Source organism: Sinorhizobium sp. NFACC03 (assembly GCF_900103435.1).
GTDB lineage: Bacteria > Pseudomonadota > Alphaproteobacteria > Rhizobiales > Rhizobiaceae > Ensifer.
On record NZ_FMXF01000042.1, the window covers coordinates 1 to 47343 of the forward strand.

A 47343-nucleotide genomic window follows, 5' to 3' on the forward strand; every position below is an offset into this window, starting at 1 on the left:
TATGGGATCGGCTTCTTGAAGCGGTGTCCAAGGCCTACGATGGCGACATCGTCATGATCGACTCGACCTGTGTCCGCGTTCACCAGCACGCGGCCACGGGAAAAAAGGGGATGGAGACGATGGTGGCATGGGACGTTCCCGCGGCGGGCTTACGAGCAAAATCCACGCGCTCGTCGATGCCGAAGGTCGCCCGGTCAATCTGCGTCTGACTGGTGGACAGATCGCCGATTGTGCCGAAGCCGACGCGCTGACGGATGAGCTTGGCGAGGGGGACATCCTGCTGGCCGACAAGGGTTATGACACGAATGCCATTCGGGCTAAGGCCGCCGAGCGAAAGGCCTGGGCCAACATCCCGCCGAAGCGTAATCGCAAGGGCTCTTTCGTGTTTTCGCGCTGGGTCTATCGGCAACGCAATCTCGTGGAACGGTTCTTCAACAGGATCAAGCAGTTCCGAGGCATCGCAACCCGATATGACAAACGCCCGGAAAACTACCTCGCCGCCGTAAAGCTCGTCGCAACAAGAATATGGTGCCAAAGTTTATGAGTCGACGCCGTAGAGGAACCAGCGGCTAACCGCGAAATGCCAACAAGCCGCGAATTGCTCGCAGTAAAGCTGATCGAACGCGGCTCAGTGGGACATCAGCACCGGCATGGAAATGTTGCTCAGTAGAATCTTGGTCACGCCACCGAACACGGCTTCAGAAAAGGGCGAATGGCTGTAAGCCCCACACACGATGAGGTCGGCATCTTCCCGATCGAGGTTTGCGAACAATGCGCTGGTCATATCCGTTTCGCCGCGGTCGCGCCAACCTGCCAAAATGACCTTGGCGCCGTGGCGTTCCAGGTGCGCTTTCATATCCTGAACGTCCTCGTTGTCGTCACCGTAGTTGGGAGCGAACACGAACAGATAGACGCTTTGCGCAGTTCTCAAAAGTGGCAGGGCGTCGTGAACGGCGCGGGTTGCCTCGCGACTCATATTCCAGGCGACAACAATGTTGGTCCCTATTGGTTTTTCGCCTTTCCACCCAGCGGGGAGTACCAGCATAGGGACCCCTGAGCCGAGCAGCACGGTCTCCGGGACGGCCGAATTGGAGAGGCGGCTGTCGGCGGGGTTGGTTTGCGTGGCGACCAGTAGGTCGGCAGAATGGGAGAATAGTTCCTCCGGCGTCCGCGCATCCGGCGAGGCCTTTCGATACGTGAAGTCGACATTCATTGCCTGCAGGGCTGTCTCGAATTGCTGTTGGATGGCCAGTGCAGCATCACCACTGTCTTCTTCACGAGCCGCCTTCGTGCTGATGTCGACCCCGATAAGCCTGGCACTGTATCTTGTGGCGAGATCGCCTGCCGTACGGACGCGACCGGCGGTGTTTGCCCCCGCATCCAGATATACTACGATATCTCGAAAGGACATGCTCATCTCCGATCGAAAAGCGGTTGAAAGCCGACGCTCGGTCCAACCGGCTCACCAGTCACTTGCGATCAGCGGTCAACCGCTTCACCTTACCGATTCAACGTTAGCCGTGGGTTGAAGGTTCCCGAGGCGGGTCAGCCTATCATCCATTTTGTCGCAGAGCGTCTGCCCTGCCACGAAGGAACTGGCACTTGCGCGTCGAGACAGGCACCGCGCGCAGCGCATTTGGAGGGCCCCGGTCGGAATCTTCGCCCGCGTTCTGGATGGACCGTGCGTCTCTTGCTGAACGGGACATGTGGATCTGAAGGACCGTGCCAGGCTCAGCCACCCTTCGTAATGCATCGACCAGACGATCGAGAAGTCAACGAAGCGGCCTCTGCACGCTCGATTCCGCTGATTACCGCCCGTCCACATTTATCGCGAGGCCAATGTGCCACTGACATTTCGACGCCATGAGCACCGCCCCGCCCGCGTTATCGATAAGCGAAATACACAACAATGCTGCCGATCACCTGGGCTATTCCGAGCACGACGCAGGCGTCGATCAGGACCGGCTTCCACCAGGGTTTAGTCCAGTTGGTTTTTGGGCTTGGCATTTCAAAGTTCACCTTCATCACTGTTTGGCAATTACCGCTCCTTGCCAATCCCCAAACGCACTTCTGGGCCGAAATGATCGCATAAAGTATCGGCTGGAACCCGGCTGGGATGTGGGGCTACGAGGCGCGCGAGGCAAATCTCGAACAAAGGTTTGCTGCGTCATTTTTGTCAACGATGTCGCGGGACACCACCAATTCCTACGACTTTTCTGACTTTTGTTGGACTAAATGTCCCCGGCCTGCCACAAGTCCTCGAGGACGCGATTGCCGTTATCTTAAGAACGGGGTCGGGCGACCGATTGACGTCACGTTGCTGCCGCGAGATCACGCTGGCCGTCCTACTATCTATTGCCGTCGGAAACCGGTCGATAGCGGTAGCGGGTACGTCTTTTCCGTCGGATCGATCCGCGGGACAGCCGGCTTTTCGGATCCAAATGACACCTTCGGTGTACGTGAACTCACGACCGCGATGTTGATGGGTCTCCTGGATCGGAAATCTGTATAGCCCTGCAGCGACCCGTGTCGTTTGGCGGTCAGTGTGGTGGCATCGCCGGTTCGATTCCGGTCAAGGCGAGCAATGCGCGGAGGCCGTGCCTCTCAAGTCCGCGCAAATTCCAACAATGGCGCGAGATCATGATTATCCGCTGCGCGTAGGGCTGCGACGTAGCGGGTTCGCAGTTCACCAACATCAGCGAGAGTTCCGCCGCCCCAACTGAAACGTTCTCCACCCAGGCGTTCGATTAGAAGGTCGGCTGCTAATCGGGCGTGGCGGCCGTTTCCGTTTGGAAAAGGGTGAATGGCGACCAGGCGATGGTGAAATCTTATCGCAATCTCATCCGCCGTAAATGTCTGGTGCTCGATCCAATAGCGGACGTCGCTCAATAGGCTCGCGAGCTCCATTCCGATGCGGTAGGCTTGGACGCCGATATTGCGTTCCGTCATTCGGAACGCGCCTGCCCATTCCCAGACGTCGCCAAGCATTCGCTTGTGCAGCGTTCTCATGAAGTTCTCGCTAAGCATTCGCTCAAGCGGCGCGCGTCGGCGACCCCGTGCCCAGGTCGCGCCCTCGACGATATTCTCCTGCTCAGCTTCGTTGAGATCACGGCGGTGCGTAATCCATGTCTGCAAAAGTCCCTCACGCTCATGCGGTTCGAGGGGTGTCGCGTCTTCAGGCTCCTGAAACAGGTCTGTCATGGGTCGTTCCAGAGGTCGCGGTCGGAGAGCCTGTCGCGAATGTACGCCTGGACTCGGGATTCGAAGGCTGCATCGTCTGTGCCCTGGGCTTCGAGCCGCATTGTATGCGCGACGCGCTGAAGCTCGCGTGTTGCTATTTTCCGCGCGCGTGCCTCGACGACCGCCTCGAGTGAGCTGTTGGGAACGAGTGCGTAGACGAGCGTGCAATCGAGCGCCTCGGCTGCGCGACGCAAGGTGTTCAGCTGAATCGTGCCGGCGGCTTCCGACTTCTCTATGGCTTCTACGGTTTGGGGCCGCACGCCAATGCGGGTGCCAAGCTGTGCACCCGTCATCCCGAGCGCGTCACGCAGTGCGCGCACCCATCCTTTCGGCGGCGCCTTGAACCGGTCGATTGGTTGAAGCGCCCAAAGTCTTTCATCTAGCCGGAGGCGTCCCCTTTTTCGACTGTCGCTTTTCATCCAGAACTCTCAGATTGTGAGCTGATCCTGAGGTCACAGATATCAGAACGCAGTCTGATATTCAAGATCATGACTCAGGCTATGATATGATATGGCGACTCAAATATCAGGCTATAAACTGTGATTCGGAGGCATAAATCAGGCTACAGTATGAATATGCAGCTGTGAGCGGCGAATAGGAGGTCACCCTCCTGGGGTCCTGGGCTTTTTCTCCTATGTTCAGGTTTTGTGCGGTCCATCCGGACTTCTGCGCATTTGCCGACCGGTAGCAGCGCGGAACACCTGTAGCAATTGCAGCGCCGGCGGCACTCGCGACCACAGGGTTTTCATCCGTTCCCTGCCATTTCGGGTTTTCCGAACAACCTGGCCGGTTACAATGCGCTGTGACCAGCGGAAACCGATCTCTTGGAAATACAGGTCGGCGTGCTGCGGGCTGATTGTGATTAGGCATGGAAGAAGGACCCCGCAAATGGGGTGATCGGCGTCCAAACGGGACCCCCATCTGCGATGGGGTTACAACAGCCTCCGGTTTCATTCGGAGGCTTTTTATTTGGATGCTTGTTGTGGAGACGATTGCGAAGATACGCCGCCTTGCGCTCGTGCAGGGCAAGTCGATCAAGGCGATCTGCCGTGAACTCGGCATATCGCGGAAAGTGGTGCGGAAGGTTCTGCGCACCGATGAGACGGAGTTCAAACACGAGCGGACCCGCCAGCCACAGCCGAAGCTCGGTCCCTGGCGCGATCAGCTCGATCAACTGCTGCTGAACAATGAAGCCAAAGCTTCACGTGAGCGACTGACGCTGATCCGGATATTCGAGGATTTGCGTAAACGGGGCAGATTGGGTGGCGGACTTTTCGCCGACGTGATGCGAGACCTGTGCATAAGCAGGAGATGTGGGAGGTCGGAGTCGTGGGTGGGATTCCGCGATGGGGGCAAATCATGATTCCTTTCGCTCATGCCGAAGAAGCGACTTGCCTCGCCCGAATATGCCGACACGCTTTCGCTGAAGGCGTTGCGCGAGCTCGTGACGGGCCTGGCCGATGAGGTCCGCGAGCTCTCATCAGAGGTCAAAAACCTTCGTGTCGAAAACGCCACCCTGGGTGAAGACAATGAAGCACTTCGCCAGGAGAACGCCCGCCTCAAGGTCGAGAACCAGCTTTTGCGCGACGAGATCGCGCGGCTGAAAAATCTGCCACCCCGACCGCCGTTTCGACCGTCGGGCATGGAGAAGGCGACGAATAACAAACGCGACGATCTGCCCGCGGCCAGGAAGAAGCCGCGCGGCCCAAAGCTCGACCTAAAGCGGGTGAGCCGGGAGGAAATCCTGCGCGTCGATGTTCCGCCCGGCTCTCGCTTCAAGGGATACAAAAGCTGCCATGTGCGCGACCTGATTGTCACAGCTGAGCTCGTCCATTACCGACGTGAATGCTGGATCACCCCGGACGGCAAGATGGTGCTTGCACCGTTACCGCAAGGAGTCGTCGGCGGCTACGGACCAAATCTGAGACGGCTTTGCCTTATGCTGCCCGCGCAAGGACAGGTGACGATGGAGCGACTGACGACATTGCTGAACGATGTCGGCGTCAGCGTCTCCAAGCGGCAAGTCGTGCGGCTTGTGACCAAGGGACTGGACGGCTTTGCTGCCGAGGACGCAGCGGTGCTGCATGCCGGACTGGTCTCGGCCCCCTACATCACCGTCGACGATACCGGCGCCCGCCATGCGCGCTCCAATTTCCATACGACTCAGATCGGCGGGGCGCAGTTCACCAATTTCCGCACCACGCCCTCCAAGTCCAGGCTGAACTTCCTGTCGCTGCTCAGAGGCAGCTACCAAGACTATGTCCTCAACGAAGCTGCGTTCAACTATCTGGACAACCGTCGGGCCGATGCGGCGCTCGTGGCCAAAATCCGCAGCCACGAACCACAACGCTTTTGCAACCAGGTGCCCTTCCTGGAGTATCTGGCCGGCAAGGGCATCGACATCTTCGACAGGCAGGCGATCCGTATGCTCGCGGAAGCAGGCATCTGGGGATCTATTCGCCATCATGGTCTTCTCGGCGACACGGTGATTGTCTCCGACGATGCCGGCCAGTTCCGGGTCGGCAATCATGCCCTGTGTTGGGTCCACGCCGAGCGGCTGCTGCAAAAACTGATGCCGGCAACGCCGCGGCAGTCTCGTCTGGTCGAGACGGTACGCGATCTCGTGTGGCGCTTCTACCGGGCGCTGAAGAGCGTCAAACGAAAGGCGCCGCCCGGTCTTGCCGCGGCATTTCACAAGCGCTTCGATCGCATCTTCTCGCTGCGCACCGGCTATCACGATCTCGACAAGCTTTTGGCGCGCCTGATTCGCCGCAAGGACGAACTGCTCAAGGTGCTGGAACGGCCAGACACCCCACTCCACACCAATGCCTCGGAGAACGATCTGCGCAGCTTCGTCACCAAGCGCAAGATTTCCGGCGGCACGATGAGCCGGCATGGCCGCGTTGCGCGCGACACCATGCTCGGGCTGATGAAGACGTGCCGCAAGCTCGGCGTGTCGTTCTGGCACTATCTCGGCGATCGCCTCGGCCTCGATGGCCAGGCCATCCCGCCGTTGGCCGCCCTGGTCGCGGCAAAAGCCTAGCGCCTGCCTCCCGCAAGTACAGGGCGCCAAGCTGCCCGGCGTTCTTTCCTCAGGCTTTCCGTCGCCAACCACAATAAGACCCGGTCGGCCCGAAGCTGCGAAAAAGGCGACGTAGAGAACGACAACGGTAAATCGTAAAATTTGCCGGATTTTCATTATCCAAGGCGTCAAATATAAGAACATACGGTAGGACCGTAACCCGGCGCACACTGCTGGCCACTGGAGGATTTGCAACGATGGGGTCGGTGGCCGCTGGATTGCCCGTGTTTAAAGTCCTGTATCAGGGCAATCTCTTTGCCGACTACTTTCAAATGTACCTGCGCGACGAAACTCATCCCGATCTGCCTGACGACTACACGGATGAAGCGATCACCCGCCGCCTTGCGGCCGGACCGTATGCGGTCATTCTCCACACGGTGCGCAATATGACTGTGCCGGTCCACGTCGAATGGCATGATCGACGCCCTGCCCCTGACCTCGACGCCTACCAACATGTGGTCGAAGCCAGTTTCGACTGTCCATCGGGCCAGCTCGTACTGGCCGGTCTGACGGACTACGATCCTACTGCTCCACGACTTGCGGTGAAAGCCGGGCCGCTCGGCGTGCGGGCGAATCTCTCCGGTCTCGACACCCTCAGCGAAGACGGACTCAAAGGGAACGACTGCTACCTCGTGCAGCTTTGGCCTATGACCGAACCGGAAGGTGTGCAGGTGTTGAAGGCATGGCCGTGAAGCTGTCGCTTTTGGGTGCGCTCCAGCGTTACAGATAAAAGCTACACTTGCGACGTATCACAATTGGGTGGCCTTCCGCCCAATGTTACAGGACGTGACCGGAGCCATCCTAATGTCACGCGCAGCTTCGGGCCGACCGAGCCAATCAACTGGCGCCAAACTACGTTTTGCGCTCCTCGAGGCCGACCCGCCGTCGCCATTCGCCTCGTGCACTCACGCCCCTACGATTCGATCGCAGCGTAGCGCTCACGACCATCAAAGCGGCAGTGCCACTAAATCTGCCCCGGTTACAGGATTTGCGCGATCTGGGCTACGGAGGCGGTTATGATACCGTCCGACGCTATGCCCGGACGTGGGCGAAGGAGCGCGGGGCCGTGACGGCGCAAGCCTATGTGCCGCTCTATTACGCGCCGGGCGAGGCCTACCAGTTCGACTGGAGCCACGAGATTGTCGTGCTGAACGGCGTGACGACGACGGTGAAGGTTGCGCATATCCGGCTCTGCCGCAGCCGGATGATGTATGTGCGAGCCTATCCGCGCGAGACGCAGGAGATGGTCTTCGACGCCCATGACCGGGCGTTCGCTTTCTTCGGCGGAGCCTGCACGCGCGGCATCTACGACAACATGAGGACGGCGGTGGAAACGGTCTTTGTCGGCAAGGAGCGGCAATACAATCGCCGCTTTCTGCAGATGTGCAGCCACTACCTTATCGAACCGGTAGCCTGCACGCCGGCGTCCGGCTGGGTCGAGAACCAGGTCAACCTGGTGCGGGAGCGCTTCTTCACGCCACGACTGCGCTTCAAATCCTACGACGAGATGAACAGCTGGCTGCTGGACAAGTGCATCAGCTACGCCCGCGCCCATAAGCATGTCGATCAGACGGAGCGCACGATCTGGGAGGTGTTTGAAGCGGAGCGGCCGCACTTGGTCCCCTATCCGGGCAAGTTCGACGGCTTCCATGCCGTGCAAGCCTCGATCGGCAAGACCTGCCTCGTGCGTTTCGACAACAACAAATACTCGGTTCTGTCCACCGCGGTCGGTCGTCCGGCCGAGATACATGCCTATGCCGATCGTATCGTTATCCGCCAGGACGGCGTCGAGATCGGTCAGCATGAGCGCCACTTCGGTCGCGGCGAGACGATCGGCCGAACGTCAGACTGGACCAATCTGAGCGCGCTCGTTGCGACGAGGACGAATAGTGCAGGCCGCACCCGATCAAGGCAACGACCATGACCATGGAACTGAACGAACAGCGGGCCCACGATTGGGCGAAACTCTTGCGGGCCATAGCGCATCCGAAGAGGCTCTTGCTGCTAACTGTTCTTGCCGATCGGCGTTTGTCGGTGGGCCGGCTTGCCGCTGCGGTTGGCCTGCCACCGGGAGTGGTCTACAAGCACCTGCATAAGCTGGTCGAGATCGGCCTTCTCCGGGTCAGCGCGAAGTCCGCAGGCATGTGCTTCTCCATTGCTTCTCCCGAGATCGCTTTCAAGCTTATGGAGATTCAGGCCATGCTAGCGGCACAGATCCCGGGGATCGTTGCCTGACAGACAGCGCGGCAGTGATGGCAGTTTAAAAGTTGCTAGAGTTGGCACTTGCGGCCGTCTCCCGATTTCCTATCTGAATTTGGCATCCTCGACATGGAGCCTCGAGATGGATCAACCGGCCACACGCGCTGCTGCCGACCACGAGATTGAAATCATTCCGCCCCAACGAAAGACCGCGCGCGGGCGGAACACCGTGACCTGTCTCTGTTGTCAACAGAAGCGGCTTGCCTCGTGCATGGACGCCGATGGTTGCGGCATCTGTGAAGAGTGCTTAGCGCCTGACGCGTTGGCGGCCGATCTGAGATCGGTCGAGATGGTAAGCCTCTCGCATGATTAATTCCGTCGCCCAGCGAACGCGATCGCTTAGTCCGCCCGAACGTTTTCGGCTCGGGATTTGCCGGTTTTGCGGTCCTGACCAATCTCGTAACTGACCTTTTGCCCGTCTCGAAGAAGCGTTCCCCCCTCGACGGTTGACACATGGACGAACACGTCTGTTCCGCCGTTCTCTGGAGAGATGAATCCGTAACCCTTCTCCTGATTGAAAAATTTCACGGTACCGATGGCCATAGACGTCCTCGTCAACGGAGCAGGTTTCACATTATCGCTGAGCCTATTCAATCAGTGATCTTCCGGCAACTACGGACGATAACGACCGCTTTTCCGTCGAGAACTTTACTCAGAGGGGTCTCTGGCGGACAAACGGGCATCACACCAATCCAACCCATCGGCGCACATTCGCTCACATCTGAGGGACTGCAGCGTGGCGACGTCACGCAGCGCGACCGCCGCGGGGTTCGTCAAGGGAAGTGAATTCGTGCAGGCTGGCGGTTCGATAGCCTTCGAAGCCGGCAATATCCGTTCATTATCATCCATCGGTCTCGCCAACAGCTCCGGTCGGTTGCTCCGCCGCCATCATGCGCTCCGGCTGCCTGGTGCGAACACGCAGTAGCGGTGGATGGACTGTCAGCGATCCATAACGACCCGTTTGATAGGATTTTGGTCGCTCAACCGATCGTGGAGGGTGTCACGCTGTTGACCGTTGACGAACTGGTCGGACAGTATCCTGTCCCCATTCGCTGTATGCCACAGTAGCTCGAAATCTCCTGCTTACTCATACAGGGCGAGCCGGTGTTGACGAAATCCGGCGTGTCCATGTTTCCCTCGTCTGAGCGTGGCGTGGCAGTTTCCAGGAGGTTCCTTTACCTTTGCGATTGCACCGAGCTGGACGCGCGGCGCGATTTTGCGCCCGCGGCGTTAAGGCCCGGACGTTCTGCTAACCGATAGGATAAAGACGACTCCTCGTCTACTACAGGAATTATGAGTAAGGCACGCCTGCGATCGGTGGCGCAGGTCAGCGTCTCTTAAGCCTCCTTGACCGCGCGCAATTCAAACTTAAGCCAGCCGGAACATCATGACCAAGCATTGCGTATGAAAACGAGCCTGGAACATCTTCCCGAGAAGAAACAGCGAGCCTATGTGAAGGCACGCTACTCCAAACACTTTGAAATCACCGAGGAAGCGCTTGCCTGGCTTCTCGAGCGGACGGGCCATCTCCTCAGTCTCGTCGAGACGATCTGTCAGGAGCGGCTGACCGAACTGGCTCGGGCAGCGGACGCCACCTGAGCCCTCGTCTTGGTCCGGATTGATGGTCGGGTCGATGGTTCGACCGCGTCTACACGATCATGCAAAGCATCGTCACTCCCGACAATCTTCTCTTCAGGGTAGGCCGCTTACATCGGCAATCGCAACCGCGATCGGCTTCGGGAAATTCAGCGCCGCAAGGAGGCAGGCGGGTGAGAGTCCGCAATCCCGCCATTTAACTGCGCGCCGGCCCGATTCGTTTTTCTGGTGGTACTGTTAGCGCGCCACCACAGGCGCTGGACCCATCCGTCAATTTGGCTCTTCCTCCAGAAATATTTTAAGCCGCGTGCGGCCAGCGACAGCAGGTCGCGGCGCCCTTGAGGCGTCGGGCCTTGCCGTTGCATGAAGCCCACAGAAAGGCGGCAATCGACGACGAACCCCGGCTCGAAACGGGGCGTTGGAAGGGAGTTGTTAACCTTCATTTCCTATCGCTTAGAAGGCCCCGCGGCGATCTCTCTAGCTCTTCCAGGACCCATGCGTATTCCCAGGACAAACTTCTCACAGGCTGCTTTGCATGATGCAAACCAGGCGGATTATTTCGATGGTCCGCAGGATGATGCGTTGAGCGGTATGCCCACCCATGAGGCGGAACCCGCCGACCCCTATCAGTTGTACGAGGCGCCGGCGGCGCCCCGCCGACCGGCAAACCAGCAGGTCGAAACCATGAGCCGTGCGACCCGCCTCTACGGGCAGGGTTCCGCCTACGCTCCTGCACAGGTGACGTCGACGATGAGCGAACCCTTGCCGACCCTTTCGGACATTGCCGGCCACTACGGCGATTCCACCTGGGAGAGCCATTTCTTCCTGGCGCCGAATGTCCGCTTTACCCGCACGCCCGAACGTGAATTCATGAAGCGGCGGGCGCCGCAGGTGGACGAAAGCGAAACGGCAGCCGCAGCCGAACAGGCAAACGTCGCGGTGGCGGCGGAACCTGCTCCGGTCTTGGTAGAAACTGTCGAGCCCGTCGTGGCTGCTTCGGTCGAGCCGGCGCAGATGGAAGCATCAGCCCCTACCGCTGAAGACGCGCCGCAGGTCGAGGTCGCACTGCCGTCCTATAGCCCGTCCGAACTGTTGCGCATGCTGACCAACCAGTTGCCGACGTGGACTGCGGCGCAAAACACGATCGAGCCGGCGATGCTCGAGCGCGTCGAGCCCGATGACGCTGTCGCGCTTGCACCGGTTATCACGACGCCGATGGCCGTATCCCAGCCGGTCGCGGAGGCGCAGCGAGCAGCCGGCACGCCGGCCGATCCGGGTGCCCAGCATTCGGTCTTCCTGTCGGATTTTGCTTTCTTCGAGTTCGGTCCGGCCGATGATATCGACGTTGTCGGCGAAGATGCCGCGCATCCGAAGCCCTTTGTCGAGACCGCCGCACCGGCACCGATGACGCCCGTCGTCGCTCCTGCTGCCGTTGCTCCCGTTGCGGTCACTCCGCCGGCGCCCGTACGCCCAGGAGATATCCGCCGCATGCCGCCGACGGCGATCACCTCGCTGTTCCGTGTCGTCGACGTCCGCGGCGCAAAGGCAGAGACTGTCGCGGTTTCGCATGAGCCCGCTTCCGCGGCGGCGGAAGCTCCGGCCGTCGCGTCGACGCATGCTGCCGTTGCCGGTGCGCCTGCAGCCATGGCTGCGGCTGAGCCGGAAATCATCGAGGCCGAGCCGGTCGAGGTCGAGCAGCCGGCGCCCGTCGCATCGAAGGCGGCGATCACCATGCCGGCGCAGGTCACGCGTGCGCCGAACACAATGCCGGCAATCGGGGTGGTTGAACGCACATTTGCGGGGGACGCCTACGAATTCCCCTCCGAGGACCTTTTGCAGGAAGCACCTGTCGGCCAGGGCTTCTTCATGACCCAGGAGCAACTGGAACAGAATGCCGGCCTGCTTGAAAGCGTGCTGGAAGACTTCGGCGTCAAGGGCGAGATCATCCACGTCCGCCCGGGGCCGGTCGTGACCCTCTATGAGTTCGAGCCGGCACCCGGCGTGAAATCGTCGCGGGTCATCAACCTTGCAGATGATATCGCCCGCTCCATGTCGGCGCTTTCGGCCCGCGTCGCGGTTGTGCCCGGCCGCAACGTCATCGGCATCGAACTGCCGAACGCGACCCGCGAAACCGTCTATTTCCGCGAGCTGATCGAATCCGTCGATTTCCGCAAGACCGGCTACAAGCTGGCGCTGTGCCTGGGCAAGACAATCGGCGGCGAGCCTGTGATTGCCGAGCTCGCAAAGATGCCGCATCTGCTCGTTGCCGGCACCACCGGTTCGGGCAAGTCGGTGGCGATCAACACCATGATCCTGTCGCTGCTCTACCGGTTGAAGCCGGAAGAGTGCCGCCTGATCATGGTCGATCCGAAGATGCTCGAACTTTCCGTCTATGACGGCATCCCGCACCTGCTCACGCCTGTCGTTACCGATCCGAAGAAGGCGGTAATGGCGCTGAAATGGGCCGTGCGCGAGATGGAGGACCGCTACCGCAAGATGTCGCGGCTCGGCGTTCGCAACATCGACGGCTACAACCAGCGCGCAGCCGCCGCCCGCGAAAAGGGCGAGCCCGTGATGTGCACCGTCCAGGCCGGCTTCGAGAAGGGCACCGGCGAGCCGCTGTTCGAGCAGCAGGAAATGGACCTGGCGCCGATGCCCTATATCGTCGTCATCGTCGACGAGATGGCCGACCTGATGATGGTCGCGGGCAAGGAGATCGAAGGCGCGATCCAGCGGCTGGCGCAGATGGCGCGCGCCGCCGGTATCCACCTGATCATGGCGACGCAGCGTCCGTCGGTCGACATCATCACTGGCACGATCAAAGCGAACTTCCCGACCCGCATCTCCTTCCAGGTGACGTCCAAGATCGACAGCCGCACGATCCTCGGCGAACAGGGCGCCGAGCAGCTGCTCGGACAGGGCGACATGCTGCACATGCAGGGCGGCGGACGCATCGCCCGCGTGCATGGTCCGTTCGTTTCCGACCTGGAAGTCGAACACGTGGTCGCACATCTGAAGACGCAAGGGCGCCCGGAATACCTCGAAACCGTCACGGCGGAAGAAGAGGAAGAGGAACCGCAGGAAGAGACGCCGGTGTTCGACAAGAGCGCACTTGCGTCGGAAGACGGCAACGAACTCTACGACCAGGCGGTCAAGGTGGTGCTGCGCGACAAGAAGTGCTCGACTTCCTACATCCAGCGCCGCCTCGGCGTCGGCTACAACCGGGCGGCTTCGCTGGTCGAGCGCATGGAGAAGGAAGGCCTCGTCGGCCCCGCCAACCATGTCGGCAAGCGCGAGATCATCTACGGCAACCGCGATCACATGAGCGTACCCGAAAACGACGACATGGATTGATATCGGCGCGCCGCCGCAAGAATATGGGTTTCAAGCCGCCGCTGACAGGTTGTTGGCGGCGGCTTTTCTATCTTTGGCTTGGTGGTAGCGTCACAGCCGCCAGGAGTGGTTGTGACCGGTGTCGCGCATGGGATGATCTGATCGGTGCAAGCAGTAGCGCGTCGCCGCAATGAGACAACGATCTGGCGAAGCCTTGTGCTTGCTCTCCTCATTCATGCCCTCGCCGTGTTGGCGCTCCTCCTTCTCCCGCCGCCTCGGCGACCCGTTCCCACCCCGGATGAGGCGATAGCCGTTCGGATACTGGAATTGCCGCGGCTTCGCCTGGATGTGGTGCAGCCAGTGCTTGAGCCACAGACTGCATCGCCGGCGACGCAGCCAGTGCCAGAGACGGAGCCGGCCGTGGAAACAGCCACCCCACCGCCGAACGCTCGCCCGACCATTCAAGCAAAACAGTTCTTTTCGGCGGCGATACTCGCCGATCCACGCAGCAGGCAGGCGCTGGAAGGGCTGTCGCAGCTTGCAGTCGATGAACAGATCGTCCAGTTCTGCAATCTCGAGGCGATGGAGCAGGTTCATCGCTGGCGAGTTGAGTTCAAACCGGATTTTCTCGTTGCCTACGCCATGGCGGATATCCGACTGGCAGGCACGAACCTGCGCGCCGATGGCGCTGCCTTTCGCAGCAACGACCGCTGGTACAATGTTAAGTTCAACTGCGAAGTTGCCCCGGATATCAAGAGCGTCGTCGCGTTCGAATTTCAGGTTGGCGATGAAATTCCTGAGAGTGAGTGGGAGGCGCATCTCCTCTCCACTGGCGCCAAAGCCCGCTGATCGCGGCAATGGTCGATGTCCGACCGCTCGGTGCGTGCTTTGGCCTTATCCCACGGGAAGCTGGCTGCGGGGCGGATCAAGCCGAAGCTGTCCCGCCTTTAGGGTGGCCTGCGCGGCAGCAATGCTTGAGCATCTTGCCAGATCCGCAAGGGCAAGGGTCGTTGCCGCGCAGTTGCAGGCGGCCAACCAGCGGCAATAGCGCCGCGGAGGGAAGAATCCCTGAAATCAGGATCGCCAATCTGGCAGACATGCCGGGAATGACCAGCCGTCGGCGGGCTTTGAAACCGCGCCAAGCGCAGTTCGCCACGTATTCCGGAGTGGCTTTCGGCAAAACCTTGAACAATGCAGCCCTGTTCGCGCCAGATTTTTCAAGGAATTCGGTCGACACCGGCCCCGGCGCGACGCAGGTCACCGTTACACCCGTCTTCCGCGTCTCCTGGTACAACGACTCGGAAAAGGAACGCACGAACGCCTTGCTCGCATAATACATCGCCATGTATGGGCCAGGGGTAAAACTGGCGACGGAGGCCAGATTGATAACGCCGCCACGGCCTCGCTCGACCATGCCCGGCAACAGGTGCAATGTCAGGTCAGCGAGGGCACGGATATTGACGTCGATCATTCCAACCTGGTCGGCAATCGGCAAAGCGGTTGCCGCGCCACGCAGGCCATAGCCGGCGCTGTTGACGAGGACGTCGCAGACGAGGCTTTCCCGCGCGAGGAACTCTTCGAGAACCGTCTTCGCATCGTCGGCTGTGAGATCAACTGGTAGCGAGAATGCCTCGCCGCCCGCCTGCTTGATGGAGGATTCCACGGCGTGCAGCCCCCCAAGTGATCGTGCGACCAATACGACAGGTGCACCATCTCGCGCGGCAAGCTCGGCAATGGCTCTGCCTATGCCTCGTGAGGCTCCGACTACAACAATTGCGAGTCGTGGTTTTTGATCCGATATCATGTTGACGGTTCCGGCGCCGTGCTTGGCAGGATTTGAGCAGCGGAAAGGCTAGCCACCTCGTCAGCGATCTCCCCGTTCAGTATTTCCTCGAAACGAGCCAATGCGCGCGCGACATTGGCGCCGTCCATGACGCGGTGGTCGTAGTGAATTCGTACGGTGACCGATCCGTCTTCGCCGATCGGGCCATAGTTGAAGATCGTCGTGAGCGGCGTCAGCGGATTGAGCGACTCGGCACCCAGGCCGGAATAGACCGACAACTGGAAAGTCCCGAATCGGTGGCCCCGCTGACGTCCCATGTTGAGGCCGAGCCACATCAACAACCTCCGCAGTGGCGCGGGCAAGCGCGCAATCTTCAGCGCACGCCGGAATTCCCTGATCTCAAGAACGGGACGGGATCGAGCCTCCTGAAGCAGGGCACTCAACTCGGGGATCGACCGCTGCTCGGGTGTCTTGATCGTACTGAGAAGCACAACCCGTTCACCTTCGTATTCGCGCTCGTGCGCCACGGACGCGACGCTTCCCGGGTACTCATAGAGTTGCGATCTCGGCAGCTTGACATAGGCCCGGCGAAGCTCCGGTGTCTCCTTGCAAAGTAGCCCATACCCCTTGAGAAAAAGAACCGTCCACGACGGCCGTTCTGATTGGCTCGTCCTGGCGCTCTGCAGCGCGCTGATGTTCATCTGCCGCTGCACCGTAACGCGGGGCACGGCGATCGAAAATCGCATCAGATCCCCGACAAGGCGTCGTGCCGCAGAAAGCTTCACCGGTCGGCCTCGCATCGTGCCACCTTTAGTAAAGATAAGGTATAATGCGCTTGGTCCTGTCCATGTAGGCGCGATACTCAGGGCCGAAGAATTCCAGCATCAGGCGCTCCTCCTTGTCCACACGCAGGAAAAAAAGCACGGCGAAACCAGCGACGCCCAAGAGGCCCGCCACCCAGTTCGACAGCAGAAACATCTGGCCGATCGCCATGAGCAGGAAGCTCGTATACATCGGATGGCGCACGACGGCATACGGCCCCCTGCTGATCAGCTGATGTTTTTCGCGGATTTCCAGCGAGATCGACCAGTTTCGGCCGAGTTCCTTGTGGGTGCGACGGAACGTCCACAGAGCCACGGCAAAGATGAAACCCCCAAGCCCCACGATCCATGCGTGTGCGGGATAGTCGGCAAATGCGGGGATTCCTGTTGCAACGTAGAACCCAGGCAAAATCGCAAGGCCTAGTAAAGCGGCAGCCAAGCCAATCGTATCGGTCACCGAGCGGCGGCTGCTCATCACCTGCACACGCTTTGCACGGCGCTCGAATGGGTAACGAACCACATACCAGGCAACGATGCCTATGACCCACACGATTTCGCCGATGGAAGCGACAGATATGTTCACGTTGAATCACCCAAGCTTTTGTTGCGGTTGCTGGCCACCGCAACGGCTAGCAAGGACGAGACTGCCATGAGGCGCTCTGCCCTGACAAGGCGCGAAAGCTACGGTCGCAAATGGCGAGGGTCGGTTGTCGATCGGCCATTCAAGGGTATTGGTGGGAGCCAGTGACGGCGCAAGCGATCTTTGGGCGTCAGACAAGGCGCACGGCGCGTGCGCCAATCAAGCTTATCCGCCGTTCATCTCGCGAAGTCTTGTGATGAATTCCTGCGGCCTCAGCCAGATCCCAGGTGTCCTGTAGCCCATGGAACGCGCGATATCGGCCACAAACGCGTTGCAGTTATAGAGCGACGCATGCCAGAACTTGGCTTCGGCCTTGAGTTTTCGAATTTTGGCGACGACGTCTCGATATTCCGGTTCGCTCAACATGACACGCCAGCTTGCAGACCTGTATTGTTCCTCCAGGTCGCCGTCGCTCACGCCCGTCTCGGCCGGGACGGGGAGAACATGGCCCAGCACGTAGGGAGCGGTGTCGCTTGTTGCAGGAGCAAGTCCCGCCACTTCCGGATTGATCATCGCTCCCGACTTGCTCAGGCGGCCGAAAACCACATAGGAGTGGCCGTAGCTGAGTGCATAACGGGAGCGGAATTCGATGAAATAGCCCTGATCGCGCTGTTGCGATGGGCTGCCCGCAACGCTTGAGACATAGCGTGGCTGCGGGCCCTTGTCTTGCGATTGGCACGCCGTAACCGCCACGGCGGCTAAGACGACGAACGGAATACGACCTAGTATACGCGTCATTACTGCGCCAAATCTCCCCAATTCTGACGGGCACTTGAACTTGCCACCTGGGCTTATCGATCCGCGCGCCACGACGTATGGCCAAGGCGGCCACGATCATTCAGGGCGGGGAGGACCGTGAAGATCCTCCCCGAACTAGGGTCAGTCACTATTTGTAGACGGGCGCCGGTTCTTCGGCCACCGGTGGCGGGGCCTTGCCTTTGCCTTTGCCGATTGTTCCGCAAGCGGAGAGGCTGGCAACGGAAAGCAACGCAACTGTTACGATTAGAATTCGGCTCATCAATATTTCCTTTCCTCTGTGATCGGAATGGTTATTCGAAGGCAACATTCACAGTATTAGTGGCATTTCGAGATTCGGCCTAGTGCGGAAAGGGCACACTCGTCAGTCGGATTATCGTTACCAAACTTTGAAGATTTAAAAGCATGTCGGCCTTACCCCAATACCGCACTCAGATAGAGTACATCATCAAATGATCAATACCGGAGTTCCAACAGGCGTCCGCGCGTAGAGATCAACGATATCGTCGTTCGTAAGTCGGATGCAGCCGTTGGAAACCGCCTGCCCTATGGTCCAAGGTGCGTTCGTGCCGTGGAGGCGGAACTTGGTATCCTGACCGTTGCGATAAAGGTATAGGGCCGACGCCCCCAACGGGTTGTGGGGACCGCCGGAAACTCCACCGGCATATTGCGCCAGCTCCGGCTTGCGCCGGATCATGCTTGCGGTCGGCGTCCATGACGGCCATTCGGCCTTTCGGCCGACAACGGCCTGGCCTTTGAGGGTAAGGCCCTCCTCTCCGACGCCTATTCCGTAGCGCATCGCCCATCCACCATCTTCGATCGAGTAGAGGTAGCGTTGCGTGGTGTCCACAACAATCGTTCCGGCTGGCTCGTTGCCGTCGTATCGGACGTGTTGTTTTCGGTAGCGGCGATCGACGCCGGGCGTTCCGCCATACAGGGATGGGAAGGAAACACCCCGCCAACTTGAGCCGCACCCGGCCAACAGGCCAAGGCTGCCGATGACCAGGAATCTCCGTGTAATGCGGTGATTGTCCATCTTTACCTGCTGAGAAAAATGGTGCGCCCCGATTCGTTTTTTAGCATTACAATATTCTCTGTCCAGTTCCAATGAACTACACCCAGCGACAGGATAGATAATGACACTCCAGGTTTTTCGCCCGCGCTCCGGGTGAAATGGACAGAAAGGACTGTATATCTGGAAAGAGGGCCTGGGTGCAGTGCATGAATCGGGTAAAAAAATATCGCGATTCTTGTGTGTTGCTGCTGCTGTCCGATTGGAAGATCGGGGCTTCGAATGCATTTCACGGAATGACTTGCGATGTCGCGCGCGCTCGATTAGTCGAAAGCTGAACGTTAGGAATGACAGTATGAATCTAGGCTTCGCTGGGAAGGTTGCGCTTGTGACGGGCGCCGGTTCCGGAATTGGCGCAGCCGTGTGCCGGCAACTCGCTGCTGAGGGAGCGGAAGTGGTTGCCGCGGATGTCGACGCTGGCGCCGTGCACCTGGTTGCCGAGGAAATTCGCTCGAACGGGGGCAAGGCCCATGATGTTGCGGCCGACGTCGCCGATGCCCAGGCTGTGGAAAAGCTGGTGGCGTTCGCCGTGCAGACCTGTGGCGGCCTGCATCTGGCGGTCAACAATGCCGGCATCGACGGCGTCCGCAAGGCGACGGCCGACTATCCGCTCAATGGCTGGCATGCATTGATGAACGTAAACCTGCATGGCGTCTTCTACTGTATGAAGTACGAGATCGCGGCCATGGTGGCACAGGGTGGGGGCGCCATCGTCAACACGTCTTCCATTCTGGGCTCAGTCGCGCTGCCCACTGCCGCCGCCTATACGGCCGCCAAGCACGCAGTGGTTGGGCTGACGAAGGCGGCCGCGATCGAGTATGCCCGCACGGGTATTCGCATCAATGCTGTGGCGCCGGGCTGGATCGACACGCCGCTGTCCGCCGAGAATTCGGAGGTGGCAACCAGTAGACGCATGATGTCGCTGCAACCTATGGGGCGTCGCGGTACGCCAGATGAGGTAGCGGCTCTGATCTGTTTCCTGTTGTCGGAGCAGGCGAGTTTCATCACTGGAAGCGTTCACCTCGTAGACGGCGCCTATACTGCTCACTGAGCAAGCTGCACCACTCAACCGTTGAAATTCACTGCCCCGCGGGTCAAGGCCTGTATCGCCGGTGCCGCTAGTGTCGACTGCGCTCTTTTTGCATGTGTATCATTCAAAATAAAAACGTTTTTATTTTTCTTGAAAACGTTTTTATTGGCTGCTACCTCTAATCTCCAGGAGAAGGCCGGGCTTGGGAGGGTGCATGGCGACTGAGATCCACAGGGCGCGGCGCGCACCGACGCCAACGATCAAGACCTTGGCCGAGATGACGGGCTATTCCATCGCCACGATCTCGAAGGCGCTGCGCGAATCTCCCGTGGTCGCCCCGGCGACAAGAGACATCATCTACAAGGCGGCACGCGAAGTCGGTTACCAGGCCAATGCGCGCGGGATGGCGCTTCGCACCGGCAAGAGTTTTCAAGCCGCCGTGCTGATGCCGGTCACCGCAGCGCGTGACTATGAGTGGGACGGCGTCGAATACACCCAGACCTTGAGCGGCATCAGCCAGGCGCTCGAAGGCACGGACTATCGGATGTCGGTGCATGTCATCCGCGACGCGGCCGATGGAGCCGAAGCCGCGCGCCGGATCGTCGATCAGGGGTTGGCCGACGGTCTGATTTTCTCCGGTATTCTCGCCGAAGACCCGCGCATCGATCTGCTCGTCGCCGAGCAGTTTCCCTTCGTCTCGATGGGGCGTTGCCGCAAGGATCTCTCTTACGCCCATGTCGATATCGACAACGAATGGGCGGCGTATGCGGCAACCGCGCGGTTGATCGCCGGTGGCCACCGTCGCATTGCGCTCGTCAATCCGGAGCGGCGGTTTTCCTATGCGCTCGACAGGATCGATGGCTTTTCCAGGGCGTTCCGCGAGGCGGGTCTCGATGCGCCGATGGAACTGATCGCCGAGGGCGACCTCTCGACCCATTTCGGCCGGAAGACGGTGATCGACTTCCTGCAGCTCGACGATGCCCCGACCGCCTTCGTCTGCATCAACGAATCCACCACGCTCGGCGTGCTCTCGGGGCTCGGCAGTCTCGGGTGCGAGGTCGGCGTCGATGTCGATGTCATCGCCTATGACGACATCAATGTCAGCGCCTACTTCACCCCGCCGATCACCACCTTCTACCAGCCGATCGAGGTGCTCGGCCGCACGCTCGGTCAGTTCCTGCTGCGCCGTATGGAGGGGGAGGACCCTGGGGCGTTGCGGCAGGTTTTCAGGCCGACGCTGATCGCGCGGCAGCCCGACAATCTCGGCGGCCGCCTGAGCCAAAGTTAATTATCCAAGGAGGAGAACCATGAAAAAACTGATGATTGCCCTGGCTGTAGCAGCCCTTGCTTCGAGCGTGTCTCACGCTGCCGATCTCGGCGGCAAACTGCTGAAGGTCGGCTCCGACACGACCTCGCCGCCGATGGAGAGCATCGATCCGGCGACCGGACAGGTCGTCGGCTTCGATGTCGATGTGGTCAACGCCGTCTGCGCCAAGATCAACTGCCAGGCCGAATTCGTCACGACCGGCTGGGACGGCATCTTCGCAGCCCTCGACCAGGGCAGCTTCGACCTCGTCGCGTCGGGTGTCTCGATCACCGAGGAACGCAAGAAGGCGATGGATTTCTCGGATCCCTACATCGTCAACAGCCAGGCGGTGCTGATGCGCGTTGAAGACCAGGGCATCACGCTCGACCGCTTCAAGGACGCCGGCAGAAAGCTGTCCGCCCAGGCGAACACGACAGATGCCCAGGTTGCCGAGGGTGTCGTCGGCAAGGAGAACGTCGCCGCCTACGATACCTTCAGCGCCGCGATCATCGCGCTCAAGAACAAGGACGTCGACGGCGTCGTCATCAACGGCGCCAATGCGGCCGCCTACGAACGCGAGTTTGCCGGGGAGCTCGTCGTTGCGATCAAGGACCTCGAATCCGACCCGCTCGGTCTCGTCTTCCGCAAGGGCGATGAAAACGTCGCGGCGTTCAATGAGGGCCTGAAGATGATCAAGGACGACGGCACGCTCGACCAGCTCGTCAACAAATACTGGGGCCTCAAGTAAGCTCACAATGCCGATCGGACCCGGAGCGCGTGCTCGCACTCCGGGTCTTCCGTCTGTCTACTATGCCCCGGAGGAATGAATGTCGTTCCTGAGAAGCGTGCGTCCGAGCAATCTCATCATCCTGACCGCGCTGCCCTTCATCATCTATCTCTTCATTTCCTCCGGCGACTACCAACGCTCGCTGCGGGCGATCCTCGGTGTCGAAAACGGCTCGTCGGTCTTCGTGCCGGGTTTCTTGGCGCTGGCGATCGCATTCGCGTCCGGCGTGGCGGTACTTGTCTTTTCGCGCGCCAAGGCGCCGCGTCCGCGACTGGCCAATGTCGCAGCCGTGCTCAATCTTGCCGCGGCGGCCGTCATCGTCATCGGCCACAACATCCATCCCTTCGTCGCGTCCGTCGTTGCCAACGGCGTCAATCCGTTCAAGTCGACACTGATCGCCAAGGGCGTGACGCCACGGCAATTGACCGAGGCGGCCGATCTGATGGTGCGTGGCGTCGAAGCGTGGCTGTTCCCACTTTATTTCGCGGTTACCGTGATCGGCCTCGGCCTTTTCTTCCTGAGCAAACGTTCAGGCTCAGCGCCTGACGACCGGGTGCGGCGCCTTGCCCGCTGGATCCTCGGTATTGTCAACGGTGCGGGTCTGGTCTTCGTCTTCTTCTTCGCCCACATCGCATTTGCCGCGGGCGTCGCGACCACCATCCGTGCAGCGATAGCGGCCTACATCCTGGCAGCGCTCATGGGCCTTGTCTGGGTCGGGTTGCTGCAACTCAGATCGACGGTCAGGACCAGCCTCTACTTCGCCATTGCTACGCTGGTGCTGGCGCTGGCCGCCGGCTGGTTCCTGCTGCAGCCGCGGGACACTTACGTGCTCGCCGGCACGCTCGCGGGCAAGGTCGGGATCGTCACCAACACGCCTGCGGGCCTGATCAGCGCCGTGCGTTTCGGCCAGTATGACGGCGCGCCGCAAGCGGAGACCCCGGTACGCACCTTTGTCGGCCCAACCGAGGCGCTGGCCTCGATCGCCAAAGGCGAGGGCGTTTCGGCAGCACTGCTGCCGGCAGCCTCCGCGCCAGCCGACATGCCCGTGCTCTGGAAGACCGAAGCACTGAACGACCGCGATCGGGCAGCGGGTGTCACCGTTGCCGTGCTTGCCATCATTCTTGGCCTGCTCACCTTCGGCGGCTACCTGCATCAGCGCCACCCGCTGGCGATCGGTTCGGAATTCATCGTGGATACGATCCGCGGCATCCCCATGCTGGTGATCGTGCTCTATGTCGGCCTGCCGCTCAGCGGCGCGCTCAAGGATGCGACCCAAGGCGTGCTCGACCCGCCGAACCTGATGCGCGGCATCGTCGCCATGGCGCTTGCCTACTCGGCCTATCTCGCCGAGATCTTCCGCTCGGGCATCAACGCCATTCCGGTCGGTCAGGTCGAGGCGGCGCGCAGCATCGGCCTCAACCGCTGGCAGACGGCACGCCTCGTCGTGCTGCCGCAGGCCTTCCGCATCATCATTCCGCCGCTCGGCAACGAACTGATCGCCATCCTCAAGGACACGTCGCTGCTGTCGATCCTGTCGATCCGCGACATCACCCAACGCATGCGCGAGTTCCAGTCGGCGAGCTTCCTGCCGTTCGCACCCTATAACTCGGCTGCAATCTTCTACATCTTCCTGACGCTGGCGGCGGCCAGCCTCGTCAACATGATCGAGCGGAAATATGACATCAAGCACCGCTAGACATCGCACCGTGCTGATCACAGGCGCCTCTCGCGGGCTCGGCGCTGAACTCGCGTGGATCTATGCCGCGGACGGCTGGCGCGTTATCGCCTGCCAGCGGGGGGCACTCCCGACCGAAGGCGGTGCCGATCGACTGCCGCTCGATGTCGCCGATCCCGCTTCGATCGATGCTCTGGGGCAAGCGCTCCAAGGCGTGGCGGTCGACCTGCTGATCAACAATGCCGCGGTGCGCGGCGATACCGGCGGTCTGGATACGTTGGAGCCGGACGGCTTTCTCGACGTGATGCGGGTGAATGCGCTGGCGCCGCTGCTGGTGACGCGGGCGCTCCTTGCGAACCTGCGGGCCGGCGAAAGGCGGATCGTCGCCAACATCAGCAGCCGCGCCGGCTCACTCGCCGAGGGCGCGCTCGACGATGACGACGGCGACTACGCCTATCGCTGCTCGAAGGCGGCGCTGAACATGGCGACGGTCAAGCTCGCGCAGGATCTGAAGGGCGACGGGATTTCGGTGCTGTCGCTGCATCCCGGCTGGGTGCAGACGGACATGGGCGGCAGCGACGCCGTCGTTTCCGTCGCGTCCAGTGCGGCCGGGCTGAAGGCGATCATCGACAGGGCAGATTTGGCCGATAGCGGCAGTTTTCGCGCCTTTGACGGGCGGCAGGTTTCGTGGTGACAGGACAGAGAAAATGGCAGAGAGAGATTTGAGAACCGAGCCGGAATTGGCGACGATCCGCGCCTGGCTCAGCGACACCTACGGCATCGAGGCGAGCCTCTCGCCGCTGCCGGGCGAGCACGATCTCAACTACCGGGTCTCGGCCGCCGATGGCCAGGAGTTCCTGCTGAAGCTGCACGCGACCGGCGACGCCGACGAGCTCGACATGCAGGTGGCGGTGCTGGAACATCTTGCCGCCAAGGCATCCGATCTGTCGGTCTCGCGCGCGTTTCGCGATCGCTCCGGCGCCGTCACCAGCAAGATCGAGCTTCGCGGCCCGCGCACGGCACGGCTACTCTCCTGGCTGCCGGGCGATATCTGGGCGAAAGCGCCGATACGCAACGCCGCCAGTGCCGAAAGCCTCGGCCGCCTGCTGGCAGGCCTCGACCGCAGCCTCGAAGGCTTTTCCCATGCCGGCGCCAAGCGGCTCTATGCCTGGGATATCGGCCGGGCCGACATGCATCGCAAGCACGTGGAGTTGATCGACGGCACCGACGAGCGTGCGGCAGTCGCCGCGATCCTCGATCATTTTGCGTCAACGGTGCTGCCGCGCCTGGCGGCCTGCCCGATGCAGGTCATTCACAACGATGCCAACGATTACAACGTGCTGCTTGATGGGAAGGGCGAGGTCAGCGGCCTGCTCGATTTCGGCGACATGGTAGAGACCTGGCGCGTTATCGAAATCGCCGTCGCTTCGGCCTATGCGCTGATTGGATCGGCCGATCCGGTCGGAACCATCGCTGCACTCAGCGGTGCCTATCATCAGGTAAACCCGCTGAGTGAAACTGAAATCGAGCTGGTCCTCGATCTCGTGCTTACCCGCTACGCCGTCAGCATGTGCATGGCGGCGAAGCAGATCCGCGAGAACCCCGAGAATACCTACCTGCTCGTCAGCCAGGAGGATGTCTGGCGCGAACTGAAGCGTCTCCGGAGCGAGAACCGGGCGATCGCCATTGCCCGCATCCGCGATGCCTGCGGTTTGGCGCCGCTTCCGCATGCGGCCGTGGTCGTCCGTTGGCTCGAGAAGAACGCGCACGATTTTGCGCCGATCGTTCGTCCTGACGTCGCCAGGCCGAAGGTCGCTGTGTTCGACTTCTCCGCATCCGCCCCGGAGGCCGCGCAATGGGCGAGCCTCGATGCCGCAGAAGCCGCGGCGCGCATAGCCGCGCGGATCGGCAGCGAGCGTACGGCCTTTGGCATCGGTCTTTATGGCGAAGACCGGGGCATCTATCAGGGTGAGGCTTATCAGACGTCGGTCGAAGGCGCGCGTCGCTCGGTACATCTCGGCGTCGACATCTTCGCGCCGGCGCACGAGCCGGTTTCGGCACCCTTTTCCGGCAAGGTCGCCTTCATTCACGATGACGCCGTCCCCTACGGTTTCGGCCCGACCGTGCTGCTCGAGCATGAGATCGATGGTGGTGTCTGCTTCTGGACGCTCTACGGCCACCTGTCACGCGAAAGCGTCGCCAAGCTCTCCGTGGGGCAGGCGATCGCCAAGGGCGAGGTCTTCGCCGCCTTCGGCGCGGCCGAGGAAAATGGCAACTGGGCGCCGCATCTGCATTTCCAGATCGTCACCGATCACCTCGGCCTCGGCGGTCAGATGCATGGCGTCGGCGTGCGCGACCAGTGGCAGGTATGGCGCGAAGTGAGCCCGGATCCGAGCGTGGTGCTCGGTCTCTCCGTGCCAGTTTCGGTGATCGTGCCGCGCGACAAGGAATTCCTTGTGCGTGAGCGCCATCGTCGCATCGGCCGGTCGCTCAGCATCGCCTATAGCGCTGCACCCCTGAAAATTGTCGGCGGCGAGGGCGCGCGCCTGATCGACGAGGAGGGCACACGCTGGCTCGACATGGTCAACAATGTCTGCCACGTCGGCCATTGCCACCCCCGCGTCGTTAGGGCGGCGCAGGCGCAGATGCGGCGGCTCAACACCAATTCGCGCTACCTGCACGATTCGCTGGTCGAGTACTCCCGTCGGCTTGCCGCGCAGTTTCCGGATCCGCTCAACATCTGCTTCTTCGTCAATTCCGGCAGCGAGGCGAACGATCTCGCCATCCGTTTGGCGCGTGCCTATACCGGCAACCGCGACATCATCACGGTCGACCATGCCTATCACGGCCATCTGTCGAGCCTGATCGACGTCAGCCCCTACAAGTTCGCCGGCAAGGGCGGGGAAGGGCAGGCGGCGCATGTGAAGGTCGCCGAGATGCCCGACCTTTATCGCGGGCGTTACCGCTACGGTGATGAGCACGCTGGCAGGAAATATGCCGAGGACGTGCGCAACCAGGTGGCAGCACTTGCGGCCGATGGTCGTCGCCCTGCACTGTTCTTCAGCGAGGGCATTCTCGGAACCGGCGGGCAGTTGACACTGCCGGAAGGCTATCTCCGGGAAGCCTATGCACATGTGCGCGCGGTCGGCGGTCTCTGCCTCGCCGACGAGGTGCAGGTCGGTTTTGGCCGTGTCGGCAGCCATATGTGGGCGCATGAGTTGCAGGGTGTCGCGCCTGACATCGTCACCATGGGCAAACCAATCGGCAACGGCCATCCGATGGCGGCCGTCGTGACGACAGAGGCGATCGCGGCTTCCTTTGCCAACGGCATGGAGTACTTCAACACCTTCGGCGGCAATCCGGTTTCAGCCGAAATCGGCCTTGCCGTGCTCGACGTCATCCGCGACGAGCGGCTGATGCATCATTGCCGGGTTGTCGGCGACCGGCTGATGGACGGTGCGCGGGCGCTCGCAAGCAAACACCCGATCATCGGCGACGTCAGGGGCCATGGCCTCTTCAACGGCATCGAACTGGTGCGCGACCGCCAGACGCTGGAGCCGGCAGCCCGCGAACTCGATTTCGTCATTGCCGAGATGAAGCGCAAGCATCGCATACTGCTCAGCAGCGAGGGGCCGCATCACAATGTGCTGAAGGTGAAGCCGCCGGCGCCCTTCAGCGCCGAGGATTGCGACTATTTCCTCAACGCGCTCGACGAGACGCTCGGTCGTCTAAGCGTCTGAGACAAAAGCCCAAAAACGGCCGTCCGATCGGCCTTTTTTATTGCTCACGGCCTTCAACAGCAAAATCGGATCGATACGAATTTTCGCTTTACAAGAAAGTTAAACGTTTTTATCGTGCATATAAACGTTTAACTAAGCGCATAGCTCGTGCCGGTGGCCTTTGCTAAGCGCTTGCCGGCAGGGAGGGCCCGTTGGCAGCGATCCGTATCGAAAATTTGCGCAAAGGCTTTGGTTCGCTCGAAGTCTTGAAGGGTATCAACCTCGATATCGCCGACGGCGAGTTCGTCTGCTTCCTCGGTCCGTCCGGCTGCGGTAAGAGCACGCTGCTGCGCTCGATCGCCGGTCTTGAGGATCTGGACGGCGGCTCGATCCGTCTTGGCGATCGCGACATCACCGAGGTGGCGTCGGCCAAGCGCGACATCGCCATGGTCTTCCAGAACTATGCGCTCTACCCGCACATGAATGTGCGCAAGAACCTGTCCTTCGGCCTCGCGCTGAACGGCATGAAGCGGGACGAGATCGATCGCCGTGTCGACAATGCCGCCGACATCCTGCGCATCAAGGAACTGCTTGCCCGCAAGCCGCGCCAGCTCTCGGGCGGTCAGCGCCAGCGCGTGGCGATCGGTCGTGCGATCGTGCGCGAGCCAAAACTCTTCCTGCTCGACGAGCCGCTGTCGAACCTCGATGCCGGCCTGCGCGTCACCATGCGCGTCGAGCTTGCAGCACTGCACGAGCGTCTCGGCGTGACGATGATCTACGTGACCCATGACCAGGTCGAGGCGATGACGCTCTCCGACCGTGTCGTTGTGCTCGACAAGGGCAAGGTCAGCCAGTTCGGCACCCCGCTCGAACTCTTCTATCAGCCGGCCAATCTGTTCGTTGCCGGTTTCATCGGCTCGCCGCGCATGAACTTCGTCACCACCGAAGTGGCCGGGCAGGTCGGCGCGTCCGTGACGCTCAACGGCGGCGGCCTCGCCCACACGCTCAAGCTCGAGATGCTGGCGGCAGCGCCGGTCGCCAAGGCCAAATCCGTCACGCTCGGCATTCGCCCCGACAAGATCGAACTGGTCTCGGCAGAAGAAGGGCATCTCGTCGGCGACGTGCGTCTGGTCGAGCGGCTCGGCACCGAGAGCCACGTCCATATCAGCCTGCAGAATGGCAGCGACATGACCGCTGTCGTGCGTGGCACGCACCCGGTCTCCGCCCGCGAGCGCGTGCACCTGCGCCTGCCGGCCGAGCATTGCCATCTGTTTGATGGCGACGGCCAGGCGGTCGCGCGGCGGCTCGATGTTGAGACGCAGGCGCTCATCAATCAGGAAAAGGCAAAGCGGGTCGCGTAACCCGAATGAGGAGGAGAAGCATGCTCAACAGGAAGTCGATCATTGGCTCGCTGATGGTTCTGGCTATGGCCGGAACCGCGACGGCCCGCGCAGAAGAGACCTTGCGCTTTGCGACCTGGGACACGGACGAAAGCCTGGCGATCCAGCAGGAAATCGCCAAGAAGTTCGAAGAAAAGCATCCGGGCGTAAAGGTTCAGGTCGAGCCCTACGCGGATGGTTACGATCAGAAGCTGATCGCTGCCTTCGGCGCCGGCAACCCGCCTGATGTGATGTATATGTGGAACTTTCCGCAGTATTACACGTCGCTGAAGCCGCTGGACGATCTGATCGCCAAGGATGCGGCCGAACTCAAGCCGGACGATTTCCCCAAGGGCCTGATGAACACTGTTCGTGTCGAAGGCAAGACTTACGGCATGCCGTCGGGCTTCACCACCCAGGTGGTGTTCTACAACAAGGACATGTTCGCCAAGGCCGGCGTCGACGAGCCGAAGGACGGCTGGACCTGGGACGACCTGCGCGCCAAGGCGGCCAAGTTCCGCGACGAGCCGAACAAGGTCTATGGCTTTGCCGTCGACGCCAAGCCCGATCCCTATGACTTCGAACAGTTCCTCTGGTCGAACGGTACCAAATACATCTCCGACGATGGCAAAAAGATCGACGGCTACATGAACAGCGATGCCGCCGCTCAGGTGCTCGACATGTTCGGCGACATGGCCAAGAAGCAGGAAGCGATCACGCTGAACCTCGGTGACGACACGTCTGGCAGCACGCTCTTTAAGGGCGGCAAGATCGCCATGTTCCAGAGCGCCATGTGGTCGAAGTCCGGCATCGATGCTTCGGGCATCAAGTATGGCGTCGCGCCGCTGCCGAAGTTCGGCGACAAGACCGCCCATTCGGCGCTCGGCGTTTCGGCGATCTCGATCGCCAAGGACGCGGCGCATCCGGACCTCGCCTGGGAATTCGTCAAGTTCTTCTCTTCGCCCGAAGCCGTAGCCATGCGCGTCAACGACCTGCCGGTGCGCACCAGCGTTGCGGAAGAAAAGGGCATGACCAAGGACCCGATCTACAAGCCCTTCTTCGACATTCTCGCCACCTCGAACACCGAGACCCATGCGTTTCTGAAGAATGCCAACTGGGGCAAGGTCCAGGACAATCTCGCCCGCGCTATCGAAGCGACCATGATCGACCAGGGTAATGCCAAGCAGCATCTCGACGATGCGGTCAACCGCTCGAAGCGGCTGATGAAGTAAGAAAAGGGAGTACGGGGAGATGGATATGACCTATGCCGGTGCAGAGCCAAAGGTGGCAAGGCGCAAGCGCTCCGCCATCGCGCGCTATGCGGCGCCCTATCTGTTCATCTCCCCGTGGATCCTCGGGTTCCTGTTCTTCACGCTCGGCCCGCTCGTCTTCTCGCTGACGATGAGCTTCTACGACTGGCCTGTTGTCGGTGAGCGTACCTTCGTCGGGCTCGAAAACTATCGTTCCATGCTGTTCGAGGATCCGCAGTTCTGGGAAAGCCTCTGGATTACGGTGAAGTTCGCGGCGATCTACGTGCCGTTCAACATCGTCATGTCGTTCCTTCTGGCGCTGATGCTGCATCACATCACCTTTGCCAGCGGCTTCTTCCGCACTGCCTTCTATCTGCCGAGCGTCATTTCCGGCGTCGCGCTGGTGACGATCTGGAGCTGGATCTACAGCAGGGAATACGGCCTTCTGAACTTCATGCTGTCCTTCGTCGGCATCGAGGGGCCGAACTGGCTCGGCGATCCGAACCTTGCGATCGTCGCCATCATCATCGCCAGCCTCTGGGGCCTTGGCGGCACCATGCTGATCCTTCTGACCGGCCTGAAAGCCATCCCGAAGGAACTCTATGAGGCGGCGACCGTCTCCGGCGTTCCCGGCTGGGCGCAGATGGTGTTCATCACCTTGCCGATGCTCGGGCCGATGCTGCTCTTCACCTTCATCACCTCGATCATCTCCGCCTTTCAGCAACTGACGATCGCGCTTCTCTTGACCAAGGGCGGACCGCTCGGCTCCACCTATTTCTTCGCCATGTATATCTACGACAACGCCTTCAAATATTTCGATATGGGCTACGCTGCCGCCGGCTCCTGGGTGATGTTCATCATCGTTCTGCTGCTCAGCCTTGGCGTCATGCGCTGGTCGGCCGCCTGGGTCTATTACGAAGGTGAAGTCCGCCAGAACGATGGAGAGAACAATGCGTAAGACGCTGCTCTATTCCGCGCTCATCCTGCTCTCGGCTCTGTTCATCGCGCCGTTCTACTGGACCTTCATGACGGCGATCAAAAGCACCGCCGAGCTCTACCAGTTCCCGCCGGTCTTCTGGCCGTCCGAATGGCATTGGGAGAACTTTGCCGCCGCCTGGAACAAGCAGCCCTTCGGCACCTACCTCACCAATTCGCTGATCGTGGTGGTGCTGTCGACCATCGGTCAGCTGATCTCCTCGTCGCTGGTTGCCTATGGTTTTGCCCGCTTCCGCTTTCCCGGTCGCGATCCGCTGTTCATCCTGTTGCTGGCCACCATGATGATCCCGTGGGACGTGAAGATGATCCCGCTCTATATGGAGTTCAACCTGCTCGGCTGGATCAACACGCTGAAGCCCTTGATCGTGCCCGCCTATTTCGCCGACGCCTTCTTCGTCTTCCTGCTTCGCCAGTACATCATGACCGTGCCGATGGAGATCGACGAGGCCGCGCGCATGGATGGCGCCAACGCCTTCGACATCTACTGGCGCATCCATCTGCCGCTGATGATGCCGGCGCTGGTGCTGGTCGGCACTTTCCACTTCATGAACGCCTGGAACGACTATCTCGGCCCGTTGATCTTCCTCAACGACCAGTCGAAATACACGCTGACGCTCGGCCTCTCGATGTTCAAGGGCCTGCACGAGGTGGACGTGACGTCGATTGCCGCAATCACCGTCATCCTCTGCCTGCCGCCGCTCGCGCTCTTCTTCGTCGCCCAGCGCTACATCATGGATGGCGCGGTCGGATCGTCGGTGAAGGGATAACGGCATGCTGTTCGATATCGACTTCGTGCCCTTCAGCCGCAGGGGCCGGTTCCTGACGCTCTCGATGATGCGTGTGCCCGGTGGCGACGGCGAGCGCGCGCTTTATCTCCGCCACGTTGCCGGCGGCGACGAGCGGCCGTCGCTCGGACGCCTCTGCCGCGTCGAGTTTCTCGATGCGGCAGACGAGGCCGTGACGCCTGTGCTCGTACTTTCGCCGGAGCGGCTCGACGCCCGCGTCGGTGAGGGCGAAGTCACCTTCGTCATCGGCGAAGGGGAAAGGCTGCATATATCCGGCAAAAAGGCGGGCGTGCGCTTCCATCTCGAAGGCTCGCGCTACGACTATGTCTACCGCACGCCGAAGGGCGAGGATTGCCTCGTTGCCGCGGTTGAGAACGTCAAGTTCATCCCGCGCGCGATCACAGGCGACCTTAAGGTCACCGGTGCCTGGCAGCGCGACCATTCGGAGGACGTATCCTTTTCTTTCTCGGGCACCGATGCCTTCGAGGGCCATGTCGATTTCTTCCGCACGGTGCCGCCTGTTGATCGACCCGGCCGTTTCGCTGAGGCCCTTTCGGGTGCAACGGCCGAATTCGTCCAGTGGCACGCGCGCGTTCCGAAGGGCGTCGCAGGCCAGGACGAGGCACATCGCCTGGCGAGCTATCTGCTCTGGGCGAACGGCGTGCCCGTCGGCGGCGCGCTGACGCGGCCGGCGATCTACATGTCGAAGAACCACATGATCAACATCTGGAGCTGGGACAACGCCTTTTCCGCCCTTGGCGTCGCCGCCTTCGATCAGGACCTTGCCTTCGATCAGTTGGCAGTGATCTTCGACCATCAGGACGCGTCCGGACTGCTGCCGGATTATATCAACGACCGCGATGTGCTCTTCGCCTTTACCAAGCCGCCGGTGCATGGCTGGGCGGTGTCGCTGATCGCGGCTGCCGACCCGTCCTTCCTGACGGCAGAGCGCAAGTCTTACCTGCGCGATGCCATCGGCCGCCAGGTCGACTACTGGCTGACCTACGGCCGCAAGGATGCGACGAGCCTGCCGTCTTATTTCCACGGCAACGACAGCGGCTGGGACAATGCCACCTTCTTCGCCGAAGGCGGTCCGGTGATCTCGCCGGATCTGCCGGTTTTCCTGATCCTTGCCTGCGAGACGCTCGCGAACCTCTTGGAGGACGACGCGGACCGTCAGGCGATGTGGCGGCAAAAGGCCGACGATCTGCAGACCCTACTGTTCGAGCGGCTGTGGACCGGGGAGACCTTCGGTGCACGGCTTGCCGCGGATCCGGAGCGGATCCTGCCGGGAGACAACCTCATCCAGTTCATGCCGCTGCTCTTGGGTGCGCGACTGACTTCTGAGATGCGCAAGAAACTCGTGGCGCGGCTCGTGGCCGGCGGCTTCATCACCGAATGGGGCCCCGCCACCGAGAGCCCGCAGAGTTCGTATTACGAGGACGATGGCTATTGGCGCGGACCCATCTGGGCCCCGACGACCCTTCTCCTCTGGGACGGTCTTCGCCGGCAAGGGCAGATTGAACTTGCGCATGAAGTCGCGGAAAAGTTCTGTTCACTTGCCAGCAAAAGCGGTATGGCCGAAAACTTCGATGCGCGCTCGGGGAGGGGCCTTCGCGATCGGGCATTCGCCTGGACATCCGCAGTCTATCTTCAGCTGGCGGCATCGCTCAGCCGACCCAAATCATCGTGTGATCTAGCAACCCGTGACAAGTCGAGACGCCATGCAGAGACCGACGATCAAGACCATCGCGCAGGAGACGGGGCTTTCCATCGCCACCGTGTCCAAGGCCCTGAAGCATTCGCCTCAGGTTCGCCCGGAGACGCGCGCGATCGTGATCGAGGCGGCTGAACGCGTCGGCTATGAACTCAACATGCATGGCGTGCAGTTGCGCACCGGCAAGACCTACCAGGTCGCCGCGATCATGACCGCACCTGGCCCGAAACAGAACGAATGGGAAGGCGTCGAATACGCCCAGCTCCTGAGCGGCATTTCCTGGGCGCTGGAAGACAGTCCCTATCGCGTCTCACTCTATGCCGTCCGCAATTTCGAGGAAAGCCAGGCGGTCATCAAGCAGATCGTGTCGCTGAAGAAGGCCGACGGCATCATCATTTCTGGCACCCGCGCGGACGATCCGCGCATCCGCACCATGCAGGCGGCGGATTTCCCCTTCGTCACCTACGGCACCAGCATCCACAATGCCCCGCATGCCTATGTCGATGCCGACAACGAGCAGATGATACGGGTGTCGATGGCGCGGCTGGTCGAGCGCGGCCACCGCCGCATCGCCCTGCTCAACCCGCTTTCGGACTTGAGCTACGGCATCACCCGGCTCGAAGCCTACAAACATGCTCTCGACGTGGCAGGTCTTCCCTATGATTCGGCGCTCGTGGCCCATGGCCGACTGACGCCCGCCTTCGGCCGCGAAAACGTGCTCACCATGTCCGAACTCAGCAATGCGCCGACCGCCTATATCTGCGCCAACGAAGCCTCAGCGCTCGGCGCCTTCTCCGGCTTCCATGAGCGCGGTCTGGTGCATGGGCGTGATGCGGTGATCAATGCCACCGACGACCTCAATGTCAGCCAGTATTTCGCGCCGCCGATCACCACCTATTATCTGCCGATCAGCGAACCGAGCAGCCTGCTCGGCGCCTATATCCTGAGGCGCATGGAGGGCGAGCCGCCGGAGGCGCTGCAGACGCTCCTGATGCCAAACCTCATCGAACGCTGCGACGATCGCTTGAACCCGAACCGTTGACGAATTTTTCGCCCGATCAGGGCGCCCTTTCATGTTCTTCAATATAAACGTTTATATTCAAGACGAGACAGACAAAACCCGAGGCTGGAACCAACCGGCCGAATGAAATGACGAAGGACCGGACCCGTGCACATGCCTCTGACGAGATCGAACCGCTTCAACGCCAAAGAGCAGCAGACCGACATGCTGGAACTCGGCGTCTGCTACTATCCGGAGCAGTGGCCGCGCGCGAAGTGGGAAGAGGATGCGCGCCGCATGGTCGAGCTCGGGCTTGCCTGGGTGCGCATCGGTGAATTCGCCTGGGCGAAGATCGAGCCCCGGTCGGGCGAGTTCCATTGGGAATGGCTCGACGAGGCCATCGAGGTGCTCGGCAATGCCGGCCTCAAGGTGATCCTCGGAACCCCGACGGCAGCGCCGCCGAAGTGGCTGATCGATCGCTATCCGGATATCCTGCCCGTCGACGTCACGGGCGTGGTGCGCAAGTTCGGCGCCCGCCGTCACTACTGCTTCTCCAGTCGCCGCTACCGCATCGAGGCGGCGCGCATCTCGGAAGCCATGGCCGAGCGCTATGGCAAAAACGCCTTCGTGCACGCCTGGCAGACCGACAACGAATACGGCGACCACGACACGATCTACAGCTATTCCGACGAGGCGCTGCGCGCTTTCCGCGAATGGCTGGCTGAGCGCTATGGCACCGTCGAGGAACTGAACCGCGCCTGGGGCACGGCCTTCTGGGCGATGAATTATTTGTGCTTCGACGAGGTCGAACTTCCCAACAATCTCGTCGAGGAACCGAGCCCGACCCATATCGTCGACTATATCCGCTTCTCCTCCGACCAGGTGAAGAGCTTCAACAAGGCGCAGGTCGATATCATCCGCAAACACTCGCCGGATCGTCCGGTGACGCACAACTTCATGTCGCAGAACACCGACTTCGATCACTACAAGGTTGGCGAGGACATCGATATCGCGTCGTGGGACGTCTATCCGATGGGAGGGCTGCTCAACGGCCGTCTCTCCTCCGAAGACAAGGGCCGTTACCTCCGCGTCGGCGACCCGGACCAGCCAGCCTTCAACCACGATCTCTACCGCGCCGTCGGCAACGGTCGCGTCTGGGTGATGGAGCAGCAGCCAGGCCCGGTGAACTGGGCGTCGCACAACCAGTCGCCGGCCGACGGCATGGTCCGGCTCTGGACCTGGCTCGCCTATGCCCATGGCGTCGACATGGTCTCCTATTTCCGCTGGCGCCAGGTGCCGTTCGCGCAAGAGCAGTTCCATGCGGGTCTTCTTTTGCCGAACAGCGAGGCGGACCAGGGCTATCTCGAAGTTGCGCAGGTTGCCGAGGAGATGAAGCGGCTGCCGAAGGGCGAACGCCGCGAGAAGGCCAAGGTCGCGATCGTGCTCGACTACACTTCGCGCTGGGCGACCCGCGCGCTGCCGCAGGGCCGCACCTATCTGGCGTCGCAGATCGCGCTCGACTGGTATTCGACCGTTGCCCGCTTCGGCGTCGATGTCGACATCATCGGCCAGCACTCGGATCTCGATGGCTACCAGCTGGTGCTGGCGCCCGACCTCGTAATCCCGGATCAGGCGTTCGTTCAGAACCTAGCTGCTTCCGGCGCCAAGGTTCTGTTCGGACCGCGCAGTGGAAGCAAGACCGAGGATATGCACATTCCCGAAGGCTTGCCGCCAGGGCCGCTCGCCTCGCTGATCGACGTCAGCGTCGCGCGCGTCGAGTCGCTTCCGGAGTTTCATGCCGAGAGCGTGCTTTACGGCAACGAGACTTACTCGGCTGGCGTCTGGCGCGAGACGGTCAGGTCAAGCGAAGCCGTGCTTGCGACCTTCGAGGGCGACTATCGCAATGGTGCGCCGGCGCTCGTCGGCAACGACAAGGCGCGCTATCTGGCAACCGGCGCGCGGGGTGAATTCTTGAGTAAGGTGATCGGTGACGCGCTTGGCTGGGCTTCGGTCGAGGCGCTCGCGGATCTGGGAGATCTGCGCATCACCCGCCGCGGCAAGCTCAGCTTTGCCTTCAACTACGGCAAGACGGCCGTCGACGTACCGGCGCCGGCCGGCGCAACGTTCCATGTTGGCGGCCGCAAGCTCGGTCCCGTCGACGTCGCAATCTGGACGGAGTGATCGGGAAGCCGGAACACGCCCGTTTCCGGTTTGCCTCGTCACACCGCGCATCGGTCCATCTGGGCGGCGTGGCCTCGCGTGCCCAGAAGGGAGCGAATGAGCAAGGGCGATGCACCGATCTGCCGCTCGAAATGCGGTGCCTAAAAAGCGAGCTGCCTGCACCTGAATAACCAAAGGTGAGAGTGCATCTCCCGCAAGCCCTTGAAAAGGTGGCCATATGAGATTGGCACAGGCTTTGCATTGCTGTCTTGTATGCAAGATAGAGCCGCGCCGAACTTCCATAATCCGATCGAGAAATCCATCGTCTCGGGTATCCTTTCGGGCCGCATAAAGCCCGGAACGCGGCTCAGCGAGAACCAATTGGCCGCGCTTTTCGGCGTGTCGCGGACCAGGGTGCGCGAAGCGATGATGCGCCTCGAGACACGCTGCATCGTGCATGTCAGCCCACGGAGAGGCTGGTTCGTGGCGCAACCATCTGCCGAAGAGGCGGTGATGGTCTATGACGCGCGGCGCGTCATCGAAGCTGGACTGCTGCGCAGCATGCGGCCGCTGACGGAGAGCGGCCGCAACAGGCTGCAAGCCCACCTTGCTGAAGAGAAGGCGGCGATTGAAGCCGGCGCCGCCAGCGCCTCACCTGCCTGATGGGCGACTTCCATATTCGGGTGGCCGAACTGGCGGATAACGCCGTTCTCATCGAGATCCTTCGCGATCTCACGGCGAGAACCATTCTGATTTCGATGCTTTATCAGTCGGATTTCCACGCCCTGCAATCCCACCTCGGGCACTGCCGCATCGTCGGAGCGATGGAGCAGGGAGATTTTTCGAGGGCGGCGGCGCTCTCCGTCGAACATCTGGACGAGGTGGAAACCGGACTGGACCTGACGAAGCACCCCGATCCTCTGGCTGACCTCCGGCGGTCGCTCGCGCTTCCTCCCCTGACCGTGACTTCGCCGTCGACGACGTCACGCAGCACAACACCGCCAACCCAAAAAGGAGAATGACTCAATGCTCGCAAGACGACTGTTCATCGCCATGGCGGCGATGGCCGCGACCATCGGCTTCGGCTCGGTTTCCCATGCCGATGCGCTTGGCGACATCACGTCGCGCGGCACGCTTCGCGTCGCCGTTCCCCAGGATTTCCCGCCTTTCGGCAGTGTCGGCACGGATATGGCGCCGATGGGCTACGACGTCGACATGGCCAATCTGATCGCAGACAAGCTCGGCGTGAAGGTCGAACTCGTGCCGGTTACGAGCGCGAACCGGATTCCCTACCTGCAGACCAACAAGGTCGATCTGGTGATTTCGAGCCTCGGCAAAAATCCGGATCGGGAGAAGGTCATCGACTTCTCCGCCGCCTATGCGCCCTTCTTCAATGGCGTGTTTGCGCCCGCCGAACTCGCAGTCACCAAGCCGGAGGAACTCACCGGCAAGGTCGTAGGCGTCACCCGCGGCGCGGTCGAAGACCTGGAACTGACCAAGGTCGCGCCGGCGGATACCGTTATCAAGCGCTATGAAGACAACAACGGCACGATCTCCGCCTTCCTGTCCGGGCAGGTCGAGGCTGTCGCGACCGGCAACGTGGTGGCCGCTGCCATTCTCGCCAAGAACCCGCCGAAGCGTCCCGAGTTGAAGTTCCTTATCAAGAACTCGCCCTGTTATATCGGGCTCGGCAAGGAGCAACCCGCCCTTCTTGAAAAGGTCAATGGCATCATCGCTGCGGCCAAGGCCGACGGTTCGCTGAACGCCATCACGCAAAAATGGCTCGGCACCGACCTGCCGACCGATCTCTGATCAACCGTAGCCGCGCCGTCTCGCCGCCAGAGCATCCTGCCTTCACGTGGAGTCACTCTAGGCGGGACGGCGCCATCGGATATTCGTCAAACCAGGGGTGCACCTTGAATTACCAGTTCGAATTTGGCTGGCTGCTCGAATATTATCCTCAGATCATCAAAGGGATAGGCATCACCGTTCAGCTAATCGCGGTTGGTGCCGTCGCCGGTATTTCGCTCGGAATCTGCTGCGCCTGGGCGAGGGCGCTGGGGCCGGCCTGGCTCAAGCCGGTGGTCGCGGCCTATGTGGAGCTGATCCGCAACACGCCGTTCCTGATCCAGCTCTTCTTCATCTTCTTCGGCCTCCCGTCCTTGGGCCTGCAGCTCGGCGAATTGCACGCCGCCAATATCGCCATGATCGTCAATCTCGGGGCCTATAGCTGCGAGATTATCCGCGCCGGCATCCAGGCGACGCCAAGGGGGCAGTTCGAGGCGGGCGCCAGTCTCGCCATGACACGGTTCGAGACCTTTCGGCACGTCGTGCTGGTTCCGTCGCTCCAGCGCATCTGGCCGGCGCTGTCATCCCAGGTGGTCATCGTCATGCTCGGTTCGGCCGTCGTGTCTCAGATCGCCGCTGAAGATCTCACCTTCGCCGCCAACTTCATTCAATCCAGGACTTTCCGCGCCTTCGAGGCTTACATCGTTTCCACGATCATCTACCTCGCGTTGGCGATCTTGCTTCGCCAAGCGCTGGCGATCATCGGCGGGTTCATTTTCCCACGGAGGACCGCGCGATGATCGAGTTCACCCTTTGGGATATATTGCGCAACCTGCTGCTCGCGACGCGCTGGACGGTCGTCCTTTCGCTCGTCTCTTTCCTGGGCGGTGGTATCGTCGGGCTCGCTTTGCTTTTCCTGCGCATCAGCAAACGCAAATCGCTGCGATCGCTCGCCAAATATTACATTGAGCTGTTTCAGGGCACGCCGCTCCTGATGCAGCTCTTCATCGCCTTCTTCGGGCTCGGCCTATTTGGCATCGACGTACCGGCCTGGCTTGCTGCAGGATTGGCGCTGGTCCTCTGGACCGCGGCCTTCCTGGGCGAAATCTGGCGCGGTTGTGTCGAGGCGGTCGCCAAGGGGCAATGGGAGGCCTCCGCCAGCCTCGGCATGGGCTGGCTGCAACAGATGCGTTACGTCATCCTGCCGCAGGCGATGAAAGTCGCCGTTCCGCCGACCGTCGGCTTTTCGGTGCAGATCATAAAGGGTACCGCGCTGACCTCGATCATCGGCTTTGTCGAACTGTCGAAGGCCGGCACTGTCGTCACCAACGCCACCTTCCAGCCCTTCACCGTCTACGGCCTCGTGGCCCTCATCTATTTCGCGCTCTGCTGGCCCCTGTCGAAGAGCAGCCAGATCCTCGAAAGGAAGCTCAATGTCGCTCATCGAAATCACTGAAGTCCGCAAGAGTTATGGCGCGAACGAAGTTTTGAAGGGGATCAGTCTTGACGTCGCACCGGGCGAAGTCATCGCCATCATCGGGAAGAGCGGCTCTGGCAAATCGACGCTGCTTCGTTGCATCAATGGCCTCGAGACGATCAACAAAGGCTCGATCTCTGTCGCGGGTGCGCAGCTCCTCGACGACGAGGTGCATCTGAAGGCGCTGCGGTTGAAGGTCGGAATGATCTTTCAACAGTTCAATCTTTTTCCTCATCAGACGGTCGGTGGCAACGTTATGCTGTCGCAGACGGTCGTGAAAAAGACGCCGAAGCCAGAGGCGGAGGCGATCGCCCGCAAGATGCTGGAGCGCGTCGGCCTCGCATACAAGTTCGACGCCTATCCCGACGAGCTTTCAGGCGGGCAGCAGCAGCGCGTGGCAATTGCACGCGCGCTTGCCATGCAGCCGATCGCGCTGCTTTGTGACGAGATCACCTCGGCGCTGGACCCGGAGCTGGTCTCGGAAGTCCTGACGGTTGTGCGCGAACTTGCCGCCGAGGGCATGACGCTGCTAATGGTGACGCATGAGATGAAATTCGCACGCGACGTCTGCTCGCGGGTCGTGTTCATGCATCAGGGTCGCGTCCACGAAGTCGGGCCGCCGGAAGAGGTTTTCGCCCGTCCGCAGACACCGGAACTGAAACAGTTTCTCGGCCTCCATTGAGAGGCCGAGCTCGGCCAAGTCTAATTCGCCCAACCGGGGTCCCACGTCGCAGCTTGGCACGGCGGCTAGACGCGCTCCAATGCCACCGCGATGCCCTGGCCGACGCCAATGCACATGGTGGACAGTGAATAGCGCCCGCCGGTTTCGTGCAGCTCCAAGGCCGCCGTGCCGGTGATGCGCGCGCCGGACATGCCGAGCGGATGGCCGAGTGCGATGGCGCCGCCGTTGCGGTTGACGCGCGCATCGTCGTCGGCGACACCGAGGTCGCGCAGCACGGCAAGGCCCTGCGAAGCGAAGGCTTCGTTGAGTTCGATGACGTCGAACTGCGCCTGCTTCAGGCCGAGGCGCGCCATCAGCTTCTTCGATGCGGGGGCCGGGCCCATGCCCATGATGCGCGGCGGTACGCCGGCGGTCGCGCCGCCCAGAATGCGGGCGATCGGTCGCAGCCCATATTTCTTCACTGCGGCTTCCGACGCGATGATCAGGGCGGTCGCGCCATCGTTGACGCCGGAGGCGTTGCCGGCCGTCACCGTACCGCCTTCCTTCTTGAAGGGCGTGCCGAGCTTGGCGAGCGCCTCCATCGTCGTTGCGCGCGGGTGCTCGTCGCGGTCGACGACGACAGGCTCGCCCTTGCGCTGCGGGATCGTCACCGAGACGATTTCCTTCGCCAGCCGACCGTTCGCTTGCGCTGCGGCGGCCTTCGCCTGGCTGCGGACGGCAAAGGCGTCCTGGTCTTCGCGGCCGACGCGAAAATCCGCCGCGACGTTCTCGCCAGTCTCGGGCATCGAGTCGACGCCGTACTGCTTCTTCATGAGCGGGTTGACGAAGCGCCAGCCGATGGTGGTGTCGTAGATCTCGGCGTTGCGCGAGAAGGCGGCATCGGCCTTCGGCATGACGAAGGGTGCTCGCGACATGCTCTCGACACCGCCAGCGACCATCAGTTCGGCTTCGCCGGATTTGATTGCCCGCGCTGCAGCGATCACCGCATCCATGCCGGAACCGCAGAGCCGGTTGATCGTCGTGCCGGATACGCCGACCGGCAGGCCAGCCAGAAGCAGCGACATGCGCGCGACGTTGCGGTTGTCCTCGCCCGCCTGGTTGGCGCAGCCGAAGATCACGTCATCGACCGCGTCCCAGTCGACATCGGTGTTGCGTTCGAGGAGTGCCTTGAGTGGGATCGCGCCGAGGTCGTCGGCCCGCACCGAGGAGAGTGAACCGCCGAAGCGGCCGATCGGGGTGCGGATGTAATCGCAGATGAAAGCCTCGGCCATTACGCAGCCTCCTTGTCGCCCTGATGCGCCTTCTTGGTGCGGGCATTGATGTCACGAAGGGTTGTCAGCTCCAGTTCCGTCGGCGCTGGCGTCTCGATCACATGCTCGGCGAACTTGATCGCCCAGCCGCAGTTCTCGACGATCTGCTCGCGGGTCGCGCCCGGGTGGATCGAAACGACCGTCAGTTCTTTCGTCTCGGAATCCGGTTCCAGGATGCAGAGATCGGTGATGACGCGGGTCGGCCCCTTGGTCTTCATGCCGAGCCGCTCGCGATGGTTGCCGCCTTCGCCATGGCCCATGGAGGTGATGAACGGCAGCTTCTCGACGAAGCCGCGCTTCGACAGCGCCATGGTGACGAAGATGCGGCCGCAATTGGAGGCGATCTCCGGTGCGCCGCCGCCACCCGGCAGACGGACCTTCGGATGGTCATAAGGGCCGACGACCGTGGTGTTGAGGTTGGCGAACCTGTCGATCTGGGCGCCGCCGAGGAAGCCGGTGGTGATGCGGCCGCCCTGCAGCCAGTAGCGGAACATCTCAGGCACCGAGACAGTGAAAAGAGCGGTGTCACAGAGTTCACCGTCGCCGATCGAAAGCGGCAGCACATCCGGCTTGGTTCCGACCGTGCCGCTCTCGTAGATCAGCGTGATATCCGGCGCATGGGTTAGTCGCGCGACGTTGCAGGCGGCCGAGGGCGCGCCGATGCCGACAAAGCAGACATCGTCATTGGAGAGCGCCCGCGCGGCGGCAATGGTCATCATTTCGGTGGGGGTGAAGTCGCTCATTCTATCCTCCCTTCAGGCCGCTCTTGCCGGCTTGCTGCCGGCATGCTTGGCGAAGTCTTCCGACTTGGCGTCGAGCACGTTTTCCTTGATCCATGCGGTGAAGCTGTCGCGGTCGCGAGCGATCTCGTCCCAGCGGATGTAGAAGGCGTTGGAGCGCGAGTAGTAGCCGTGCGCATAGGATGGGAAGGCGCCGCCCGGAACTTGGGCAACAGATGTAACCGCCCAGCTCGGGAGCACAAGGGAGTTGGGCGATGGCGGGTTGAGTTCGTCGACGATCTCCTCGACCGTAACGATCGAGCGCTTGGCCGCGAGAACGGCTTCCTTCTGCACGCCGACGATGCCTTCGATCAGCACGTTGCCCTTTTTATCGGCGCGCTGGGCGTGAATGATCGTTACATCCGGGCGGATCGCCGGCACGGCGGCGAGCACTTCGCCGGTGAACGGGCAGGTGACCGACTTGATGTTGGGGTTCACTTTCGGCAGGTCCGCGCCGATGTAACCGCGCAGCGTCGCGAAGGGCAGGTTGGCGGCGCCGGCCTCATAGGCGTTGGCCATGGCTGCGTGCGAATGTTCTTCGATTTCGAGCGGCCGCGGCCATTGGTTTTCGACGGCATCGCGGAAGCGGTGCAAAGAGCCGACGCCTGGGTTGCCGCCCCAGGAAAATTTCATGCCGCGCGCCGCGCCCACGCCGATCAGCTGGTCGTAGAGAATGTCGGGCGTCATGCGCACGAGATAGAGGTCCTTGCGGCCCTGGCGGATCACTTCATGGCCCGCGGCATAGGGGATCAGATGGGTGAAGCCTTCCATGGCGACGGTGTCGCCATCCCTGACATTGTCGCCGACGGCCTCGGCGAGCGAAACGATCTTCGCCATGTTTCCTCTCTTCGCTGCTGTTTGTTGCGCCTGCGGCCTGTCGGGCGGCGGGGCGGCTTGCTCTCTTCCGCATGCCAATAAGCGCCGATCGAACCGAACCGTCAAATATTTTGTGCGATATTTGACTTTTGTTCGTATATCGCACAAAATGCCGACGGATAAACCGAGGGATGACAGATGCGAGAGACGGATTTCGTCAGCGGCTTTGCACGGGGGCTGACGGTGATCGAAGCCTTCGACGAAACACGTCCGAAGCTATCGATCGCCGAGGCGTCGAAGATCACGGGCCTCGACCGGGCGACCGTCAGACGGTCGCTTCTGACGCTCTCCGAGCTCGGCTATGCCGACTACGACGGCAAGTTCTTCGCGCTGACGCCAAAGATCCTGAGATTGGGCCATGCGTACCTTTCGGCGACGCCGCTCCCGACAATCATACAGCCCTATCTCGACCAGCTTTCGGACCGCGCCGGGCAGAGCGCTTCGGCCTCGGTGCTCGATGGTACCGAAATCGTCTATATTGCCCGGGCCTCGCAAAAGCGGGTGATGTCGATCAACCTGACGACCGGTTCGCGTCTGCCGGCCTATTGCGCGTCGATGGGGCGCGTGTGGCTCGCGGCACTGCCGGAGCACGAGGCGCGCGAGATCCTGGCGCGCTCGAACCTGAAGGCGAACACGCCCCATACGAAAACCGATCCGGAGGACTTGATCGCCGAGCTTCGTCGGGTGCGCGATCAGGGCTATGCCCTCATCGATCAGGAACTGGAACTTGGCCTCTGCTCCATCGCCGTCCCGCTCGAGAACGACCGCGGCCGGATCGTTGCGGCGCTGAACATCGGTGCGCCGGCCGCGCACGTAGCCGCAGTGGAGATGGTGGAGCGTTACCTGCCGCTGCTCAAGGAAACGCAAGCTGCCTTGCGCTTGGTCCTGAGATAGCAACTTCGCGCTCCTGCGCTTGACGTTCTGCAGCAGCGCCCTTCTTATTTCCGCTTGGCGAGTGAATTCGGGCCGGGGAGTAAAGATTCATGACCGACGACACGCATCCGCCGGAAACCAAACTCACGACGACGAAGCGACGCTGGGCCGCAGACGGCAAGTTCCTGACCGGACGGATCGCCCGGCCGGAAGACGAACGCCTACCGCCCGGCCAGCACCTGGTCAAGGATTGGCCAGTGCTCGACCTCGGCCAGCAACCGATCATTCGGACGGAAAGCTGGCGGCTCGATGTTACCGGCCTTGTCGAGCATCCTTTGTCGCTCGGCTGGCCCGCCTTCAAGGCGCTGCCGCAAAGCGACAGGCTCTCGGACATGCACTGCGTCACCACCTGGTCGCGCTATGACAACCGCTGGCAGGGTGTCGCGACCCGCGACCTGCTGGATCATGTGATGCCGAAGCCCGAGGCGAGCTACGTCATGCTGACGAGCTATGACGGCTACACCACCAACCTGCCGCTTGAAGACTTCGCGTCCGAGGATGCGATCCTCGCGACGGACTGGGAGGGGCAGCCGATCAGCCGCACCCATGGCGGACCGATGCGGCTCGTCGTTCCGCATCTCTATCTGTGGAAGAGCGCCAAATGGCTCACGCGGATTGATTTTCGCGCTGGTGATGCCGCCGGGTTCTGGGAGAAGAACGGCTATCACATGCGCGGCGACCCGTGGCGCGAGGAGCGCTATTCGGACGACTGAGAGCGTGGCCCACCCTGACCTCGATGCTTGGGAGCCATGAGGGACTGCAGCCCTGCCAGCTGGTAGCGCCCGACGAGGTCGATCGCCGCCTGAATGGATGGTCCGTCCCCATATTGGCCGAGCGTGTCGGCAATGGTGTCGATGGTTCGAGTAAAGGTGCGCTCCAGCACGAAGGGCATCAGCGGCGACAGCGCTGCCTCGCCCTGTGTTTCGGTCATGTATCGCCACGCAAGCCGGGTCATCGCACGGACAATCAGGCCTCTGACGTGGGCATAATGGGTGCCTTCGGACCCGCGAAGCAAGGTGAGGACGACGAGCCGCTGTTCGATCCAGACGACAGCAGGGCGCGCGCGTGCTCCGAGCCCCGGGCATCTGCCGTCAGTCAATGAAAGGTTGCTTCGGGACGCATCAGGTTGCTTCTTCCGGCTTCCCGCAATGCTCGTGTAATCCGCTCCCCCCAAAATTCGGCAATAACGTTTCAAACAAAGACGGTTGTCGATGCGGTTGGTCGTCTTGCCAATGTGGATGCTGCTGTTCGGCGCGGGCTCGGGTCATGCCGATGACAAAGGACTGTGGATTGCGGACGATCCGCAACGCACCGTGCAGCATCTGTACGATCCCTGTCGTGATGGTCGTCTAAGTGACGGAAAGCCACGCACTTGTGCCGAGATCAGGCGCATGTATGGCGGCAAGAGATGGGGCGATTGGCCGGATCCGGACCTTAGCCTGGATGCATGTTCGGACGGGCGCGTCAGTGATGGCCGTCCGCGTACATGCCGCGAGTTGCTGGAATGGATGGAGCGTCAATGATGATTTCAGAGCGCCGCCGCGCCCTTTCGAAAGCCGGGTATCTGCTAAGGCGAGTACTGAGATACCTGTCCTGGCCTTTTGTGTTCTTCTCTGGACTGTTGGGTTCTTATTCTGCCTTCGCAAGCACCCACCCGATGATCGCCTTCGCGACGGTCTATGCCGCCGCGGTCTTTGTCCTGTTCCTTCTCGAACGCTACATCCCCTACGAGCGACGCTGGTTGTTGTCGGATGGCGAGGCGGTGAACGATATCGGACATACGCTGGCGACGAAGGGGGTGCTGCAACTGGCAGGCTTGGTCGCTGCGGTCTTCCCCATGTACGCCGCCAACATCCTGCAGCCGCTTGCCGCGCTGAAGTTCGGATTGTGGCCTTCGGATTGGCCGATGGTGGTTCAGGTGGCGTTGGCAGTGGTGATCGCCGAACTGGGCCTCTACTGGGCGCACCGCATTGCCCATGAAAAATTGTTCTTCTGGCGGTTCCACGCCCTGCATCACAGTGTCGTCCGGCGCTTGGTCATCAACACCGGCCGCTCCACGTCGCCGACTCGCTCTTCAAGGTCGCGATGAGCCAGATCCCGCTCTATTTCCTCGGCGCGCCGCTCCATGTGTTCTGGTGGCTTGGGGCCGTTACGGCCTTCATGGGCATCCTCACCCATTGCAACGTCGATATGCGCACCGGCATCTTCGATTTCGTCTTCAGCACGCCGCGCCTTCATCGCTGGCATCATTCTTAAGACCTTCGCGAAGGCAACATGAACTACGGCGAGAACGTCGTGATCTGGGATTTGATCTTCAGGACCTACTACAACCCCAACCGTCCATCCTCGATCGATATCGGCATCAAGGGACAGATCGCACCGGGATTTCTAAAGCAACTGGCTCAGCCCTTCACCAAAGAAGGTGTCCGCCAAATTCTCGGCCGCCCAAGCCGAGGCTCGTGATGGCGTGGATGCCGTACCCGATCGTCCGACCGGGTACGGCATTGAACGACTAGTACCACTGCACAGAGGTTATGACACTTTGGCGGTTGGGTTTGGATAGGCTTTGGCGAGTTTGACGCGGGCTTGCTCGGTAGAGAACATCCATTTGATGCGAGCGCCGCTTGCGTTGCGTCGGCGTTCCCAGGCTTCGACCTCGGCAACGAGGCGGACGCGGCTTTCGATGCGGCGGTTGAGGCATTGGCGGCGCAGGACGCCGATCTCGATCTCGACCATGTTGAGCCAGCTGGCGTGCTTGGGGGTGTAGTGGAATTCCAGCCGCCTGAGAATGCGGCGCGCCTCCTCGGCCGGCAGGGCCTGGTAGAGCGCGGCGGGTGTGTGGGTCGACAGATTGTCGAGCACCACGCGGATGTAGGCGGCCTCGGGATAATGGACATCGACGAGATCGCGCATGCAGTGGGCGAAGTCGTCGGCCGTGCGCCGTTCGGTAACTTTCACCTTGCGCCAGGATCGGTGCGCGTCGAGGAAGACAAACAGGTTGGCGGTGCCGTTACGCTTGTACTCGCAGTCGTAGCGTTCCGGCCTTCCGGGTTCGGCCGGGATTGGCTGGCGCACCTCGCCGATGAGCTGGGTCGGGCTTTCGTCGACGCAG

General features: G+C 61.4%; 41 protein-coding genes and 7 pseudogenes. 32 read left to right on the top strand and 16 right to left on the bottom strand.

What is annotated here, in order from left to right:
- A pseudogene (locus tag BLU35_RS31105) lies at nt 1-544 on the top strand (IS5 family transposase); the annotation flags it as partial.
- Nucleotides 545-628: 84 nt separating this feature from the next.
- On the opposite strand, the gene BLU35_RS31110 reads toward BLU35_RS31105, so the two are convergent.
- Nucleotides 629-1411, bottom strand: coding sequence for a universal stress protein (locus tag BLU35_RS31110; RefSeq protein ID WP_093235999.1), 783 nt, complete (start codon nt 1409-1411; stop codon nt 629-631).
- A 498-nt stretch (nt 1412-1909) separates the two neighbouring features.
- Here BLU35_RS31110 and BLU35_RS31115 point away from each other — a divergent pair, with 498 nt between their 5' ends.
- On the top strand, nt 1910-2092 hold the full coding sequence (locus BLU35_RS31115; protein ID WP_093236000.1) for a hypothetical protein: 183 nt from the start codon (nt 1910-1912) through the stop codon (nt 2090-2092).
- Nucleotides 2093-2604: 512 nt separating this feature from the next.
- Here the strand turns inward: BLU35_RS31115 and BLU35_RS31120 are convergent.
- The 3 genes and pseudogenes from BLU35_RS31120 to BLU35_RS31130 all read right to left on the bottom strand — a co-directional run.
- Entirely contained in the window at nt 2605-3201 is a 597-nt protein-coding gene (locus BLU35_RS31120; protein WP_093236001.1) for a mobile mystery protein B, read from the bottom strand.
- On the bottom strand, nt 3198-3659 hold the full coding sequence (locus BLU35_RS31125; RefSeq protein ID WP_093236002.1) for a mobile mystery protein A: 462 nt from the start codon (nt 3657-3659) through the stop codon (nt 3198-3200). Before BLU35_RS31125 ends, BLU35_RS31120 begins: the two co-directional genes overlap by 4 nt.
- A 219-nt stretch (nt 3660-3878) precedes the next feature.
- A pseudogene (locus BLU35_RS31130) lies at nt 3879-4097 on the bottom strand (IS1595 family transposase); the annotation flags it as partial.
- A gap of 116 nt (nt 4098-4213) precedes the next feature.
- Between BLU35_RS31130 and BLU35_RS31135 the strand changes: the two are divergent.
- The 5 genes and pseudogenes from BLU35_RS31135 to BLU35_RS31155 all read left to right on the top strand — a co-directional run.
- Nucleotides 4214-4507 (top strand): annotated as a pseudogene (locus BLU35_RS31135) (IS21 family transposase); the annotation flags it as partial.
- Between the two features lie 108 nt (nt 4508-4615).
- Nucleotides 4616-6283: an IS66 family transposase gene (locus BLU35_RS35800; RefSeq protein WP_176907513.1), complete on the top strand. Its 1668-nt coding sequence runs from the start codon at nt 4616-4618 to the stop codon at nt 6281-6283.
- 236 nt (nt 6284-6519) lie between these two features.
- Nucleotides 6520-7014 carry a hypothetical protein gene (locus BLU35_RS31145; RefSeq protein WP_093236003.1) on the top strand — a complete coding sequence of 165 codons (495 nt, stop codon included), beginning with the start codon at nt 6520-6522 and terminating at the stop codon, nt 7012-7014.
- 212 nt (nt 7015-7226) lie between these two features.
- A pseudogene (gene istA, locus BLU35_RS31150) lies at nt 7227-8156 on the top strand (IS21 family transposase); the annotation flags it as partial.
- Between the two features lie 86 nt (nt 8157-8242).
- The gene (locus BLU35_RS31155) at nt 8243-8557 is read left to right on the top strand and encodes a winged helix-turn-helix domain-containing protein (RefSeq protein ID WP_093236004.1); all 315 of its coding nucleotides are present in this window, start codon (nt 8243-8245) and stop codon (nt 8555-8557) included.
- Nucleotides 8558-8920: 363 nt separating this feature from the next.
- On the opposite strand, the gene BLU35_RS31165 is transcribed toward BLU35_RS31155, so the two are convergent.
- Nucleotides 8921-9124, bottom strand: coding sequence for a cold-shock protein (locus BLU35_RS31165; RefSeq protein ID WP_093236006.1), 204 nt, complete (start codon nt 9122-9124; stop codon nt 8921-8923).
- Between the two features lie 903 nt (nt 9125-10027).
- On the opposite strand from BLU35_RS31165, the pseudogene BLU35_RS31180 reads away from it, so the two are divergent.
- The 3 genes and pseudogenes from BLU35_RS31180 to BLU35_RS31190 all read left to right on the top strand — a co-directional run.
- Nucleotides 10028-10180 (top strand): annotated as a pseudogene (locus BLU35_RS31180) (nucleotidyltransferase); the annotation flags it as partial.
- A 492-nt stretch (nt 10181-10672) separates the two neighbouring features.
- On the top strand, nt 10673-13531 hold the full coding sequence (locus tag BLU35_RS31185) for a DNA translocase FtsK (RefSeq protein WP_093236009.1): 2859 nt from the start codon (nt 10673-10675) through the stop codon (nt 13529-13531).
- A gap of 399 nt (nt 13532-13930) precedes the next feature.
- Nucleotides 13931-14359: a DUF930 domain-containing protein gene (locus BLU35_RS31190; protein WP_286161681.1), complete on the top strand. Its 429-nt coding sequence runs from the start codon at nt 13931-13933 to the stop codon at nt 14357-14359.
- 76 nt (nt 14360-14435) lie between these two features.
- Here BLU35_RS31190 and BLU35_RS31195 read toward each other — a convergent pair whose 3' ends face one another.
- From BLU35_RS31195 to BLU35_RS31220, 6 genes are all read right to left on the bottom strand, one after another.
- The gene (locus tag BLU35_RS31195) at nt 14436-15314 is read right to left on the bottom strand and encodes an SDR family NAD(P)-dependent oxidoreductase (RefSeq protein WP_093236010.1); all 879 of its coding nucleotides are present in this window, start codon (nt 15312-15314) and stop codon (nt 14436-14438) included.
- The gene (locus BLU35_RS31200; protein WP_093236011.1) at nt 15311-16093 is read right to left on the bottom strand and encodes a dihydrolipoamide acetyltransferase family protein; all 783 of its coding nucleotides are present in this window, start codon (nt 16091-16093) and stop codon (nt 15311-15313) included. The genes BLU35_RS31195 and BLU35_RS31200 overlap by 4 nt, the downstream gene beginning before the upstream one ends.
- Before the next feature lie 10 nt (nt 16094-16103).
- Entirely contained in the window at nt 16104-16691 is a 588-nt protein-coding gene (locus BLU35_RS31205; protein WP_093236034.1) for a protein-S-isoprenylcysteine O-methyltransferase, read from the bottom strand.
- Nucleotides 16692-16919: 228 nt separating this feature from the next.
- Nucleotides 16920-17492 carry a hypothetical protein gene (locus BLU35_RS31210; RefSeq protein ID WP_093236012.1) on the bottom strand — a complete coding sequence of 191 codons (573 nt, stop codon included), beginning with the start codon at nt 17490-17492 and terminating at the stop codon, nt 16920-16922.
- A gap of 148 nt (nt 17493-17640) precedes the next feature.
- Entirely contained in the window at nt 17641-17772 is a 132-nt protein-coding gene (locus tag BLU35_RS36455) for an ABC transporter (RefSeq protein ID WP_082640836.1), read from the bottom strand.
- 186 nt (nt 17773-17958) lie between these two features.
- Nucleotides 17959-18546 (bottom strand): L,D-transpeptidase, encoded by a 588-nt coding sequence (locus BLU35_RS31220; RefSeq protein WP_058322622.1) that lies wholly within the window; start codon nt 18544-18546, stop codon nt 17959-17961.
- 331 nt (nt 18547-18877) lie between these two features.
- On the opposite strand from BLU35_RS31220, the gene BLU35_RS31225 reads away from it, so the two are divergent.
- The 18 genes and pseudogenes from BLU35_RS31225 (at nt 18878) to BLU35_RS31310 (ending at nt 40333) form a co-directional block, all read left to right on the top strand.
- Entirely contained in the window at nt 18878-19633 is a 756-nt protein-coding gene (locus tag BLU35_RS31225; RefSeq protein ID WP_093236013.1) for an SDR family NAD(P)-dependent oxidoreductase, read from the top strand.
- A gap of 193 nt (nt 19634-19826) precedes the next feature.
- Nucleotides 19827-20900 (top strand): LacI family DNA-binding transcriptional regulator, encoded by a 1074-nt coding sequence (locus tag BLU35_RS31230; protein WP_093236014.1) that lies wholly within the window; start codon nt 19827-19829, stop codon nt 20898-20900.
- 19 nt (nt 20901-20919) lie between these two features.
- Nucleotides 20920-21666 (top strand): transporter substrate-binding domain-containing protein, encoded by a 747-nt coding sequence (locus tag BLU35_RS31235; RefSeq protein WP_057251726.1) that lies wholly within the window; start codon nt 20920-20922, stop codon nt 21664-21666.
- A 79-nt stretch (nt 21667-21745) separates the two neighbouring features.
- Complete coding sequence (locus BLU35_RS31240; RefSeq protein WP_093236015.1) at nt 21746-23401, top strand: amino acid ABC transporter permease; 1656 nt, start codon at nt 21746-21748, stop codon at nt 23399-23401.
- Nucleotides 23402-23411: 10 nt separating this feature from the next.
- Nucleotides 23412-24074: an SDR family oxidoreductase gene (locus BLU35_RS31245; protein ID WP_093236016.1), complete on the top strand. Its 663-nt coding sequence runs from the start codon at nt 23412-23414 to the stop codon at nt 24072-24074.
- Nucleotides 24075-24087: 13 nt separating this feature from the next.
- Nucleotides 24088-27120: an aminotransferase class III-fold pyridoxal phosphate-dependent enzyme gene (locus BLU35_RS31250; RefSeq protein WP_093236017.1), complete on the top strand. Its 3033-nt coding sequence runs from the start codon at nt 24088-24090 to the stop codon at nt 27118-27120.
- Nucleotides 27121-27311: 191 nt separating this feature from the next.
- Nucleotides 27312-28460 carry an ABC transporter ATP-binding protein gene (locus tag BLU35_RS31255; protein ID WP_093236018.1) on the top strand — a complete coding sequence of 383 codons (1149 nt, stop codon included), beginning with the start codon at nt 27312-27314 and terminating at the stop codon, nt 28458-28460.
- Between the two features lie 20 nt (nt 28461-28480).
- Nucleotides 28481-29710, top strand: coding sequence for an ABC transporter substrate-binding protein (locus BLU35_RS31260; RefSeq protein ID WP_093236019.1), 1230 nt, complete (start codon nt 28481-28483; stop codon nt 29708-29710).
- A gap of 19 nt (nt 29711-29729) precedes the next feature.
- A complete protein-coding gene (locus tag BLU35_RS31265; protein ID WP_093236020.1) occupies nt 29730-30686 on the top strand; it encodes a carbohydrate ABC transporter permease in 957 nt (318 codons plus the stop codon).
- Entirely contained in the window at nt 30679-31491 is an 813-nt protein-coding gene (locus BLU35_RS31270; protein ID WP_058322613.1) for a carbohydrate ABC transporter permease, read from the top strand. The genes BLU35_RS31265 and BLU35_RS31270 overlap by 8 nt, the downstream gene beginning before the upstream one ends.
- Before the next feature lie 4 nt (nt 31492-31495).
- Nucleotides 31496-33361 (top strand): amylo-alpha-1,6-glucosidase, encoded by a 1866-nt coding sequence (locus BLU35_RS31275; protein WP_286161683.1) that lies wholly within the window; start codon nt 31496-31498, stop codon nt 33359-33361.
- A complete protein-coding gene (locus BLU35_RS31280; RefSeq protein WP_286161684.1) occupies nt 33291-34268 on the top strand; it encodes a substrate-binding domain-containing protein in 978 nt (325 codons plus the stop codon). Before BLU35_RS31275 ends, BLU35_RS31280 begins: the two co-directional genes overlap by 71 nt.
- A gap of 126 nt (nt 34269-34394) precedes the next feature.
- Complete coding sequence (locus BLU35_RS31285) at nt 34395-36407, top strand: beta-galactosidase (RefSeq protein ID WP_210185180.1); 2013 nt, start codon at nt 34395-34397, stop codon at nt 36405-36407.
- Nucleotides 36408-36659: 252 nt separating this feature from the next.
- Nucleotides 36660-37408 (top strand): annotated as a pseudogene (locus BLU35_RS31290) (GntR family transcriptional regulator).
- A 4-nt stretch (nt 37409-37412) separates the two neighbouring features.
- Nucleotides 37413-38198 carry a transporter substrate-binding domain-containing protein gene (locus tag BLU35_RS31295; protein ID WP_093236022.1) on the top strand — a complete coding sequence of 262 codons (786 nt, stop codon included), beginning with the start codon at nt 37413-37415 and terminating at the stop codon, nt 38196-38198.
- Between the two features lie 104 nt (nt 38199-38302).
- Nucleotides 38303-38974, top strand: coding sequence for an amino acid ABC transporter permease (locus BLU35_RS31300; RefSeq protein ID WP_093236023.1), 672 nt, complete (start codon nt 38303-38305; stop codon nt 38972-38974).
- Nucleotides 38971-39630 carry an amino acid ABC transporter permease gene (locus BLU35_RS31305; protein ID WP_093236024.1) on the top strand — a complete coding sequence of 220 codons (660 nt, stop codon included), beginning with the start codon at nt 38971-38973 and terminating at the stop codon, nt 39628-39630. The genes BLU35_RS31300 and BLU35_RS31305 overlap by 4 nt, the downstream gene beginning before the upstream one ends.
- Nucleotides 39608-40333 (top strand): amino acid ABC transporter ATP-binding protein, encoded by a 726-nt coding sequence (locus tag BLU35_RS31310; protein WP_093236025.1) that lies wholly within the window; start codon nt 39608-39610, stop codon nt 40331-40333. Before BLU35_RS31305 ends, BLU35_RS31310 begins: the two co-directional genes overlap by 23 nt.
- Nucleotides 40334-40398: 65 nt before the next feature.
- Here the strand turns inward: BLU35_RS31310 and pcaF are convergent, their stop codons facing one another.
- From pcaF to BLU35_RS31325, 3 genes are read right to left on the bottom strand one after another with little or no spacing between them, the layout of a single operon-like run.
- Nucleotides 40399-41604, bottom strand: coding sequence for a 3-oxoadipyl-CoA thiolase (gene pcaF, locus BLU35_RS31315; protein WP_093236026.1), 1206 nt, complete (start codon nt 41602-41604; stop codon nt 40399-40401).
- Nucleotides 41604-42386 carry a CoA-transferase subunit beta gene (locus tag BLU35_RS31320; RefSeq protein ID WP_093236027.1) on the bottom strand — a complete coding sequence of 261 codons (783 nt, stop codon included), beginning with the start codon at nt 42384-42386 and terminating at the stop codon, nt 41604-41606. Before BLU35_RS31320 ends, pcaF begins: the two co-directional genes overlap by 1 nt.
- A 12-nt stretch (nt 42387-42398) precedes the next feature.
- Nucleotides 42399-43259, bottom strand: a complete 861-nt coding sequence (locus tag BLU35_RS31325) for a CoA transferase subunit A (protein ID WP_093236028.1) — start codon at nt 43257-43259, stop codon at nt 42399-42401.
- Between the two features lie 177 nt (nt 43260-43436).
- On the opposite strand from BLU35_RS31325, the gene BLU35_RS31330 reads away from it, so the two are divergent.
- Both BLU35_RS31330 and BLU35_RS31335 read left to right on the top strand, forming a co-directional pair.
- Nucleotides 43437-44192 (top strand): IclR family transcriptional regulator, encoded by a 756-nt coding sequence (locus BLU35_RS31330; RefSeq protein WP_093236029.1) that lies wholly within the window; start codon nt 43437-43439, stop codon nt 44190-44192.
- Between the two features lie 89 nt (nt 44193-44281).
- Entirely contained in the window at nt 44282-44944 is a 663-nt protein-coding gene (locus BLU35_RS31335) for a sulfite oxidase-like oxidoreductase (protein WP_093236030.1), read from the top strand.
- Here BLU35_RS31335 and BLU35_RS35375 read toward each other — a convergent pair.
- Nucleotides 44929-45162, bottom strand: coding sequence for a hypothetical protein (locus BLU35_RS35375; protein WP_143033026.1), 234 nt, complete (start codon nt 45160-45162; stop codon nt 44929-44931). The genes BLU35_RS31335 and BLU35_RS35375 overlap by 16 nt on opposite strands.
- Before the next feature lie 280 nt (nt 45163-45442).
- On the opposite strand from BLU35_RS35375, the gene BLU35_RS35380 reads away from it, so the two are divergent.
- On the top strand, nt 45443-45754 hold the full coding sequence (locus BLU35_RS35380; RefSeq protein ID WP_143033027.1) for a hypothetical protein: 312 nt from the start codon (nt 45443-45445) through the stop codon (nt 45752-45754).
- Nucleotides 45754-46694: pseudogene (locus BLU35_RS31345) on the top strand (sterol desaturase family protein). The gene BLU35_RS35380 and the pseudogene BLU35_RS31345 overlap by 1 nt, the downstream one beginning before the upstream one ends.
- A 69-nt stretch (nt 46695-46763) precedes the next feature.
- Here the strand turns inward: BLU35_RS31345 and BLU35_RS31350 are convergent.
- On the bottom strand, nt 46764-47343 hold a 580-nt coding region (locus BLU35_RS31350; RefSeq protein WP_143033028.1), incomplete at its 5' end, for an IS630 family transposase.

Bases quoted from the DNA above. Each gene is read 5' to 3' on its own strand.
- BLU35_RS31110 (WP_093235999.1), bottom strand. From the start codon at position 1,411: ATGTCCTTTCGAGATATCGTAGTATATCTGGATGCGGGGGCAAACACC.
- BLU35_RS31185 (WP_093236009.1), top strand. From the start codon at position 10,673: ATGCGTATTCCCAGGACAAACTTCTCACAGGCTGCTTTGCATGATGCA.
- BLU35_RS31195 (WP_093236010.1), bottom strand. From the start codon at position 15,314: ATGATATCGGATCAAAAACCACGACTCGCAATTGTTGTAGTCGGAGCC.
- BLU35_RS31145 (WP_093236003.1), top strand. From the start codon at position 6,520: ATGGGGTCGGTGGCCGCTGGATTGCCCGTGTTTAAAGTCCTGTATCAG.
- BLU35_RS31265 (WP_093236020.1), top strand. From the start codon at position 29,730: ATGGATATGACCTATGCCGGTGCAGAGCCAAAGGTGGCAAGGCGCAAG.
- BLU35_RS31210 (WP_093236012.1), bottom strand. From the start codon at position 17,492: ATGACGCGTATACTAGGTCGTATTCCGTTCGTCGTCTTAGCCGCCGTG.
- BLU35_RS31155 (WP_093236004.1), top strand. From the start codon at position 8,243: ATGACCATGGAACTGAACGAACAGCGGGCCCACGATTGGGCGAAACTC.
- BLU35_RS35380 (WP_143033027.1), top strand. From the start codon at position 45,443: ATGCGGTTGGTCGTCTTGCCAATGTGGATGCTGCTGTTCGGCGCGGGC.
- BLU35_RS36455 (WP_082640836.1), bottom strand. From the start codon at position 17,772: ATGAGCCGAATTCTAATCGTAACAGTTGCGTTGCTTTCCGTTGCCAGC.
- BLU35_RS31320 (WP_093236027.1), bottom strand. From the start codon at position 42,386: ATGAGCGACTTCACCCCCACCGAAATGATGACCATTGCCGCCGCGCGG.
- BLU35_RS31250 (WP_093236017.1), top strand. From the start codon at position 24,088: ATGGCAGAGAGAGATTTGAGAACCGAGCCGGAATTGGCGACGATCCGC.
- BLU35_RS31335 (WP_093236030.1), top strand. From the start codon at position 44,282: ATGACCGACGACACGCATCCGCCGGAAACCAAACTCACGACGACGAAG.
- BLU35_RS31235 (WP_057251726.1), top strand. From the start codon at position 20,920: ATGAAAAAACTGATGATTGCCCTGGCTGTAGCAGCCCTTGCTTCGAGC.
- BLU35_RS31200 (WP_093236011.1), bottom strand. From the start codon at position 16,093: ATGCGAGGCCGACCGGTGAAGCTTTCTGCGGCACGACGCCTTGTCGGG.
- BLU35_RS31125 (WP_093236002.1), bottom strand. From the start codon at position 3,659: ATGAAAAGCGACAGTCGAAAAAGGGGACGCCTCCGGCTAGATGAAAGA.
- BLU35_RS31310 (WP_093236025.1), top strand. From the start codon at position 39,608: ATGTCGCTCATCGAAATCACTGAAGTCCGCAAGAGTTATGGCGCGAAC.
- BLU35_RS35800 (WP_176907513.1), top strand. From the start codon at position 4,616: ATGCCGAAGAAGCGACTTGCCTCGCCCGAATATGCCGACACGCTTTCG.
- BLU35_RS31230 (WP_093236014.1), top strand. From the start codon at position 19,827: ATGGCGACTGAGATCCACAGGGCGCGGCGCGCACCGACGCCAACGATC.
- BLU35_RS31260 (WP_093236019.1), top strand. From the start codon at position 28,481: ATGCTCAACAGGAAGTCGATCATTGGCTCGCTGATGGTTCTGGCTATG.
- BLU35_RS31240 (WP_093236015.1), top strand. From the start codon at position 21,746: ATGTCGTTCCTGAGAAGCGTGCGTCCGAGCAATCTCATCATCCTGACC.
- BLU35_RS31220 (WP_058322622.1), bottom strand. From the start codon at position 18,546: ATGGACAATCACCGCATTACACGGAGATTCCTGGTCATCGGCAGCCTT.
- BLU35_RS31275 (WP_286161683.1), top strand. From the start codon at position 31,496: ATGCTGTTCGATATCGACTTCGTGCCCTTCAGCCGCAGGGGCCGGTTC.
- pcaF (WP_093236026.1), bottom strand. From the start codon at position 41,604: ATGGCCGAGGCTTTCATCTGCGATTACATCCGCACCCCGATCGGCCGC.
- BLU35_RS31305 (WP_093236024.1), top strand. From the start codon at position 38,971: ATGATCGAGTTCACCCTTTGGGATATATTGCGCAACCTGCTGCTCGCG.
- BLU35_RS31270 (WP_058322613.1), top strand. From the start codon at position 30,679: ATGCGTAAGACGCTGCTCTATTCCGCGCTCATCCTGCTCTCGGCTCTG.
- BLU35_RS31165 (WP_093236006.1), bottom strand. From the start codon at position 9,124: ATGGCCATCGGTACCGTGAAATTTTTCAATCAGGAGAAGGGTTACGGA.
- BLU35_RS31115 (WP_093236000.1), top strand. From the start codon at position 1,910: ATGCTGCCGATCACCTGGGCTATTCCGAGCACGACGCAGGCGTCGATC.
- BLU35_RS31295 (WP_093236022.1), top strand. From the start codon at position 37,413: ATGCTCGCAAGACGACTGTTCATCGCCATGGCGGCGATGGCCGCGACC.
- BLU35_RS35375 (WP_143033026.1), bottom strand. From the start codon at position 45,162: ATGACCGAAACACAGGGCGAGGCAGCGCTGTCGCCGCTGATGCCCTTC.
- BLU35_RS31330 (WP_093236029.1), top strand. From the start codon at position 43,437: ATGCGAGAGACGGATTTCGTCAGCGGCTTTGCACGGGGGCTGACGGTG.
- BLU35_RS31120 (WP_093236001.1), bottom strand. From the start codon at position 3,201: ATGACAGACCTGTTTCAGGAGCCTGAAGACGCGACACCCCTCGAACCG.
- BLU35_RS31225 (WP_093236013.1), top strand. From the start codon at position 18,878: ATGAATCTAGGCTTCGCTGGGAAGGTTGCGCTTGTGACGGGCGCCGGT.
- BLU35_RS31325 (WP_093236028.1), bottom strand. From the start codon at position 43,259: ATGGCGAAGATCGTTTCGCTCGCCGAGGCCGTCGGCGACAATGTCAGG.